Origin of the sequence: Rhizobium sp. 2MFCol3.1 (assembly GCF_000377565.1) — a bacterium.
In the GTDB taxonomy this organism is placed as follows: domain Bacteria; phylum Pseudomonadota; class Alphaproteobacteria; order Rhizobiales; family Rhizobiaceae; genus Rhizobium.
This window is the reverse complement of sequence record NZ_KB898357.1, coordinates 1-56442: the sequence shown is the minus strand read 5'-3', so window position 1 is coordinate 56442 and position 56442 is coordinate 1. Positions and strand designations below refer to the sequence as shown.

55 protein-coding genes and 4 tRNA genes (1 of these 59 only partly in view) are annotated in these 56442 nt (G+C 60.9%); 30 read left to right on the top strand and 29 right to left on the bottom strand.

Annotated features, from left to right (window positions below):
- The 3 genes from D460_RS0111560 to D460_RS0111550 all read right to left on the bottom strand — a co-directional run.
- A protein-coding gene (locus D460_RS0111560; protein WP_026283040.1) for an adenylate/guanylate cyclase domain-containing protein crosses the window boundary here: on the bottom strand, positions 1-566 show its 5' portion. 499 nt of this gene lie to the left of the window's left edge; 566 of the gene's 1065 nt are visible here — the first part of the coding sequence; it begins with the start codon at positions 564-566; its stop codon lies off the left edge, out of view.
- Between the two features lie 162 nt (positions 567-728).
- A complete protein-coding gene (gene rnd / locus D460_RS0111555; protein ID WP_018898704.1) occupies positions 729-1874 on the bottom strand; it encodes a ribonuclease D in 1146 nt (381 codons plus the stop codon).
- A gap of 83 nt (positions 1875-1957) precedes the next feature.
- The gene (locus D460_RS0111550; RefSeq protein WP_018898703.1) at positions 1958-3373 is read right to left on the bottom strand and encodes a multicopper oxidase family protein; all 1416 of its coding nucleotides are present in this window, start codon (positions 3371-3373) and stop codon (positions 1958-1960) included.
- Between the two features lie 268 nt (positions 3374-3641).
- Here D460_RS0111550 and aspS point away from each other — a divergent pair, with 268 nt between their 5' ends.
- Entirely contained in the window at positions 3642-5432 is a 1791-nt protein-coding gene (gene aspS / locus D460_RS0111545; RefSeq protein ID WP_026283039.1) for an aspartate--tRNA ligase, read from the top strand.
- 131 nt (positions 5433-5563) lie between these two features.
- On the opposite strand, the gene D460_RS0111540 is transcribed toward aspS, so the two are convergent.
- Positions 5564-6751, bottom strand: coding sequence for a hypothetical protein (locus D460_RS0111540; protein WP_018898701.1), 1188 nt, complete (start codon positions 6749-6751; stop codon positions 5564-5566).
- A 224-nt stretch (positions 6752-6975) separates the two neighbouring features.
- Between D460_RS0111540 and parC the strand changes: the two genes are divergently transcribed.
- Both parC and D460_RS0111530 read left to right on the top strand, forming a co-directional pair.
- On the top strand, positions 6976-9234 hold the full coding sequence (gene parC, locus D460_RS0111535; protein WP_026283038.1) for a DNA topoisomerase IV subunit A: 2259 nt from the start codon (positions 6976-6978) through the stop codon (positions 9232-9234).
- A 167-nt stretch (positions 9235-9401) separates the two neighbouring features.
- Entirely contained in the window at positions 9402-9914 is a 513-nt protein-coding gene (locus D460_RS0111530; RefSeq protein ID WP_018898699.1) for an SRPBCC domain-containing protein, read from the top strand.
- On the opposite strand, the gene D460_RS0111525 is transcribed toward D460_RS0111530, so the two are convergent.
- The 4 genes from D460_RS0111525 to hemB form a co-directional block, all read right to left on the bottom strand.
- Positions 9850-10740 (bottom strand): DMT family transporter, encoded by an 891-nt coding sequence (locus D460_RS0111525; protein ID WP_018898698.1) that lies wholly within the window; start codon positions 10738-10740, stop codon positions 9850-9852. The two genes, D460_RS0111530 and D460_RS0111525, sit on opposite strands and share 65 nt — an antisense overlap.
- Positions 10741-11517 carry an arginyltransferase gene (locus D460_RS0111520; protein WP_018898697.1) on the bottom strand — a complete coding sequence of 259 codons (777 nt, stop codon included), beginning with the start codon at positions 11515-11517 and terminating at the stop codon, positions 10741-10743.
- A gap of 176 nt (positions 11518-11693) precedes the next feature.
- A complete protein-coding gene (locus D460_RS0111515; protein ID WP_018898696.1) occupies positions 11694-12152 on the bottom strand; it encodes an RDD family protein in 459 nt (152 codons plus the stop codon).
- A 77-nt stretch (positions 12153-12229) separates the two neighbouring features.
- Positions 12230-13243, bottom strand: a complete 1014-nt coding sequence (gene hemB, locus D460_RS0111510; RefSeq protein ID WP_018898695.1) for a porphobilinogen synthase — start codon at positions 13241-13243, stop codon at positions 12230-12232.
- Positions 13244-13391: 148 nt separating this feature from the next.
- On the opposite strand from hemB, the gene D460_RS0111505 reads away from it, so the two are divergent.
- The 7 genes from D460_RS0111505 to D460_RS0111475 all read left to right on the top strand — a co-directional run bounded on the left by D460_RS0111505 (position 13392) and on the right by D460_RS0111475 (position 20097).
- Positions 13392-13829, top strand: a complete 438-nt coding sequence (locus tag D460_RS0111505) for a DUF6163 family protein (protein ID WP_018898694.1) — start codon at positions 13392-13394, stop codon at positions 13827-13829.
- A gap of 130 nt (positions 13830-13959) precedes the next feature.
- The gene (locus D460_RS0111500; RefSeq protein WP_018898693.1) at positions 13960-14475 is read left to right on the top strand and encodes a MarR family winged helix-turn-helix transcriptional regulator; all 516 of its coding nucleotides are present in this window, start codon (positions 13960-13962) and stop codon (positions 14473-14475) included.
- Between the two features lie 459 nt (positions 14476-14934).
- Positions 14935-16239 (top strand): L,D-transpeptidase family protein, encoded by a 1305-nt coding sequence (locus D460_RS0111495; protein ID WP_026283037.1) that lies wholly within the window; start codon positions 14935-14937, stop codon positions 16237-16239.
- A gap of 154 nt (positions 16240-16393) precedes the next feature.
- A complete protein-coding gene (gene glyA / locus D460_RS0111490) occupies positions 16394-17692 on the top strand; it encodes a serine hydroxymethyltransferase (RefSeq protein WP_018898691.1) in 1299 nt (432 codons plus the stop codon).
- A 9-nt stretch (positions 17693-17701) separates the two neighbouring features.
- Complete coding sequence (gene nrdR / locus D460_RS0111485; protein WP_018898690.1) at positions 17702-18178, top strand: transcriptional regulator NrdR; 477 nt, start codon at positions 17702-17704, stop codon at positions 18176-18178.
- A gap of 3 nt (positions 18179-18181) precedes the next feature.
- Positions 18182-19477, top strand: coding sequence for a bifunctional diaminohydroxyphosphoribosylaminopyrimidine deaminase/5-amino-6-(5-phosphoribosylamino)uracil reductase RibD (gene ribD, locus D460_RS0111480; RefSeq protein ID WP_018898689.1), 1296 nt, complete (start codon positions 18182-18184; stop codon positions 19475-19477).
- Positions 19477-20097 carry a riboflavin synthase gene (locus D460_RS0111475; protein WP_018898688.1) on the top strand — a complete coding sequence of 207 codons (621 nt, stop codon included), beginning with the start codon at positions 19477-19479 and terminating at the stop codon, positions 20095-20097. Before ribD ends, D460_RS0111475 begins: the two co-directional genes overlap by 1 nt.
- Here the strand turns inward: D460_RS0111475 and D460_RS0111470 are convergent.
- A complete protein-coding gene (locus tag D460_RS0111470) occupies positions 20060-20596 on the bottom strand; it encodes a GNAT family N-acetyltransferase (RefSeq protein WP_018898687.1) in 537 nt (178 codons plus the stop codon). The genes D460_RS0111475 and D460_RS0111470 overlap by 38 nt on opposite strands.
- 17 nt (positions 20597-20613) lie before the next feature.
- On the bottom strand, positions 20614-21117 hold the full coding sequence (locus tag D460_RS0111465) for a cupin domain-containing protein (RefSeq protein ID WP_018898686.1): 504 nt from the start codon (positions 21115-21117) through the stop codon (positions 20614-20616).
- A gap of 230 nt (positions 21118-21347) precedes the next feature.
- On the opposite strand from D460_RS0111465, the gene ribH reads away from it, so the two are divergent.
- The 3 genes from ribH (at position 21348) to D460_RS0111450 (ending at position 24643) form a co-directional block, all read left to right on the top strand.
- Positions 21348-21803 carry a 6,7-dimethyl-8-ribityllumazine synthase gene (ribH, locus tag D460_RS0111460; RefSeq protein WP_018898685.1) on the top strand — a complete coding sequence of 152 codons (456 nt, stop codon included), beginning with the start codon at positions 21348-21350 and terminating at the stop codon, positions 21801-21803.
- 3 nt (positions 21804-21806) lie between these two features.
- Entirely contained in the window at positions 21807-22289 is a 483-nt protein-coding gene (gene nusB, locus D460_RS0111455; protein ID WP_018898684.1) for a transcription antitermination factor NusB, read from the top strand.
- 215 nt (positions 22290-22504) lie between these two features.
- Positions 22505-24643: a sodium-translocating pyrophosphatase gene (locus D460_RS0111450; RefSeq protein WP_026283036.1), complete on the top strand. Its 2139-nt coding sequence runs from the start codon at positions 22505-22507 to the stop codon at positions 24641-24643.
- A 77-nt stretch (positions 24644-24720) separates the two neighbouring features.
- Here D460_RS0111450 and D460_RS0111445 read toward each other — a convergent pair whose 3' ends face one another.
- The gene (locus tag D460_RS0111445) at positions 24721-25251 is read right to left on the bottom strand and encodes an outer membrane protein assembly factor BamE (RefSeq protein ID WP_018898682.1); all 531 of its coding nucleotides are present in this window, start codon (positions 25249-25251) and stop codon (positions 24721-24723) included.
- Positions 25252-25438: 187 nt separating this feature from the next.
- On the opposite strand from D460_RS0111445, the gene D460_RS0111440 reads away from it, so the two are divergent.
- The 7 genes from D460_RS0111440 (at position 25439) to D460_RS0111410 (ending at position 30657) form a co-directional block, all read left to right on the top strand.
- A complete protein-coding gene (locus D460_RS0111440) occupies positions 25439-26029 on the top strand; it encodes a ubiquinol-cytochrome C chaperone family protein (RefSeq protein ID WP_018898681.1) in 591 nt (196 codons plus the stop codon).
- A 10-nt stretch (positions 26030-26039) separates the two neighbouring features.
- A complete protein-coding gene (locus tag D460_RS0111435; protein ID WP_018898680.1) occupies positions 26040-26594 on the top strand; it encodes a DUF177 domain-containing protein in 555 nt (184 codons plus the stop codon).
- 103 nt (positions 26595-26697) lie between these two features.
- The gene (plsX, locus tag D460_RS0111430; RefSeq protein ID WP_026283034.1) at positions 26698-27744 is read left to right on the top strand and encodes a phosphate acyltransferase PlsX; all 1047 of its coding nucleotides are present in this window, start codon (positions 26698-26700) and stop codon (positions 27742-27744) included.
- A gap of 19 nt (positions 27745-27763) precedes the next feature.
- Positions 27764-28735 (top strand): beta-ketoacyl-ACP synthase III, encoded by a 972-nt coding sequence (locus D460_RS0111425; protein WP_018898678.1) that lies wholly within the window; start codon positions 27764-27766, stop codon positions 28733-28735.
- Between the two features lie 109 nt (positions 28736-28844).
- Positions 28845-29183 (top strand): integration host factor subunit alpha, encoded by a 339-nt coding sequence (locus tag D460_RS0111420; RefSeq protein WP_018898677.1) that lies wholly within the window; start codon positions 28845-28847, stop codon positions 29181-29183.
- A gap of 230 nt (positions 29184-29413) precedes the next feature.
- Positions 29414-29947: a MerR family transcriptional regulator gene (locus D460_RS0111415; RefSeq protein WP_018898676.1), complete on the top strand. Its 534-nt coding sequence runs from the start codon at positions 29414-29416 to the stop codon at positions 29945-29947.
- Between the two features lie 71 nt (positions 29948-30018).
- Positions 30019-30657: an HAD family hydrolase gene (locus tag D460_RS0111410; RefSeq protein ID WP_018898675.1), complete on the top strand. Its 639-nt coding sequence runs from the start codon at positions 30019-30021 to the stop codon at positions 30655-30657.
- A 3-nt stretch (positions 30658-30660) separates the two neighbouring features.
- On the opposite strand, the gene D460_RS36395 is transcribed toward D460_RS0111410, so the two are convergent.
- Positions 30661-30810, bottom strand: a complete 150-nt coding sequence (locus D460_RS36395) for a hypothetical protein (protein WP_018898674.1) — start codon at positions 30808-30810, stop codon at positions 30661-30663.
- A 232-nt stretch (positions 30811-31042) separates the two neighbouring features.
- Here D460_RS36395 and D460_RS0111400 point away from each other — a divergent pair.
- Both D460_RS0111400 and D460_RS35910 read left to right on the top strand, forming a co-directional pair.
- A tRNA-Pro gene (locus tag D460_RS0111400) sits at positions 31043-31119 on the top strand.
- Between the two features lie 254 nt (positions 31120-31373).
- The gene (locus D460_RS35910; protein ID WP_026283033.1) at positions 31374-31586 is read left to right on the top strand and encodes a hypothetical protein; all 213 of its coding nucleotides are present in this window, start codon (positions 31374-31376) and stop codon (positions 31584-31586) included.
- 32 nt (positions 31587-31618) lie between these two features.
- Here D460_RS35910 and D460_RS36390 read toward each other — a convergent pair whose 3' ends face one another.
- The 6 genes from D460_RS36390 to D460_RS0111365 form a co-directional block, all read right to left on the bottom strand.
- Positions 31619-31768: a hypothetical protein gene (locus tag D460_RS36390; RefSeq protein WP_018898672.1), complete on the bottom strand. Its 150-nt coding sequence runs from the start codon at positions 31766-31768 to the stop codon at positions 31619-31621.
- Positions 31769-31834: 66 nt separating this feature from the next.
- On the bottom strand, positions 31835-32128 hold the full coding sequence (locus D460_RS0111385) for a helix-turn-helix transcriptional regulator (protein WP_018898671.1): 294 nt from the start codon (positions 32126-32128) through the stop codon (positions 31835-31837).
- A gap of 38 nt (positions 32129-32166) precedes the next feature.
- Positions 32167-33411: an O-antigen ligase family protein gene (locus D460_RS0111380; RefSeq protein WP_018898670.1), complete on the bottom strand. Its 1245-nt coding sequence runs from the start codon at positions 33409-33411 to the stop codon at positions 32167-32169.
- Complete coding sequence (locus D460_RS0111375) at positions 33408-34964, bottom strand: undecaprenyl-phosphate glucose phosphotransferase (protein ID WP_018898669.1); 1557 nt, start codon at positions 34962-34964, stop codon at positions 33408-33410. Before D460_RS0111375 ends, D460_RS0111380 begins: the two co-directional genes overlap by 4 nt.
- 57 nt (positions 34965-35021) lie before the next feature.
- Positions 35022-36191: a glycosyltransferase family 4 protein gene (locus tag D460_RS0111370; protein ID WP_018898668.1), complete on the bottom strand. Its 1170-nt coding sequence runs from the start codon at positions 36189-36191 to the stop codon at positions 35022-35024.
- Between the two features lie 6 nt (positions 36192-36197).
- Complete coding sequence (locus D460_RS0111365) at positions 36198-36773, bottom strand: polysaccharide biosynthesis/export family protein (RefSeq protein WP_018898667.1); 576 nt, start codon at positions 36771-36773, stop codon at positions 36198-36200.
- A gap of 188 nt (positions 36774-36961) precedes the next feature.
- Between D460_RS0111365 and D460_RS0111360 the strand changes: the two genes are divergently transcribed.
- Positions 36962-39127, top strand: a complete 2166-nt coding sequence (locus D460_RS0111360) for a Wzz/FepE/Etk N-terminal domain-containing protein (protein WP_018898666.1) — start codon at positions 36962-36964, stop codon at positions 39125-39127.
- Here the strand turns inward: D460_RS0111360 and D460_RS0111355 are convergent, their stop codons facing one another.
- Both D460_RS0111355 and D460_RS0111350 read right to left on the bottom strand, forming a co-directional pair.
- The gene (locus D460_RS0111355) at positions 39128-40372 is read right to left on the bottom strand and encodes a GNAT family N-acetyltransferase (RefSeq protein ID WP_018898665.1); all 1245 of its coding nucleotides are present in this window, start codon (positions 40370-40372) and stop codon (positions 39128-39130) included.
- A gap of 117 nt (positions 40373-40489) precedes the next feature.
- A complete protein-coding gene (locus tag D460_RS0111350) occupies positions 40490-40699 on the bottom strand; it encodes a DUF2842 domain-containing protein (RefSeq protein WP_018898664.1) in 210 nt (69 codons plus the stop codon).
- 120 nt (positions 40700-40819) lie between these two features.
- Between D460_RS0111350 and D460_RS0111345 the strand changes: the two genes are divergently transcribed.
- Entirely contained in the window at positions 40820-41923 is a 1104-nt protein-coding gene (locus tag D460_RS0111345) for a COX15/CtaA family protein (protein ID WP_018898663.1), read from the top strand.
- Between the two features lie 454 nt (positions 41924-42377).
- On the opposite strand, the gene D460_RS0111340 is transcribed toward D460_RS0111345, so the two are convergent.
- A complete protein-coding gene (locus tag D460_RS0111340) occupies positions 42378-45275 on the bottom strand; it encodes a ribonuclease E/G (protein ID WP_018898662.1) in 2898 nt (965 codons plus the stop codon).
- A gap of 711 nt (positions 45276-45986) precedes the next feature.
- Here D460_RS0111340 and D460_RS0111335 point away from each other — a divergent pair.
- The 3 genes from D460_RS0111335 (at position 45987) to prfB (ending at position 51091) form a co-directional block, all read left to right on the top strand.
- Positions 45987-47168 carry an N-acetylmuramoyl-L-alanine amidase gene (locus D460_RS0111335; protein ID WP_018898661.1) on the top strand — a complete coding sequence of 394 codons (1182 nt, stop codon included), beginning with the start codon at positions 45987-45989 and terminating at the stop codon, positions 47166-47168.
- A gap of 243 nt (positions 47169-47411) precedes the next feature.
- Positions 47412-49859 carry a penicillin-binding protein 1A gene (locus D460_RS0111330; RefSeq protein ID WP_018898660.1) on the top strand — a complete coding sequence of 816 codons (2448 nt, stop codon included), beginning with the start codon at positions 47412-47414 and terminating at the stop codon, positions 49857-49859.
- A gap of 100 nt (positions 49860-49959) precedes the next feature.
- Positions 49960-51091 (top strand): peptide chain release factor 2 gene (prfB, locus tag D460_RS0111325; RefSeq protein ID WP_111561177.1). Its coding sequence is split into 2 segments (ribosomal slippage): positions 49960-50028 and positions 50030-51091, totalling 1131 coding nucleotides; the frame shifts between segments, so codons are not numbered across the junction.
- 85 nt (positions 51092-51176) lie between these two features.
- Here the strand turns inward: prfB and D460_RS0111320 are convergent.
- The 7 genes from D460_RS0111320 to rlmB all read right to left on the bottom strand — a co-directional run bounded on the left by D460_RS0111320 (position 51177) and on the right by rlmB (position 54730).
- Positions 51177-51710, bottom strand: coding sequence for a hypothetical protein (locus tag D460_RS0111320; protein WP_018898658.1), 534 nt, complete (start codon positions 51708-51710; stop codon positions 51177-51179).
- A gap of 4 nt (positions 51711-51714) precedes the next feature.
- The gene (locus D460_RS0111315; RefSeq protein WP_018898657.1) at positions 51715-52488 is read right to left on the bottom strand and encodes an NAD kinase; all 774 of its coding nucleotides are present in this window, start codon (positions 52486-52488) and stop codon (positions 51715-51717) included.
- A gap of 212 nt (positions 52489-52700) precedes the next feature.
- The gene (locus tag D460_RS0111310) at positions 52701-52988 is read right to left on the bottom strand and encodes a hypothetical protein (RefSeq protein WP_018898656.1); all 288 of its coding nucleotides are present in this window, start codon (positions 52986-52988) and stop codon (positions 52701-52703) included.
- A gap of 151 nt (positions 52989-53139) precedes the next feature.
- Positions 53140-53215, bottom strand: a tRNA-Thr gene (locus D460_RS0111305).
- 122 nt (positions 53216-53337) lie between these two features.
- Entirely contained in the window at positions 53338-53475 is a 138-nt protein-coding gene (locus D460_RS36385) for a hypothetical protein (RefSeq protein ID WP_181459189.1), read from the bottom strand.
- Between the two features lie 68 nt (positions 53476-53543).
- Positions 53544-53714, bottom strand: a complete 171-nt coding sequence (locus tag D460_RS36380; protein WP_018898654.1) for a hypothetical protein — start codon at positions 53712-53714, stop codon at positions 53544-53546.
- A gap of 125 nt (positions 53715-53839) precedes the next feature.
- A complete protein-coding gene (gene rlmB, locus D460_RS0111290; RefSeq protein WP_018898653.1) occupies positions 53840-54730 on the bottom strand; it encodes a 23S rRNA (guanosine(2251)-2'-O)-methyltransferase RlmB in 891 nt (296 codons plus the stop codon).
- 205 nt (positions 54731-54935) lie between these two features.
- On the opposite strand from rlmB, the gene D460_RS0111285 reads away from it, so the two are divergent.
- Together D460_RS0111285 and D460_RS0111280 are read left to right on the top strand one after the other, a co-directional pair.
- Positions 54936-55020, top strand: a tRNA-Tyr gene (locus D460_RS0111285).
- A gap of 26 nt (positions 55021-55046) precedes the next feature.
- Positions 55047-55120, top strand: a tRNA-Gly gene (locus D460_RS0111280).
- A gap of 84 nt (positions 55121-55204) precedes the next feature.
- On the opposite strand, the gene D460_RS0111275 is transcribed toward D460_RS0111280, so the two are convergent.
- Positions 55205-55714 carry a hypothetical protein gene (locus D460_RS0111275; protein WP_018898652.1) on the bottom strand — a complete coding sequence of 170 codons (510 nt, stop codon included), beginning with the start codon at positions 55712-55714 and terminating at the stop codon, positions 55205-55207.
- A 264-nt stretch (positions 55715-55978) separates the two neighbouring features.
- Between D460_RS0111275 and D460_RS0111270 the strand changes: the two genes are divergently transcribed.
- Positions 55979-56442 (top strand): GTP-binding protein (locus tag D460_RS0111270; protein ID WP_018898651.1); only part of this gene is annotated, 464 nt, incomplete at its 3' end.

The following is a 56442-nucleotide window of genomic DNA, read 5'->3' as shown; positions in this document are numbered from 1 at the left end:
GCGAACAGCGAGCTCAGCATCTGCTGCGCGCGCAGGTCACCGTGCTTCTCCGCGAAGGTCGTCGAATCGACAAGGTCGATGAAGAGAAACACCCGCTCTTCGCTGACCGGCTTGCGGTAGCGGCTGATGAGCATGCTGGTGAACACCTCACGGCCCAGCAACTCGCGAACTCTGAGAACAAAGATCATCAGCGAGCAGACGGCAAGCGCGTAAAGAAATGCATTGAACGGCAGCACCACCATGTCGACCCAGGAATGGGGAATGACGATGCCGGTCCCCCATAGCGAAAGGCCAGCGGCCGCGAAGCCGATGCTCATCAGCACTTCGTAGATGAAAAGCTCCGCGAGGAAGAAGGTCAGCGTCGGCAGCGCCTCGACCCGGTTGCGCAGTTCGCGAAAGATCACCTTTCGCTCAAACGCGATGATCGGCATGCCCATGCACAGCGCGAAGACCGCGCCGATGAGCGGGCGGCTGTCCTGGAAGAACATCACGCTATAGAGCACGCCGCTTCCCGCCATGACGAGCATGATCAGAAGCCAGTTCTGGACTGGAGATACTTCTCTCATAAGGGTCTTTTCGTTCAGCCTTGGCCAGCGTGCGTCTCAAGCAATGTAGGCGCGCGTAAGCCCTTTCGGAAGGGGATTGGATATCCCTCCCGAAAAGATTTAGCTGAATGATTGGGCGCAGTTATGGCCTGAATCGAGGCGACGCAAAATTTGCGTCGCGACTTACAGAGCGACCGTCTCGACCTTCTTGCCGACGAAGCGCAACGCAACGTCGCCCTTGATCAGCTGCAAAGCGGGATCGCCGAACAGCTCGCGGCGCCAGCCGCGCAACGCGCCCACATCGGCGTTTTCGCCCTCGGCGGCGATCTTGTCCAGATCCTCGCTGTTGGCGATCACCTTTGGCGCAACGCCGTGCTTTTCCGAGATCAGCTTCAATAGCACCTTCAAGAGCTCGGCTGCGGCCGCGGCTCCCTCCGGCGCCTGGGTCTGTCTCGGCGCATGCGGCATCTCGGCCTTCGGCAGCGCGAGCGCCGTATTCACCGCCTCGACGACGGCAGCACCGGCCGATGACCGTTCCCAACCCTTCGGGATGGTGCGCAGGCGACCGAGCGCTTCGGCATCCTTCGGCTGCTGCTGGGCGATCTCGTAGATCGCGTCGTCCTTGATGACGCGCGAACGCGGCACGTTGCGGCTGCGCGCTTCACGCTCCCGCCACGCGGCCACGTATTTCAGCACGGCAAGCTCCTGCGGCTTGCGCAGGCGCATCTTCAGGCGTTGCCAGGCGTCATCGGGATGAATGTCGTAGGTCTCTTTCGCCTCGAGCACATCCATCTCTTCGGAGAGCCACAAGGAGCGGCCTTCGCGCTCGAGCTCTGCCTTGAGATAGAGATAGACGTCGCGCAGGTGCGTCACGTCGGCCAGCGCATAGTCGAGCTGCTTGTCGGAAAGCGGACGGCGGCTCCAGTCGGTGAAGCGCGAGGACTTGTCGATCTGCACGCCCTTTGTGCGGCTGACCAACTGGTCGTAGGAGACGGAATCGCCGAAGCCGCAGACCATCGCCGCAACCTGCGTGTCGAAGATCGGATGCGGAATGAGACCGCCCCGGTTGTAGATGATTTCGATATCCTGGCGCGCGGCGTGGAACACCTTCAGCACGCTGGAATTGGCCATCAGCTCGAAGAAGGGTTTCAGGTCGAGACCCTTGGCGAGCGGATCGACAAGCACTTCCGTCGTCGGGCTCGCCATCTGGATCAAGCAAAGCTCCGGCCAGAACGTCGTCTCTCGCAGAAACTCGGTGTCGATAGTAATGAATTCTGACTTGGCCAGCTCGGTGCAGGCCGCCTCCAAATCGGCGGTTGTTTCAATCATCTCAATTCATTCGCAGGATAGACATAGTTGAACCTTCCTTCTCCTTTCGGCCCAATATGTCAACCGCTACCGGCAAAGAGTGGTCAAACAACCCTGACATAACTCGTCATGCCGGTCTTCTGATGCTCGATGATGTGGCAATGCAACAGCCAATCACCGAGATTGTCGGCGACGAAGGCGAGCTGCACCTTCTCGTCCGGCTGCACCAGATAGGTGTCGGTGACGAGCGGCATGACCTCCCGCGTGGACGATGAGAGCACCGTGAAGCTCATCCCGTGCAGGTGGATCGGATGCGTATGCGGCGTCACGTTCTCCAGCTGCAGGATATAGCTCTTGCCGAGTTTCAGTTCCGAAAGCGGCGCCGTCGGGTCACTCGTGTCGCCCGGCCATGGCACCTTGTTGATAGCCCAGAAGCTGTAGCCCAGCGTGCCGCAGATGCTGTCGACGGGCGCATTCTCAGCCGTGGCGCTGAGAACGACCGAGATTTTTTCCGCAGAAGACAGGTCGGCCTTGGCGACTGGGTTCTCGGCGAGCGCCGCGAGATCGCCGACATTGCGCTTCAGCGAGGTTCCCACCGAACGAAGCTTGGCGATCGTTTTCGGCGTGGTCCCGCGAATGTCCTCCAACGTCGCAACCGCGCCTTCGGAATCTGGCATGCGAACGGCAAGATCGAGGCGCTGGCCCGGGCCGATCAACAGCAGGTCGAGCGGGAAGCGCTTCGGCACGGGATTGCCGTCGATCGCGATCACGGTCGCCTCGGCACCTTCCATCTTCAGCGAGAAGATGCGCGTGACATCGGTGACGGCGATGCGCAGGCGGATCAGGCCGCCGGCCGGCGCGTCATATTGCGGCTCCTGATGCCAGTTCGCGGTGCGCACCGTGCCGTAAGTGCCGGTCTTCGCCGCATCGCGCGGCCGGAACGCGGCAATGAACTGGCCGTCACCGCCAAGCCTCCAGTCGCGCAGGTTCAGCACCACTTCGGAATCGAATGTCGGGTCGGCCGCATCCTCGACCACGATCACGCCCGTCATGCCCTGGCCCATCTGCGCCAGCGTGTTGCAATGCGGATGATACCAGAAGGTGCCGGCATCAGGCGGCGTGAAGGCGTAGTCGAAGCTGTCGCCGGTATAGACGTAGGGCTGCGTCATGAACGGCACGCCGTCCATCTTGTTGGGAATGCGCAGGCCATGCCAATGAATGGTGGTGGGTTCGTCGAGCGTGTTGGTCAGCCGCGCCGCATAGGGCTTGCCCTTGGTCATCCGCAGCACTGGCGGCATTCCCGCACCGCCCTGCGCGTCACCCCCCACAGCACCCCACGTCATGATGTTCTTGGTCACGCCGGCGTCGGTCAGCGTCGCCTGAGTCTTCAGCGCTTTCAAGACCTGCGGCTCGGGTGCCGCTTCCGCCAGGCCGAACTTGCCCGCGATGCCGATACCCACCCCGTAAGCGCCGGCGACGGCGGAAGCCTTCAGAAGGTTGCGGCGGGTGAGGAGGGGCATGGCGGGACTCCGGAGAAGAATGATACATCCTCTTTAAAGTTGACCGCGACCTTCAGCAATATGCCTCGTGCAGCCAAACTGCCGCAGAGCTTGGCATATGATAAGATTGCAACCACGTCGAAAACCGGGCGCAAAGCGCGCGTGGGCCGTGCCAAGTCTTGACAAATCAGGCCGTCCATGCGCTTTTCCGCCCGATTTTCTTGTCGGCGCGAGAGAGCTTTTGAAGCCCCTGCTGCCGTCTTCAAGCCAAATACTGGAAATTGAGATGATGCATCGTTACCGCAGCCACACATGTGCAGCCCTCCGCAAGTCGGATGTCGGCGCCAATGTCCGGATTTCCGGCTGGGTCCACCGCGTTCGTGACCATGGCGGCGTTCTCTTCATCGACCTTCGCGACCACTATGGCATGACCCAGGTCGTCGCCGACCCGGATAGCCCGGCCTTCAAGATCGCCGAGACCGTTCGCGGCGAGTGGGTCATCCGCATCGACGGCGTCGTCAAGGCGCGCTCGGAAGACACCGTCAACAAGAACATGGCGACCGGCGAGATCGAACTCTACGCCCAGGAGATCGAAGTGCTCTCCGAAGCCAAGGAACTGCCGCTGCCGGTCTTCGGCGAGCCGGATTATCCTGAGGACATCCGCCTCAAGTACCGCTTCCTCGACCTGCGCCGCGAGACGCTGCACAAGAACATCGTCAAGCGCAGCCAGATCATTTCCGACATCCGCAACCGCATGACGTCGGCCGGCTTCGGCGAATACACGACCCCGATCCTGACGGCGTCTTCGCCGGAAGGCGCGCGAGACTTCCTCGTGCCGTCGCGGATCCACCCCGGCCAGTTCTTTGCCCTGCCGCAGGCCCCGCAGCAGTACAAGCAGCTCCTGATGGTGGCCGGTTTCGACCGCTACTTCCAGATCGCGCCGTGCTTCCGCGATGAAGACCCGCGCGCCGACCGCCTGCCGGGCGAATTCTACCAGCTCGACCTGGAAATGAGCTTCGTCACCCAGGAAGATGTCTGGGACACGATGGCCCCGATCATGACCTCCGTCTTCGAGCAGTTCGCCGAAGGCAAGCCGGTCACCAAGGAATGGCCGCGTATTCCTTACGACGTCGCGATCCGCAAGTACGGCTCCGATAAGCCCGACCTGCGCAACCCGATCGAGATGCAGGCCGTCACCGAGCACTTCGCAGGCTCCGGTTTCAAGGTGTTCGCCGGCATGATTGCCTCCAACCCGAAGGTTGAAGTCTGGGCGATCCCGGCCAAGACCGGCGGTAGCCGCGCGTTCTGCGACCGCATGAACGCCTGGGCGCAGTCGCTCGGCCAGCCGGGCCTCGGCTACATCTTCTGGAAGGAAGAAGACGGCAAGGTCGGCGGTTCCGGTCCGCTGGCCAAGAACATCGGCGAAGAGCGCACCGAAGCGCTGCGCGTCCAGCTCGGCCTTGAAGCAGGCGACGCCGCCTTCTTCGTCGCCGGCGAACCGGCAAAGTTCTACAAGTTTGCAGGCGAAGCGCGCACCAAGGCGGGCGAAGACCTGAACCTGGTCGATCGCGATCGTTTTGAACTGTGCTGGATCATCGACTTCCCGTTCTACGAATGGAGCGAGGAAGACAAGAAGATCGACTTCGCCCATAACCCCTTCTCGATGCCGCAGGGTGGTCTGGAAGCGCTGCAGAGCCAAGATCCGCTGTCGCTCAAGGCCTACCAATACGACGCCGTCTGCAACGGCTTCGAAATCGCCTCGGGCTCTATCCGTAACCAGTCGCCGGAAGCCATGGTCAAGGCCTTCGAACTGGTCGGCCTCAGCCAGACGGATGTCGAAGAGCGCTTTGGCGGCATGTACCGCGCATTCCAGTACGGCGCGCCTCCGCACGGCGGCTGCGCCTTCGGTATCGACCGTGTCGTGATGCTGTTGCTCGGCGCCAAGAACCTGCGCGAAATCACGCTGTTCCCGATGAACCAGCAGGCGCAGGATCTCCTGATGAACGCCCCGTCGCCGGCAACCCCGAAGCAGCTGATGGAACTGTCGCTGCGCGTCATGCCGCCGGTCAAGAAGGACTGAGCGAGTATCGCTTGAATGAGAAAAGCCCGGCGCAAGTCGGGCTTTTTTGATTCTGGCGCCACCATTTCAGGCAACAAAAAAGGCCCGGCGAGCAATGCGCGCCGGGCCTTCCTGATTTCATGTCGAGGCGATCAATCGTTCGCCGAAACCTTCACGCCGAGCACCTGCGGCAGCGTGTTCGGTGCGCCCATGGCGGCACCCATGATCATCGGGAACGGCACGGGCTTTTCCGGTGCGGCGTTGACCGTCAGGCTCTTCGGGTCGTCGAGGAAGGTGTTGACGGCGGCCGATACGGCGTTCTGGAGCTCGGGGATGTTCAGCTGCGCCAGCATGATCGGCGCCATCGCCTTCAGGGAGTCCGCCATCTGCTTGCCCGACATGCCCTGCTGGCTGCCGGCGTAATCAAGCGCGCGCTTGGTGATCGAGGCGTCGTCGAAGCGGATCTGGGCGCTTTCGAAGGACAGCTGCTGCAACAGGCCGAGCATGGCAAGGCCGAAGGCCTGCTGGGCCTGGTCCTTGTTCTGGTTGGCTTCCGCCTGCTGGGCGGCTTCCTGCAGCGACTTCACGAAGGCGAGCGTATAGCCGTTGACCTTGAAGGCGAGGTTGAGCTTGCCGACATTGCTGAAATCAAGCGCGAACTCCGATACGTCGATCGTGCCCGGTGCGAGATCCCAGGCGCCCTTCATGGTGATGTCGCCATTGACCTGCTGCAGCGCCAGCTTCTCGATCGCTTCCTTGCTCTGCGGATCGGCCGCCTTGCTGAGGTCAGCCTTGAGGCTCTTGAAGGCGCCGTCGAAATCGAAGCCTGACTCGTCTTCGCGCAATGTCAGGTTCACATCGCTGCCGCCGAGCGAGAACACTTCGGCGCCATCCTTGACGACCTTCAGCGGGCCGCTGTGGGCGCTCTCGTAGAGCAGCATGGAGGAGAGGCCTTCGCCCTTGGGGTCGGCCGGGACGGAGATGCCGCCGAGCGTCAGCTCGCTGACGGTCAGCGTCGCGCCGTCATTGGTGGTGTTGATATCGGGGAAAGCTGCTTCCTCGATGTAGTAGCCGCCGTCGTCATCTTCCTCGACGCCCGAAAGCGTGATTTCGCCGATCGGCAGAGCGCCGCCGTTGTTCGGCTTGAAGCTGGCGTTCTTCAGCGTGACGGTCTTGCCGTCGACATCGACGCCATCGGCTGCGAGCGTGCCGCCCTGCAGCGTGTAGGCGGCATTGATCTTCTTCAGCAGGTCCTGGCCATCGAGCGCGAAGGCGGAGCCTGCGAGAGAAAGGAATGCCACGCCCGAAAGCATGAGCCGTGTCGTCCGGTAAAATGTCATGGGTGTTCCTCAGATCCAGGTGGGCGGTTGGCCATAATCTACGGTGGATTTGTGCCGGTTTATATTTCGTGTTTTCTAAAATTATGTTGAAGGGATAAGCAAACAAAGTCCAAATTCGGGCAGAAAGGTTTTAGCGGTTGTTTTCTTTCTGTTCGGAGACTTCATCCACAGCCGCAATGCCCGGTTTCCTTGCTCACATCAACCATCTCGGTTAGTCAGAAGGTATGGGACAAGAGATTTTGCCGCCCTCTGGCGGAGACGATGACAGCATTCTTCCGATCGACCTGAAGGCGGCGCTCGAAGAGCGTTATCTCGCCTACGCGCTGTCGACCATCATGCATCGCGCGCTGCCCGACGTTCGCGACGGCCTCAAGCCTGTCCATCGCCGCATCATCCACGCGATGAGCGAGATGGGTATTCGCCCGAACTCGGCCTTCAAGAAATGCGCCCGTATCGTCGGTGACGTCATCGGTAAATTCCACCCGCACGGCGACCAGTCGGTCTACGATGCGCTGGTCCGTCTCGCCCAGGATTTCTCGCAGCGCTATCCCGTCGTCGACGGGCAGGGGAACTTCGGCAACATCGATGGCGACAGCGCTGCTGCCTATCGATACACCGAAGCCCGCATGACCGATGTCGCCGGGCTCTTGCTCGAAGGTGTCGACCAAGACGCCGTCGATTTCCGTCTGACCTACAACGAAGAAGACCAGGAACCGACGGTTCTTCCCGGCGCCTTCCCGAACCTTCTCGCCAACGGCTCGTCGGGCATCGCCGTCGGCATGGCGACCTCGATCCCGTCGCACAACGCACATGAACTGTGCGACGCGGCGCTGCATCTGATCAAGCATCCGGATGCGACGGTCGAGACGCTGGTGGAGCAGTTCATTCCGGGTCCGGATTTCCCGACCGGCGGCATCATCATCGACGACCGCCAGACGATCATCGACGCCTACAAGACCGGCCGCGGCGGTTTCCGCACGCGCGCCAAGTGGGAGACCGAGGATCTCGGCCGCGGCGGTTATCAGATCATCATCACCGAAATCCCGTTCCAGGTGCAGAAGTCGCGCCTGATCGAGAAGATCGCCGAGCTCTTGATCGCCCGCAAGCTGCCGCTTTTGGAAGACATCCGCGACGAGTCGGCCGAAGATGTCCGCGTCGTGCTGGTCCCGAAGAACCGCACGGTCGACCCGACGATCCTCATGGAATCCATGTTCAAGCTGACGGAACTCGAAAGCCGTTTCCCGCTGAACATGAACGTTCTCTCCATGGGCCGCATTCCGCGCGTCATGGCTTTGAACGAGGTTCTGAAGGAGTGGCTGGACCATCGTCGCGACGTGCTTCAGCGCCGCTCGCGCTTCCGCCTGGCCGCCATCGAGCGTCGCCTGGAAGTCCTGGGCGGTTTGTTGATCGCCTATCTCAACATCGATGAGGTGATCCGCATCATCCGCGAGGAAGATGAGCCCAAGCCCGTCATGGTCGCGCGCTGGTCGCTGACCGAGATCCAGGTCGAAGCCATCCTCAACATGCGCCTGCGCTCCTTGCGCAAGCTGGAAGAATTCGAAATCCGCACCGAGTTCGACGCTCTGAGCAAGGAAAAGGCCGAGATCGAAGCGCTGCTCGCCTCCGAGGACAAGCAGTGGCAGACCGTTGCCTGGGAAATCGGCGAGGTGAAGAAGAAGTTCGCCAAGGCGACCGAACTCGGCCGCCGTCGCACCCAGTTTGCGGAAGCGCCCGATGCCGATGAACAGGCGATCCAGCAGGCGATGATCGAGAAGGAGCCGATCACCGTCGTCGTTTCCGAAAAGGGCTGGATCCGCGCGCTGAAGGGCCACATCTCCGACACCGCGACGCTGACCTTCAAGGAAGGCGATGCGCTGAGGATCGCGTTCCCGGCGCAGACGACGGACAAGATCCTTGTCATCACCACCGGCGGTAAGGCCTTCACGCTCGGCGGCGACAAGCTGCCGGGTGGCCGCGGTCATGGCGAACCGTTGCGTATCATGATCGACATGGACAACGACCAGGACGTGCTGACGGCCTTCGTCCACGATCCGCAGCGCAAGCAGATGATCGTTTCGACGGCCGGCAATGGCTTCGTCGTCGCCGAGACCGACATGGTCGCCAACACCCGCAAGGGCAAGCAGATCATGAATGTCTCCATGCCCGACGAGACCAAGCTGCTCGTGCCCGTATCCGGCGACCACGTCGCCGTTGTCGGCGAAAACCGCAAGCTCCTGGTCTTCCCATTGGATCAGGTTCCTGAAATGTCGCGCGGCAAGGGCGTTCGCCTGCAGCGCTACAAGGATGGCGGCATTTCGGACGTTCGTTGCTTCGCGATCGCGGATGGCCTCCTATGGGAAGACAGCGCCGGCCGGACGTTCAGCAAGAACAAGGAAGAGCTCGCCGAGTGGCTCGCCGACCGCGCTTCCGCCGGCCGCACCGTTCCCAAGGGCTTCCCCCGCAGCGGCAAGTTCGCCGGCTGAAATATATCAGCGCCTCGCTCTTGGCGAGCGGGGCATTTCCTCTAATTTTGTCCTGTAATCACAACATGGACAAACATCATTCCGAAGGCGGACGGAATGATCGTATGTGGCGTCTTCGTGGAAGGCGGCATGTCCGATCATGGAGGTCCGATCACGGAGGAATGTTGATGAGTGCCTGCAAGACCATTACGCTTTCAGTCGGCCACACCTACAACGCCTCGCCCTGCGAGGTTTACGACGCCTGGCTCAACCCCGAAGTCGCCAAACGCTTCCTCTTTGCCACCGATGACGGCCGGGTCATCCGCGCCGATATCGAGCCGCGCGTCGGTGGCCATTTTCTCGTCATCGACAGGCGGCCGACCGGCGACGCCGTTCATTATGGCGTGTTTCTCGAAATGCGCCGGCCGCGCCTGATGGTGTTCTCGTTTTCGGTCGCCGAACACGATCACAATGCCGATCGCATCCGCGTCGAAATCGAACCGCTGGGGGAGGGCACGCGCCTGACGCTGTCGCATGAAATGTGCGCGGAATGGTCAGCCTTCGAAGAGCAGACCCATCGCGGTTGGACACACGTGCTGAACGGGCTGGAGCGCGAGCTCGATGCGGCTCACACGGTCAAGCTGCCGGAGCTTGTCGCGTCGCAGGCTGTTTCCGAACCATCCAAAGCGAGTGCGCCATAATCGCGATGACGAGGATGGAGCCGCCGATCAGTGTCATGACCGGCGGCGTTTCCGCGAAGATCAGCCAGATCCAGATCGGCGCCAGGATGGTCTCGAGCAGGTAGAACATCCCGACCTCGGGTGCCGAAAGATAACGCGGGCCGCTGGCAAGACACCAGAACGATAGGGGCATAAGCACCGCACCGTTGAAGATGATCCAGGCGGGATGCTCGATCACGAGACCTGCCGGCAAAGCGTTCGCAATGCCCAGAGCGGCGGGAAAGGCCGCGGCAAGCAACGGCACGAAGCCCATGGCGCGACGTGAGGCGCGCCCGACGGTAATCGCGCCCGCAAGCACCAGCGCCGTCAAAAGCGCCATCGCGTCGCCAAAGCTGTGGCCGCCGGCCAAGCCGTCGCCGACGATAAGGCCGACGCCGAGGATCATCACCGCCATGGTCACCAGCGTCGACAGGGACGGGCGCTCCTTCAGGAACAGCCATGACAGCAGCGCCCCGAACATCGGATTGAAGGCGACGATGAAGACGACGTTGGCGGTGGTCGTGTTAAACACCGCAAGCAGGAATGTGATGGTCGAGAGCCCATAGAGAAATCCCGCAAGAAGGCCCGCTCGACCGGGCACCATCGCCGGCCAACTTCCCTTCACCCACCGGATCGCGCAAAGGATCAGCAAAGTCACGGCAACCGTCGTGATGCTGCGCATGCCCACGATCGACCACATGTCGCCATGGCCAAGGCGTACGAGCGGAATGTCCATGGAGAGCGCAAGGCCGCCGATCGCCGTCAGCAGCAGGCCCTTCCGATGATCGGAAAGGTTGGGGAAACTCATTTAGGGTTGGCTACCTTCGGGAAGGGATGTGGGATCGAAACGTTCCCAGCCGCGTGCTGTCAGGTGTTCCTGCGGCTGGTAGCGGGTCTTGTAGTCCATTTTCCGCGAGCCTTGAACCCAGTAGCCGAGATAGACATGCGGCAGGCCGAGTGCTTTTGTCCGCCTGATATGATCGAGGATCATGAAGGTGCCGAGCGAGCGCTTGTCGAGATCGGGATTGAAGTAGGAGTAGACCATCGAGAGCCCGTCGCTCATCGTGTCGGTCAAAGCCGCTGCGATCAGTTCGCCGCTTGGCCGCGTCTCCAGTCCTGATCCCTCGACACGCCGGCGATACTCGATGATCTTGGTGTTGACGTGGGTATCCTCGACCATGATCGCATAGTCGAGCACCGTCATGTCGGACATGCCGCCCTGCTGGTGGCGATAATCGAGATAGCGGCGAAACAGCGAATATTGCTCGCTCGATGGCTGCGCCGGAAATTCGGTCGAGATGATATCGGAATTGGTCGCGATGACCCGCTTCATCGACTTGGTCGGCTCGAATTCGTCGGCGAGAATGCGGACCGATACACAGGCCCGGCAGGCCTCGCAGGCCGGGCGGTAGGCGATGTTCTGAGAGCGGCGAAATCCGCCCTGCGTCAGGATGTCATTCATCTCGGCGGCGCGTGGCCCGACGAGATGTGTAAAAACCTTCCGTTCCATCTCATGCGCAAGGTAAGGGCAGGCAGCCGGGGCCGTCAGATAAAACTGCGGAGATGGCGTGGTCTGCGTATTCATCTGCTGCTGAGATGTCCTTGGGTTGCATGCTGAAATGACAGCATGACTTAAGAAAAGAAAACGTCAACAGCGCGGCAGTCAGCCGCGCTTTCTGATCGATTATACTTTCGGATATTGGCCGAAAATTTCCCCTCAAAAGGAGGGGAAATCCGCTTAATTCAGTGGCTTGAACGATTTCAAGCGGTTCTGACCGTCACCGTGCCGACGAGAAAATCGTGCAGCAGGCGGCTGCGTTCGGTGAACAGACCAACCAGCAGAATCAGCGGCGTCAGAACCGAGTTCAGGATCCAGAACAGCGCCAGGTGAACGATCGCCGTCAGGAAATCCATCTCCCGCCCGTCGACGCGCACGATCGCAATCCCCATCGCCCGCATGCCAAGCGATGCCTGGCTCGAGCCGCCGACCGTAAAGCCGAAATAGAGGCCCGCGACGATCACGAACAGCGCCGGATAGAGAAAGAAACCGAGGCCGAGCGTGACGATCGACAAGAAGAACAAGATGACCGCCGCCGGAATGCAGAGCAGCAGAATGATCACATAGTCGAGGATGAACGCAAAAACGCGCCGGCTCAGCGTGCCGCTATAGGCGCGCCAATCGTCAGGTGCGGCATAGAGCGGGTTCGGGTTGAGCGACATCGTTACGGTCTCCTTTCGAGAGTGGCTACCGCTGATATGGTGACGCTCTCTGCGAATGCAATATTAGCGCGAAGCGATCAGCGTTTGGCGAGGATCTTGGCGACCTCGATGGAGAAATAGGTGAGGATGCCGTCGCAACCTGCGCGCTTGAAGGCGAGCAGCGTCTCGAGCATCGCCTTTTCGCCGTCGATCCAGCCGTTCATCGCCGCCGCCTTGATCTGCGAATATTCGCCCGACACCTGATAGGCGAAAGTCGGAAGACCGAATGCTTCCTTCATCCGCCAGCATATGTCGATATAGGGCAGGCCGGGCTTGACCATCAGCATGTCGGCGCCTTCCTCGACATCGAGTGCCGCGTCGCGGATCGCTTCGGTGCCGTTGGCCGGGTCGATATAGTAGCTCTTCTTGTCGCCCTTCAGCAGTCCGCCGGTAGAGATCGCCTCGCGGTAGGGGCCGTAGAAGGCGGAGGCGAACTTCGTCGCGTAGCTCATGATCCCGACATCCTGGTGCCCCGCGGCGTCGAGCGCCCGGCGGATGGCGCCGATGCGGCCGTCCATCATTTCGGACGGCGAGATGATGTCGGAGCCGGCGTCGGCCTGCATCACGGCTGCGCGTGCCACGTGCTCGACGGTCTCGTCATTGACGATTTCGTTGCCGCGCAGGATACCGTCATGGCCGTGGCTGGTGAAGGGGTCGAGCGCCACGTCGGTGATGACACCGATATTCGGCACGGCCTTCTTGATGGCGATTGTCGCCTGGTTGATCAGGTTGTTGGCTTCCAGGCTGTTTGAGCCGGTCTCGTCGCGCAGCGACATCTCGATGTTCGGGAAGGTCGCGATAGCCGGAATGCCGAGATCGGCCGCTTCCTTGGTGGCTTCCACCAGCTTGTCGACGCTCATTCGGTTGACGCCCGGCATGGCGGGGATCGGCTCGACGATGCTGGAACCCGGAACCACGAAGACCGGCCAGATCAGATCGTCGACCGTCAGCCGGTTCTCCTGCACCATCCGGCGCGTCCAGTCGGCCTTGCGGTTGCGCCGCATCCGGCGGTGGCCCGTGATTTCATCGACGAGGTGTGTCTTGTCTTGCATGATCGTTCCAGCTCTTGGCAGTTCCAATTGTTGCTGCGCTCATTATCATGCCGCCAGACAAATCCAAACCGGGCGAATGGCCGCAACCAATCAACAGCTTGCGATCAACCGCTGGCGAAGACGCCGCAGCACTCTTATTGTCTGACGCATGAACGCTGATTCTCCGACCATACCGAAAAGCACGCTCACCGGCGTTCTCTTTGTCCTGTTCCTGCGCCTGATCGCGATCTCGTGTTTCTGGTTCGGATTGCAGTATTGGGCGATGCTGGTCGGCTACTCGCTGATCGGCGCTGGACGCTTCGATCTTCTGAGCCTGCCGTGGAAGGTGGCGAGCACCAGCCTTGCAGTTCTGTTCCCGGTGGCGGCTCTCGGGCTATGGCTGGCTGTCTCCTGGGGACCCGTCATCTGGGTGCTCGCGGCCGGTGGCCAGATCATAATGTATGGCTTTCTTCCGGAGATTTTCGGAGCCAACAAACTCATCATTCTCCTGCATGCGGCAGTGGCCATTATCTATGCCGTTTTCCGCTTTTTGCTGTGGCAGGAGAAGCGCCGGCGCCGGCAGCAGGTAAGCGTTGATTTACCCTGATACAACAGCGCGTTTTGGTAAGGCACTGTTAAGCCTGCAGTTTAAGTAGAATTTTATCTGTATTCGATAGGGTCTGTCTCAAGGCGGGAAGACAACCAACACCGCCAAACAAAACAGTGAGGCAGTCATCATGAATACGAAAATCAAGCCGCAGGCGGTATCGAACTTCCGTGAACAGCAGGACCTGGGTATCCGCGATCTTTACATGGAATCCCTTCATCTTGTTGAACGTCTTCACCGCCGTCTTCTGGATGTCATCAAGGACGAATTCGACCGTCAGGGTCGCAGCGACGTCAACGCCATCCAGGCTCTTCTCCTCTTCAATATCGGCAACTCGGAACTGACCGCCGGCGAACTTCGCTCTCGCGGTTACTACCTGGGCTCCAACGTTTCCTACAACGTCAAGAAGCTCGTCGACCTCGGCTTCATCAACCACCAGCGCTCGCGCATCGACCGTCGCTCGGTTCGCATCAGCCTGACGGAAACCGGCCAGGAAATCGCCGAGACGGTTGCCAAGCTCTATGAGCGCCACACGGCATCGATCGACAAGGTCGGCGGCATCGGCACCGACGAGTTCGCGCAGATGAACAAGCTGCTGACCCGTCTCGACCGCTTCTGGAACGACTCGATCATGTATCGTCTCTAAGCAACCAGACCCCTCCAAGGTCAAAGAAAGCCGGATGCGTTTCCCTGCGCGTCCGGCTTTGCCGTTTGCGCCGACGTGGCATCTTTGCAACGCATGGCCGGCCAACCGCGCTTCGAGCCTTAAACCCCTGTATTCAAGCCGCCTTTTAGCCGCTATTAGCCGGCAGAATCCTTGCAATGGTTTGGTTCATTCTTCGCTTCGATCGCTATCGAAAGTTGCACTTTTCGGCGGAGACACGAATTGGCCATATTAGCATGGCAGCGGAAATACACGGCAATCGGCGCTTTTCGAATCCGGGGTTTTGAGAACCTCGCCTTTCCTGCTCGCGATCATGTGATCGCCGGCAGCGAGAATTTGAGGTGCGCCGTGGCAACGGATGGGTAGTGACTGCGTTATTCGCGGTGACGAAGGGCAAAGCCACCGGTCTCTCAAGCGGCGGCATTATTGTGGTTGGGATGCATGTCTAAAAAAACAGGTACTGAAGCTCTCTCTCGGCGGGCATTTCTTGCTTCTGCCGCAGCCGTTGGCGCAAGCTCGGTAGCGGCGCCGGCACTGGCGCAATCGGCGATCGATTCGCTCATCAATGCACCGGAGCGCGGTGACTGGGACGACCAGTTCGACGCGAAAGCCGCGTCCCGTACGGCAAACGCTGTGGTGTCGAACACCCCGATCCTCGGACCGCAGTCCGTCCCCAGCATTCAGCAGGCGATTGCCCAGTATCAGCAGATCGCATCCGCAGGCGGTTGGCCGCAGGTCAATCCGGGCCAGCAGCGTCTGCAGATCGGCGTTACCGATCAGTCCGTCCAGGCCCTGCGCCAGCGTCTTTTCGTTACCGGCGACCTGCCGCAGGAAGCCGGCATGTCCTCGTCCTTCGATTCCTACGTCGATGGCGCGGTCAAGCGCTTCCAGGCGCGCCACGGCCTCCCGGCCGACGGCGTGCTCGGTGAATTCACGCTGAAGGCGATGAACATCCCGGCCGACGTGCGCTTGCAGCAGCTGAACACCAACCTGATCCGCCTGCAGACCTTCCCGGAAGAGCTCGGCCGTCGCCACGTGATGGTCAACATCCCGGCCGCTTATGTTGAGGGCATCGAGGACGGCAGCGTCGTCACGCGTCACAACGCCGTTGTCGGCCGCCTCAGCCGCCCGACACACCTAGTCAACTCGAAGATCTACGAAGTCATCCTCAATCCTTACTGGACCGCGCCGCGCTCGATCGTCGAAAAGGACATCGTGCCGCTGATGCGCAAGGACCCGACTTATCTCACGAAGAACAACATTCGTCTGATCGACGGCAAGGGCACGGAAGTGGCGCCCGAGACGATCGACTGGAACGCCGAAAAAGCGCCGAACCTGATGTTCCGCCAGGACCCGGGCAAGATCAACGCCATGGCCTCGACGAAGATCAACTTCTACAACAAGAACGGCGAGTATATGCACGACACGCCGCAGCAGGGCCTGTTCAACAAGCTCATGCGCTTCGAATCCTCCGGCTGCGTCCGCGTTCAGAACGTTCGCGACCTGACCACCTGGCTGCTGCGCGACACGCCTCCGTGGTCCCGCCAGCAGATGGAGCAGGTGATCACCACCCGCGTCAACACGCCGATCAAGCTGGCCGAGGAAGTGCCTGTATACTTCGTCTACATCTCCGCCTGGGGGATGCCTGATGGCATCGTGCAGTTCCGCGACGACATCTACCAGATGGACGGCAATGCCGAACTCGCGCTCGACACCACCGCGGGCATGGAGCAGCCGGTTCAATAAGAGCCGAAAGCTGCCTCGGAGTTATAAAAAACCGCGTCTTTCATGGCGCGGTTTTTTGTTGCGCGTAGATTGCCCAGCAAATGTCGCTCTCCGTATTGCCCTCGAACGGGCAGGGCGCTAATAGCCTAGCGCATTCCAGTTGAGGAGCCCGCCGATGACCAATGCTTCTACCCAGACCTTCTTCAATCGCTCGCTTGCCGATACCGATCCGGAAATCTTCGGTTCGATCCAAAAGGAACTCGGTCGCCAGCGTCATGAGATCGAGTTGATCGCTTCGGAAAACATCGTTTCCCGCGCGGTTCTGGAAGCCCAGGGCTCCATCATGACCAACAAGTACGCCGAGGGTTATCCGGGCAAGCGCTACTATGGCGGCTGCCAGTTCGTCGATATCGCGGAAGAGCTTGCGATCGAACGCGCCAAGAAGCTGTTCGGCGTCAACTTCGCCAACGTTCAGCCGAACTCCGGTTCGCAGATGAACCAGGCCGTCTTCCTCGCGCTGCTGCAGCCGGGCGACACCTTCATGGGCCTCGACCTCAACTCGGGCGGTCACCTGACGCACGGTTCGCCGGTCAACATGTCCGGCAAGTGGTTCAACGTCGTGTCCTACGGTGTTCGCGAAGGCGACAACCTGCTCGACATGGACGACGTCGCCGAGAAGGCACGCACCCACAAGCCGAAGCTCATCATCGCCGGCGGCACCGCTTATTCCCGTATCTGGGACTGGAAGCGCTTCCGCGAGATCGCTGATGAAGTCGGCGCCTACCTGATGGTCGACATGGCTCACATCGCCGGTCTCGTTGCCGGTGGCCAGCATCCGTCGCCGTTCCCGCATTGCCACGTTGCCACCACCACGACCCACAAGTCTCTGCGCGGTCCGCGCGGTGGTGTCATCCTGACCAACGACGAAGATCTGGCGAAGAAGTTCAACTCGGCCGTCTTCCCAGGTCTGCAGGGCGGTCCGCTCATGCACATCATCGCCGCCAAGGCCGTTGCCTTCGGCGAAGCGCTGCAGCCGGAGTTCAAGGATTACGCCGCGCAGGTCGTCAAGAACGCCAAGGCGCTGTCGGATACGCTGATCGCAGGCGGCCTCGACGTCGTCTCCGGCGGCACCGACAACCACCTGATGCTGGTCGACCTTCGCAAGAAGAACGCCACGGGCAAGCGCGCGGAAGCAGCGCTCGGCCGCGCCTACATCACCTGCAACAAGAACGGCATCCCGTTCGACCCTGAAAAGCCCTTCGTCACCTCAGGCGTTCGCCTTGGCGCGCCTGCCGGCACGACGCGCGGCTTCAAGGAAGCGGAATTCAAGGAAATCGGCAATCTCATCGTCGAGGTTCTCGATGGCCTGAAGGCGGCCAACTCCGACGAAGGCAATGCTAGCGTCGAAGCAGCCGTACGCGATAAGGTGATGAACCTCACCGGCCGCTTCCCAATGTACGACTACATCGGCTAAGGATAGCGCATGCGCTGCCCATTCTGCGGATCGGAAGACACACAGGTCAAGGATTCACGCCCGGCGGAGGACAATACGTCCATCCGCCGCAGGCGTATCTGTCCTGATTGCGGCGGTCGCTTCACGACCTTCGAGCGCGTGCAGCTGCGCGAGCTCATGGTCTCGAAGAAGACCGGCCGCAGGGTGCCTTTCGATCGCGACAAGCTGGTGCGTTCCTTCGAGATCGCATTGCGCAAGCGCCCCGTCGACCGCGACCGCATAGAGCGCGCGGTCTCGGGCATCGTGCGGCGCCTGGAAAGCTCCGGCGAAGTCGAAATCAGCTCCGAGCAGATTGGCCTGCAGGTTCTCGAAGCGCTGAAGAGCCTCGATGACGTCGGCTTCGTGCGCTACGCTTCGGTCTACCGCGATTTCTCTCATGCCGAGGATTTCGAGAAGGTGATCTCGGAGATCAACGCCAAGATCGCTCGCGATCCATTGGATAGCTGAGCGATGAGCGCCTCGCCAGACGACGCGCAATTCATGCAGGAGGCGATCCGCCTGGGTCTCCTCCATCTCGGCCAGACATCCACCAATCCGTCCGTCGGTTGCGTCGTCGTGCGCGACGGCAAGATCGTCGGCCGCGGCACGACCGCCGTCGGCGGCCGTCCGCATGCCGAACCTCAGGCCTTGGCCGAGGCAGGAGAACTGGCACGCGGCGCCACTGCCTATGTCACGCTCGAGCCATGCTCCCACCACGGCAAGACGCCACCCTGCGCTGATGCGCTGATCGCATCCGGCGTGTCCCGCGTCGTCATCAGCGTTACCGATCCCGATGAACGCGTGTCGGGCAGGGGCATCGCCATGCTTCGCGATGCCGGCATCACGGTCGAGACCGGGTTGCTGGAAGAAGAGGGCCGCCATTCGCTCGCCGCCTATCTCACCCGCCAGACGAAGAACCGTCCCTATGTGATTCTGAAGCTTGCCGTTTCTCAAGACGGCATGATCGGCCGCACGGGCGAGGGCCAGATCGCGATCACCGGTCCCGCGGCGCGCGCCGAGGTGCAGCAACTGCGCGCCGAGACGGATGCGATTCTTGTCGGTATCGGCACCGCCGTTGCCGATGATCCGGAACTGACGGTGCGCGTTCCGGGGCTTGAGGGACGCTCGCCGGTGCGTGTTGTGCTGGATCCGCTGCTTGAGTTGCCGTTGACGTCGAAGCTGGTACGGACGGCGCGGCAGGTGCCCGTGATCGTGGTGGGGCGTGAGGAGGTTTCAGAGGCGTGGGAGCAAGATTTACCCCCCTCTGTCCTGCCGGACATCTCCCCCACAAGGGGGGAGATCGACTCGTTGCGGGCGCCTTCGCAAAACGTAGACGTTGGAACGAGCGGGCAAGCCCAGCCAATCTCCCCACCTGTGGGGGAGATGCCCGGCAGGGCAGAGGGGGGTATCCCGACCGCTGACATCAACGCTGAAACCACCGCCCAACTCGAATCCCGCCGCCAAGCCCTCGAATCCGCTGGCGTCGAAGTCGTCTACTGCCACCCCTACCACCCGGAACAGCTTCTCCCGGCACTCGCCTCCCGCGGCATTTCCTCGCTGCTGGTCGAAGGCGGCGCCAAGACGGCGCGGCTTTTTCTGGAGGCAGGCTATGTCGACCGCATCCTGCTCTACCAGGGGCCGGGCACGATTGGGCAAGGCGGTATTGAAACACCGATCCGCAAAACCGATATTCCATCCGATTTCAAGCATGTGGGCACGCGCAGAGTTGGCGACGACAGCCTGGACGAATACGAAAGAGAAGTTTGATGTTTACAGGCATTGTCACCGACGTCGGCACGATCGAATCCGTTTCCCCGTTGAAAGAGGGCATCAAGCTTCGCGTGGCGACTAGCTATGATCCCGCGACCATCGACATGGGCGCCTCGATCTCGCATTCCGGCATCTGCCTGACCGTCACGGGCCTGCCGGAAGTTGGCAGCAACGGCCGCTGGTTCGAGGTGGAAGCCTGGGAAGAAGCGCTGCGCCTGACGACGATCGGCACCTGGAAAGAGGGCAGCCCTGTCAATCTCGAGCGCTCGCTGAAGATCGGCGACGAACTGGGCGGCCACATCGTCTCCGGTCACGTCGATGGCAAGGCCGAGATCCTCTCTGTCACCGAAGAGGGCGATGCCACGCGTTTCCGCATCCGCGCGCCGGAGCATCTGGCGAAGTTCGTCGCCCCCAAGGGCTCGATCGCGCTTGATGGTACATCGCTGACCGTCAACGCCGTCGATGGCACCGATTTCGACGTCCTGCTTATTCGCCACACGCTCGAGGTCACGACCTGGGGCAAGCGCGAGGCCGGCGACTTCGTCAATTTCGAAGTCGACACCATGGCTCGCTATGCCGCTAGGCTGGCCGAGTTCCCGGTCGCGAAAGCAGAATAACCTCGCCATTGTAGTGCGTATGCCTCGCATCGCCAAAGCCGAGCTTTTCGGCGAGGCGTAGCGAGGCGGCATTGTCGGGATCGATGATGCAGCTCATCGGCCGTGCCGGAAAGCGATCCTCCGCCCAGCCGATCAAAGCCCGCAGCGCTTCCGCCGCGTAGCCCTTTCCCTGGGCTTCCGGCATCAATGCCCAGCCCGTTTCCAACGTCCCCTCGGTGCTGACCGGCTGCATGTCGCGCTTCATCTCCAGAAAGCCCGCTTCGCCCACGAACTTCCCGCTCTCTTTCTCTTCGATGGCGAGGAAGCCGAAGCCCATATGGTGCCACATCCCGGCGACGCGCAGCATGCGCCCCCAACTCTGCTCCCGCGTCGATGCCACCCCGCTGATGAAGCGCACGACCGCATCGTTGCTCCAGAGCGCATGATAAGCCTCGAAATCCTCAAGCGCGTGCGGCCGGAGTATCAGCCGCTCGGTCTCGATCGTCGGTATCTCTGTCATCGCGATCTCATTCCTCGTCAGGCCCCAGGCTCGCCATCCCAGTAATCAAGACCGTCGCCGGCGCGGCCCATCACGCGAAACGATCGGTCTGGCGATCCCTCGCGGCGCGTCTTCGCGAGAAACTTGCCCGAGTCCGGATATTCGACGATATCGGTCGCAGCCTTCGTCGAGATGCCGAGATAGATGAGCGGGGTCGCGCCCGTGTTGATGATCTGGTGCGCCGTCTCCGGCCCGCCGGCCGGCGCGCCGAGCACGTCGCCCTTGCGGATCGGATAGCGCTTCGTTCCGAAGCGATACTCGCCCGTCCCCTCGATCACGAAGAACATCTCGTCCTCGGCATGATGGTTATGAAAGGGACAGCCCGATTTGCCTGCGGGTACCTCGTTATAGCTGACGCCTAGCCCTTTCAGCCCGAGCATCGCACCGAAGGATGTATCCGCGCTCTGGTAAAACTCTCCCTGCTTCCAGCGCTCAAGGCTGAGTGCATCCACGTTGACGACGGGTGTTTGCTGATCGGTCATTCTCATCTCCCTTTGCCTCAGGGAACTATGAGTTTGCGCGGGAAATCAACCCGTTATCGATCACGGCCCTGCGTTTTCGGCCAAGCGGTCCGGCAGCACCTCGGCACCCGCCGGGACGATTCGCGATTTTGCACCGCAGCCATGAGCCGAATTTGCTTGCCATTCGGACAAAGGCATGTTTTGACCGCCGCCTGTCGAACGGCAAGTCCTCTAGGAAATGAAGGTGACCCATGGCGCGAGAAACCGCTCCTCATATCTTGATCGTTGAAGCACGTTTCTACGACGACATGGCTGATGCTCTCCTGGAAGGCGCAACCTTCGCATTGACCGAAGCCGGCGCGACCTATGACGTCGTCACCGTTCCCGGCGCGCTGGAAATTCCGGCTGCGATTGCAATGGCTCTCGATGGAGCGGATAATGACGGCACGAACTACGACGGCTACGTCGCGCTCGGCATGGTCATCCGCGGCGAGACCTATCACTTCGATATCGTATCGAACGAATCCTCGCGCGCTCTGATGGACCTGTCCGTCAGCGAATCCATTGCCATCGGCAATGGCATCCTGACGGTCGAAAACGACGAGCAGGCTTGGTCGCGCGTACGCCGTTCGGATAAGGACAAGGGCGGCTTTGCCGCTCGCGCAGCTCTCACCATGATCGAGCTGAAGAAAAAGCTGGGTGCATAAGGCATGAGCAACGAAAACGTAGAGCGTCCGGTCAAGGCAGCGAACCAGCGTGGCGCCGCGCGTCTCGCCGCCGTTCAGGCGCTCTATCAGATGGATATCGGCGGCACCGGCGTTCTCGAAATCGTCGCCGAATACGAAGCCCATCGTCTCGGCCAGGAACTGGATGGCGAAACCTACCTGAAGGCTGACCCTTCCTGGTTCCGTTCGATCGTCTCCGGCGTCGTGCGCGAGCAGAAGCGGCTCGATCCGCTGGTTGCCTCGGCGTTGCAGGACGATTGGGCGCTGTCACGTCTCGACAGCACCGTTCGCGCCATCCTTCGCGCCGGCGTTTTCGAACTTCTCGACCGCAAGGACGTGCCGGTCGCGGTCATCGTCACCGAATATGTCGAGATCGCCCAGGCGTTTTTCAGCGATGATGAGCCCAAGCTCGTCAACGCGGTTCTCGACCGCATCGCCAAGCAGGTTCGCGGCGATCAGAAAAAGTAGCGTTTCGCGCGCAAGAATCGGCTTCTTCCTCCAATCGGCCAATCTCTTCTTTCCCATTGCTCCGTAAGGGTTTTCAGCCCTTGCGGGCTTGACGTCCTGTTTTCCTCCCCGCAATCTCCACTCGGCGTTGCAGCATTTCTGTGGGAGGAAATGAGGACGGCGTGTTCGCAGCCGGAGAGGGAGTGAGCTCCGGCTCTTTTGGAGGAAAGAGCGAAATGACGATGCTTTTATGCGTAATAGCGTGCGGTTTGCTTTCGGTGGTCTATGCCATCTGGGCAATCCGGTCGGTGCTATCAGCCGATCAGGGGAATGCCCGCATGCAGGAAATTGCAGGATATATTCGCGAAGGCGCGCAGGCCTATCTGACGCGCCAGTATACGGCCATCGCCATTGTCGGCGTCGTCGTCTTCATCGCCGCCTGGCTGCTGCTCTCCGCCACGGCCGCGATCGGCTTTCTGGTTGGTGCCGTGCTTTCGGGCGCCGCGGGCTTCATCGGCATGCACGTCTCGGTTCGCGCCAATGTGCGCACCGCGCAGGCTGCCTCGCATAGCCTTGCCGCTGGTCTCGGCATCGCCTTCAAGTCGGGCGCCATCACCGGCATGCTGGTCGCTGGCCTGGCGCTGCTTGGCGTCTCCATCTACTATCTGATCCTCACCGGCGTGCTCGGCCACGATCCCGCCTCGCGTGAAGTCATTGATTCCCTGGTCGCGCTCGGCTTCGGCGCATCGCTGATATCGATCTTCGCCCGTCTCGGCGGCGGTATCTTCACCAAGGGCGCCGACGTCGGCGGCGATCTTGTCGGCAAGGTCGAGGCCGGTATTCCGGAAGATGACCCACGCAACCCTGCGACCATCGCCGATAACGTTGGCGACAACGTCGGCGATTGCGCCGGCATGGCGGCCGACCTTTTCGAAACCTATGCCGTCTCCGTCGTCGCGACGATGGTTCTGGCCGCCATCTTTTTCGGCGGCACGCCGGTTCTTGCGTCGGCGATGATCTACCCGCTCGCCATCTGCGGCGCCTGCATCATCACCTCGATCATCGGCACCTTCTTTGTGAAGCTCGGCAGCAACGGCTCGATCATGGGCGCCCTCTATAAGGGTCTCATCGTCACCGGCCTGCTGTCGATCCTGGGTCTTGGCGCGGCAACGTCGCTGACCGTTGGCTGGGGCCTGATCGGCACCGTCGCCGGTCATGATATCACCGGCATGAACCTCTTCATCTGCGGTATCGTCGGCCTCATCGTCACCGCGCTGATCGTCGTCATCACCGAATACTACACCGGCACCAACAAGCGCCCGGTCAATTCGATCGCCCAGGCATCGGTAACGGGACACGGCACCAACGTCATCCAGGGGCTCGCCGTATCGCTTGAATCGACTGCACTTCCGGCAATTGTCATCGTCGGCGGCATTCTGGCGACCTTCCAGCTCGGTGGCCTGTTCGGCACCGGTATCGCCGTTACCGCCATGCTCGGCCTTGCCGGCATGATCGTGGCGCTCGACGCCTTCGGTCCTGTGACGGACAATGCCGGTGGCATCGCCGAAATGGCGCATCTGCCGCCGGAAGTGCGCAAGTCCACGGACGCGCTCGATGCGGTGGGCAACACAACCAAGGCCGTCACCAAAGGCTATGCGATCGGCTCCGCCGGTCTTGGCGCCCTCGTGCTGTTCGCGGCCTATTCGAACGACCTGCAATATTTCGCCTCGCATGGTGATCAGTACCCGTACTTCGCCAATATCGGCGTGATCTCCTTTGATCTCTCCAATCCCTATGTCGTCGCCGGACTGCTCTTCGGCGGCCTCATCCCCTATCTCTTCGGCGGCATCGCCATGACGGCGGTGGGACGTGCGGCTGGGTCGATCGTTGAGGAAGTGCGCAAGCAGTTCCGCGAAAAGCCCGGCATCATGCAGGGAACCGAGAAGCCGGATTACGGCAAGGCGGTCGATCTTTTGACCAAGGCCGCCATTCGCGAAATGATCATTCCGTCGCTTCTGCCCGTCCTGGCGCCTATCGTCGTCTATTTCGGCGTGCTGTTGATCTCGGGCTCCAAGGCGTCGGCTTTCGCGGCGCTTGGCGCATCGCTTCTCGGTGTCATTATCAACGGCCTGTTCGTGGCGATCTCGATGACCTCGGGTGGTGGCGCATGGGACAACGCCAAGAAGTCCTTCGAGGACGGCTTCGTCGACAAGGACGGTACGCGCCACATGAAGGGTTCGGAAGCCCACAAGGCATCCGTAACCGGTGACACAGTCGGCGACCCCTACAAGGACACAGCCGGCCCGGCCGTCAATCCGGCGATCAAGATCACCAATATCGTGGCGCTGTTGCTGCTTGCCATCCTGGCGGGCTGATCGGTCTCAGATCTACAACCAATAAAAAACCCGCCGGAGCGATCCGGCGGGTTTTGTGTGGGCGGATGACTTGGCGCTTAGCGCAAGCTGGCCGGGTTCTGCGGCGAAGGACGATCGCCGGCGCCGAACAGGCCCTTGGCCATGTTCGCGGCGCTGCCGCCAGAAAGCAGCTGCTGCAGGAAGGTAAGATCCTTACCACCAGTCGGCGTAACGCGTGTGATCGTGTCGAACGGCTTGCCGTCCTTGAGCGTGTAGTTGGCGCGGCGGGTCACGACGCCGTCCTTGTCGAAATAGATGGCCAGAACACTCTGGTCCACGACCTTCAGCTTCTGGAATGCCATGGAGCGCTCGCGACGCTGCGAGATGTAATAGAAGACTTCGCCATCGAAGGTGGCGGTCGTCGAAGGCGTGCCCAGCGACAGCAGAACCTGCTCGCGGCTCGAACCCTCGGGAACCAGGTTGAGCGACTGCTCGTCGGCGACGTAACCGCCATTGAGAACCGTACCCGTTTGGCAGCCGGTCAAGCCGGCGGAGGCGATCATGATGGCAATGGCGGCATTGCTGAGGAATTTCTTGTCAGACTTGAAATACCGTTTCTTCAACGACATCTACTCCCTTAACGTATCGATACCAGCCATCGGCCATGCAATGTTACGCTGATGCAAAACCATTGTGGCCTTTCCGGGGTCGGACGTGAGCCATCTGCCGAGTGGCCATCGTCGAAGCGCTGTCCCGAAAGTGGCCACCTTCGCCATTGCAATTCGCGCATGCTTCGGTAAACCAGCTTTCGAAATCATGCAACAAGGCCGGACGCAGGTTGGCGCCAAGAACGAGGCCTTTCCGGAAAAAACAATGATATTCGGGCTCTTCGGCAAGAAAAACAACAATCAGGCGATCGTCGACCGGCAATATGAGGCGCTGACATCGGCCGCCCGCATGCCCGCGTTTTACGAGAGACTCGGCGTGCCGGATACGGTCATGGGCCGCTTCGAAATGCTGTCGGGTGTCATGATCCTGTTTTTTCGCCGCACGCGTGCATCCGAGACGAGTGGCCAGGAGATCGCGCAGGAAATCGTGGATGCATTCTTCCAGGATATCGATTATTCGATCCGCGAACTCGGCATCGGCGACAACACAGTTCCGAAGCGCATGAAGAAACTCGCCGGCATGTTCTACGGCCGGCTCGAAGCCTATTCAAAGGCGATGGACGCTGGTGACGCCGAGGCTCTCGCCGTGGCGCTTGGCCGCAACATTCATCCGAAGGAAGCAGATCCGGTCGATATGCGCGCGCTTGCCGATTGGATGTTTTCCGCTGAAAAACACTTGTCGGCACAGTCCGAAGATACGATCGCGACCGGCTCGGCAACGCTGCCCGCCGTCGCGTGAGGAGACAATGATGAAGAATTCAAACGAAGACACGCCTTTCTCCTATCTGGTCAAGGTCGGTAATGTCTCGGCCAACCCGGTCGACGTCCATCTGGAGGCCGACAAGGACGAGTTGCTGGCGCTTGCCGAAACCTGGGACGTGATCTCGGTTGACGATTTCCGCGCCGATCTGCAGATCGCGCGATGGAAGAAGGACGGTATTCGCGTGAAGGGCAGGGTGCGGGCGAGCATCGTCCAGAGCTGCGTCGTCACGCTGGAGCCGGTGCCGTCGAAGATCGACGAAACCTTCGAGCAGATCTTCGTGCCCGAAAACTCCAAGCTTGCGCGGCGCCCGGCCAACGATACCGGCGAAATGATGCTGGACCCCGATGGTCCCGATCTGCCGGAAAGCTTTGTCGGCGATACGATCGATGCCGGCGAAGTCGCTACCGAGTTCGCCGCCATGGCGATTGATCCGTACCCCCGCAAAGAGGGCGTTGCCTTCGATGGTCACATAGAAGACACCGGAGAGAACGATAAGAAGCCTTCCGCCTTTGCTGTTCTGAAAGACTGGAAAAAGGACTGAAAGCCGCTCGCGGTTTGACATAATTCAGTTGTCAGCGACGGTAAAACCGGTATTTTGGCCAAAATTTCGCCCTCCTGGGACGAAAAAAAAGGATCAGGGACGCGTGATCAGAATTTCTCTCGACCTCATGGGTGGCGACTTTGGTCCCCAGGTAGTCATCCCCGGTGCCGCAAAGGCGCTGGAACGGCATCCGGACATATCGTTCGTGATGTATGGCTTGAAGGAACAGTGCGAGCCTATTCTCGACCAGTTTCCGAAGCTGAAGGAGAAATCCGTTCTCCACGATTGCGAACTTGCCGTGCGCATGGACGAGAAGCCGAGCCAGGCATTGCGCCGCGGCCGCTACGTCTCTTCCATGTGGCGTTCGCTTGAGGCCGTGAAGACCAAGGACGCCGATGTCGCGGTTTCCGCCGGCAATACCGGCGCGCTGATGGCGATGGCCAAGTTCTGTCTGCGCACGATGGCCAATATCGAGCGCCCGGCGATCGCGGCGATCTGGCCGACCATGCGCGGCGAGAGCATCGTGCTCGATGTCGGCGCGACGATCGGCGCCGATAGCCAGCAGCTGATGGATTTCGCGCTGATGGGCGGCGCCATGGCGCGCGCGCTGTTCGAGATCGACCGTCCGACGATCGGCCTGCTCAATGTGGGCGTCGAAGAGATCAAGGGCCAGGAAGAGGTCAAGGAAGCCGGACGCCTGCTGCGCGAGGCCAATATCGACTCGCTCGATTATTTCGGCTTCGTCGAGGGCAATGACATCGGCAAGGGAACCGTCGATGTCGTGGTCACCGAAGGCTTCGCCGGCAACATTGCGCTCAAGGCCGCAGAAGGCACGGCGCGCCAGATCGGCGAATATCTGAAAGCCGCAATGTCGCGTACCCTTCTCGCCAAGATCGGCTATATCTTCGCCAAGAGCGCGTTCGACATGCTGCGCGAGAAGATGGACCCGAGCAAGGTCAATGGCGGCGTGTTTCTCGGCTTGAACGGCGTGGTCATCAAGAGCCACGGCGGCGCCAATGCCGAAGGGATCGCGTCTGCGATCGAGGTCGGCTACGACATGGCCAAGAATGGCCTCAATCAGAAAATAGAAAACGATTTGCAAAAGTATCATGCCAAGCGGCTGCCCCCGATCGGGCCGGAAGCGGCATGAGCGACGGGATTTGAAGAATATGATCCGTTCAGTGGTTCGCGGTTTCGGATCCGCGCTTCCGAAACGCGTTATGACCAATCGCGACATGGAAGATGTCGTGGACACCTCCGACGAATGGATTGTCCAGCGCACGGGCATTCGCCAGCGTTATCTCGCCGGAGAAGATGAGACGACGTCCTCGCTTGGCGCGGCGGCGGCTCTGGCCGCGCTCGAAAAGGCCGGCATGACGCCCGATGATATCGACATGATCATCTGCGCGACATCGACGCCAGACAACACCTTCCCGGCGACCGCCGTCAGCATCCAGAACCGTCTCGGCATGAGCCACGGCTTTGCCTTCGACGTGCAGGCGGTCTGCACCGGTTTCGTCTATGCGGTCACCACAGCGGACGCCTACATCCGTGGCGGCCTTGCCAAGCGCGTGCTCGTCATCGGCGCCGAAACCTTCTCGCGCATCCTCGACTGGAATGACCGAACGACCTGCGTGCTCTTCGGCGATGGCGCTGGCGCGATCGTGCTGGAAGCGGCTGAAGGCGAGGGGACCACTGACGACCGTGGCGTCCTCACCGCGCATCTGCGTTCCGACGGTTCGCACAAGGAAAAGCTCTTCGTCGATGGTGGACCATCCACCACGGGCACCGTCGGCAAGCTGCGCATGGAAGGCCGCGAAGTCTTCAAATATGCGGTCGGCATGATCACCGACGTCATCCAGGCAGCCTTCGACAGCACCGGCACCACGTCAGACGATCTCGACTGGCTGGTGCCGCATCAGGCAAATCGTCGCATCATCGATGGCTCGGCCAAGAAGCTCAACATCGCGTCTGAAAAGGTTGTCGTCACGGTGGACCTGCACGGCAATACGTCGGCGGCTTCGATCCCGCTCGCGCTCGCGGTTGCAGCCGGCGACGGACGTATCAAGAAGGGCGATCTCGTGATGCTTGAGGCGATGGGCGGCGGCTTCACCTGGGGTGCAGTCCTGCTGCGCTGGTAACAGCCCAAAAACCCAAAAAGCTGACAACGAACAAGGGCTTGACCGTAAGGCGCAAGACAAATACTCTTCGCTCGTCCTCACAAAACAAAACCGATGGGCAGGGAAAAAGATGACCGGCAAAACAGTCACGCGCGCAGACTTGGCGGAATCCGTTTTTCGCAAAGTCGGTCTGTCCCGCACGGAATCGGCGGAGCTCGTGGAGACTGTGATCGACGAGATCTGCAACGCCATCGTTCGCGGTGAGACGGTCAAGCTTTCCTCCTTCGCAACCTTCCAGGTGCGCGACAAGAACGAGCGCATCGGCCGCAACCCGAAGACCGGCGAAGAAGTACCGATCTCTCCGCGCCGCGTCATGACCTTCAAGGCATCGAACGTCTTGAAGACCCGCATCCTGAAGGCGCACACCCTGCGCAAGGTCAAGACCAAGCCGGCCAATCCGGCCGCCTGATCGCTTTCCGATCTCGTCGCCCGACGAGGTTGATCAGCGCTTCCCGTGAATTTTCCGCAACGTTTTCTGTGCGAATTCGAGACGTGACTTGAATTAACGCAAGCAAACCGTTGAAATGTGATGAGTCGCGGCTCGGACATATCAGGTGCGAGCCCCTTCGCCTTGCCGACGAACGGTAAGCGCGACGCGCTGAAGATCGCGTGCTGAAAATCGCGTAGGGAGTGAGAACCTTGGATAAGAGCCCGGATGCTTTTCGCACCATCAGCGAAGTAGCGGATGACCTGGATCTTCCGCAGCACGTGCTGCGCTTCTGGGAGACCCGCTTCCCGCAGATCAAGCCGATGAAGCGCGGTGGTGGCAGGCGCTACTACCGGCCGGAAGATGTGGACCTGCTGAAGGGCATCCGGCACCTGCTCTATGATCACGGCTACACCATCAAGGGTGTGCAGAAGCTCCTCAAGACCAACGGCAACAAGTTCGTCATCGCCATCGGCCATGGCGATCTTGCAAGCGTGCAGGCGCTGACCGGCCAGAGCGAGGGCGAAGCCGGCGAGCCCAGGGTAGGCATGTCCGAGGAAGATCAGCTGGTCGGACGCGCCAAGGCGCCCGCGTCCCGCCGCTTCTTCAATTTCGGCGGTGGCGACGACGAGGCGGCCGAGGTGTCGCTCGGCAAGTCGAGCGTCGGCAAAGAAGATCGGGCGCTGTTGCAGGAGGCGCTCTACGATCTCCTGGAATGCAAGCGTCTTCTCGACCAGGTCCGCTGAGGCTGGCGTCAAGCCGTCCAAGATCATCTCATATTGCCAGCCAGGAGCTTCGCGTGCCGGTTCCCACAAACATGTATGACGCCTTCCTCTTCGACATGGATGGAACGCTGCTCAATTCCATCGCCGTGGTCGAGCGCGTCTGGACCGGCTGGGCGGTGCGCCATGGGTTTGAGCCCGAGGTTTTCCTGAAGACGATCCATGGCGTTCGCGCCAGCGACGTGATCCGCGGCCTGGCTTTGCCCGGCGTTGATGCCGAGCACGAAGCGAGGCTGCTGCTGCAGGAAGAGTTGGAAGATGTGAACGGGATCATCGAGATCCCGGGCGCGGTGAAATTCCTGAACAGCCTGCCGCCCGAGCGCTGGGCTATCGTGACATCGGCGCCGACAGAGCTTTTCAAGCTCCGAATGGCCGCAGCCGGAATCCCGATGCCGAAAGTGATTGTGACGGGTGAAGAGGTTTCATCCGGAAAGCCGAGCCCGGAGGGCTATCGCCTTGGCGCCGAGCGTCTCGGCGTCGATCCGAACAAGTGCCTCGTGTTCGAGGACGCGGTCGCCGGCATTCTCGCGGGCGAGGCAGCGGGCGCGGATGTGGTCGTTGTGACCCAGACCCACGCCACGCCCTTTGAAACGCCGCACATGTCGATCGCCGATTATCTCGGCTGCAGCGTCACGATCGCCGAAGATGGGCGTGTCGGCTTTACGCGCGGCTAGCGCTTACTGCTTGCGCGGCAGGCCTTGCTTCTGCATCCGCTCGAATGCCGCCATCATCTTCGCCTTGACGGAGCCGAGCGTTCCGAGCTCGTGGCCGCAGGTGAAGCACGTCAGCATGTCGCTATCCAGCGGCTGCGGGCGTTCGAACTTCATTCTGGTGTTCCTGCACTTCGGGCAGGGGATCTCGATTTCCATGCTATGTCTCCCTGAGCAATCTGACGTCCCAATAGTCAGATGATCGCGACAGGGCAAGCGCTTTACGGTGGCGAAGAGGTTGGTCGTCCGGGATATGGCGAAAAGAACCGGTGAATTTCTGAGCGATGTCGATTTTTCGCTTGCGCCGAGAATCCCAAAAGACTAACAGGATCAGGCCGTAAAGGCAGGTCGGGGCGTAGCGCAGCCCGGTAGCGCACTTGACTGGGGGTCAAGGGGTCGCAGGTTCAAGTCCTGTCGCCCCGACCATTTAATAAGATTTTCGGCAGCCCCCAGGAGCCGAAATCACAATCAAAACTCTGATGAATAACTGGATTTGGCAGCCGCGTCGCGGCGCAGCGCGAATTGTTGATTCGAGATCTGTCAACAACATTTGACGTGAATATGCAGTATTAAATTGGACTAAGACGACACTGAGAATAAATCAGCTGGTAAACCTTTGGTCATCTCGAATATCGCGCCAATCTGTGGCATGGATATACGGAAGATGCATGAGGTTGTTCATGATTGATATCAATGACAGCGAATCTCTTCGAAATATAATGTCAGAATCACTTTCGAGGATGATCGATAATGCTGTTCGATCCGGTTGGCCGGACCATGACGTCGCGCTGTTGCTGATGGAGCTTGCCGAGGCGCACTTGATGAAGGTGGCTGCGGGGGTCATCAGCGATGGCGCGCTGCATTCCCAGCGCGCCGTCAGCCTCAAGAACTGAGCGCGATTGCTCGCGCCCGTCACTTGCAAGTGTCATTTCTGCTCGATGGACACGCCGTTCTGGCCGATGCTCATCTCGACGCCCTTAGGCTTCGTCTGTTCGTGATAGATATAGGCCCCAAGCCCGGCGACGACGACAATCAGAGCGCCGATAACAACATAAAGACCGTTCGAGTTTCTCAAGAAACATCCCCCAACATTTTGATAATGCGCGGGAATAACGCGAAACCTCGATTTTGGTTCCAGCGTTCAGTCGTCGTTTGCAGAGTTCAGGTTTTCCGGACGGATACCCTCGTCGCTGCCAGTGCGCGCCTTCAGCCGAACGCCCGGGCCACCCTCGTCATGATTGCCGCTGGCAATGAACAGCACGCCGCTCGTTTCGAGCGCTTGCTTGACCGCCAGCAGCGCCTGCGGCTCGCCTTGCGTCTCGTCGCGCTCAAGAGTTTCGAGGGTTGCGACGGGCAGGCCGGAGGCGGTTGCCAGTTGCTCTATGGAGATGCCCATCATGGCGCGGGCGGCGCGTATCTGCATGGCTGTGATCATAAGGAAAGACTAGCGCGCCGGTGGCCGTTCGCAAGGGCTCAGTGGCGGTCGCGAGCGTTTGGATCGCGCATATGCCGCGCCTCGAGCGCGGCGCAGCCCCAAACGACGCCGAAGAGCAGATAGACATGGCGCCAGTGGTCGATGTCGATGACGTTGCCGATCGCTGCATGGCCGAGAACGCCGATCCAGGCGATCATCAGGTAGGGCTGCCATGGCCGGTTCTTCAGCAGGTTCTTGAAGCCGAGGTAGAAGGTCCAGAAGAGCATGCCGACATAGCTGACGAAGCCAAGCCAGCCGTAGGTCGTCAGCGATTTCAGCCAGATGTTGTGCTCGTCCTCGGGAAAGATGGTGCCGAACACCATTGGCCCGATCCCGAGCGGTCGCTCCATCATCATCGTGAAGCCGATCCGGTGGCGATCGAAACGCCCAAGGTGCTCGCCGTCATATTGCTGCACGAGCTGCGCGCGGGTCGAGAACAGGTCGCTGACTTTGGGAAACTGCAACGCGATGACAAGCGACGCCACCATCATCAGGATCGCGGCCAGCGACAGAACGAGAATGCGCAGCCGGAACGCGCCGCTGCGTTCTTTCAGCAGCATCACGAAGATCAGGAGGATGATGGTCAGCAGGAACAAGCCCCACGCCGCGCGCGAGAACGACAGGAAGACACCGAGCGCGAGGATCAGCAGCGCTGCCGCCTTGATGGGTGCCGCGCGCAGGTTGCCGGTCAGGATGCCGTGCACGAGATAGAGGGAAGGGGGCACGAGGAACGGTCCGAACACGTTCGGGTCCTGAAAGGCGCCCTTGGCGCGGTCGTAAAGCGTGAAGACCTCGGAGCCCGGAAAGGCGTGGAAGTAGCCGAGGATGCCGAGCATCGAGGTGATGACGGCCGCAAACGTCCAGGCATTGAAGATGAGCGGCAGCCGGCGGTGACTGTCCTCGATGATCGCCGCGTAGAAGACTGCCGTCAGTGCGAGGAAGGTCGAGACCGCCACATACATCGGACCATCGGCGAGATCCTTCATCTGCGTCAGCGACAGCATCCCGCCGACGTTGAAGGTGATCAGCAGGGCCAGAAGGGGAACGGTATAGCGCGAAATCCTGAGCCCCAGGATGAACCACAGCCCGACCAGCGCGGCCATCCAGAGTTCATACGGGGCGGGTTCGCTGATGACGAAGCCCGACAGGAACACGCCGACGGTCACGGCCGCCGAGCCGATCAGTCGCAGCGTTGCCCGTTGTGGATGGGCGACGCGTGGGTATGTCGCCTCGATCGCGCTCAATAGGCGTTTTCCGTGTTGAACAGGCGGAACGGCGTGAGGAACAGGATTTTCAGGTCGAACCAGAGCGACCAGTTCTCGATGTAATAGAGATCGTAGGCCGTGCGGAACTTGATCTTGTCGTCATTGTCGACTTCGCCGCGCCAGCCGTTGATCTGCGCCCAGCCGGTGACGCCGGGCTTGACGCGGTGGCGCGCGAAATAGCCCTCGACGACATCGCCGAATGCGCGGTCGCGGGCCTGTGCAAGCACGGCATGTGGGCGGGGGCCGACGAGCGAGAGATTGCCGAGAAGCACGTTGAAGAGCTGCGGCAGTTCATCGATCGACGTCTTGCGGATGAAACGGCCGACGGGCGTGACGCGCGGATCCCCCTTGGTCACCGCCGCCTTTCCTGTCGGGTCGCTCATGTTTGTAAACATCGAGCGGAACTTGAAGACGTTGATGATTTCGTTGTTGAAGCCATGCCGCTTCTGCATGAAGAAGACGGGACCTTGAGACGTCGCCTTGATGGCAATCGCCGTTGCCAGCATGATCGGCCAGAGCACGAGAAGCGCAAGCACGGCGAAGAAGATGTCGAAGCAGCGCTTGGCCACCGAATCCCAGTCGCGAATGGGTTTGTTGAAGATGTCGAGCATCGGCACCGAGCCGACATGCGAATAGGCGCGCGGACGGAAGCGCAGGCGGTTGGAGTGCGCGGCGAGGCGGATATCGACGGGCAGCACCCATAGCTTCTTCAAAAGTTGCAGGATGCGCGCTTCGGCGCTGAGCGGCAGCGCGATGATCAGCATGTCGATGCGTGTCAGGCGCGCGAACTCGACAAGCTCGCCGATCGTCCCGAGCTTGGGATAACCCGCGACCATCGCCGGTGACCGCTTGTCGCCGCGGTCATCGAAGATCCCGCAGATGCGGATGTCGTTGTCGGGCTGCTGTTCGAGCAGGCGGATGAAATCCTTGGCCGGCTGGCCGCCGCCGACGAGAACCGCGCGACGCTCCATGATGCCGTTTCGCGCCCAGTTGCGGATGCCGTAGGCGAGCAGGAAGCGCGATGCGATGAGGAAGGCACCGCCGAGGATGAACCACGAGAAATAGGACCGCAGCTGCGCCGCATCGACAGGGCTGACGATCGCGATGACGGCCACCATGGCGCCGAAGACGAGCGTCCAGGTCAAAAACACCTTAGGCAGCGGGCGCGTGCGGGCACGCAGCGCCGGGATCGTGTAGCAATCGGCCGTCTGCAGGGCGAGCACCAGAAGGGCACCGACGCACAAGGATGCGACGGCGCGCATGGCGACCGTCTCGTCCGTATCCATCCACAGCAGGAAGGAGAGGAGGCCGATGCCGAATTGCGAGAGAAATTCGATCAGGCGAAACTGGCCGATCATGATCGCGGGCGTGCGTGTGCCATCGCTGAACTGCTCGGCGATCTGACGCGCGTAGTCGTTGAGCGGCTCCGAGGTGGTTTTCTCAGTGCCGCCGCCGCTGCGTCGATTGACGTCGGAAACTTGCTTGCGCAGGGTTTCCAGATCAAATTGATCGTTGTTCTCTGCCTTGTTCATGAGGCTACCGCCGCTGTTTCACCAGTCGGCAATAGCAGAAAGCCCCTAAGAAACGTTTTACGAAGTGGCTTTACTTGTCTTTGCGGCCCGGCGCTCAAGCAGTTCGCGATAGAGTTTCAACACATCCTTGGCCATGACCGTGGCGGAAAAGACCGACCGTACCTGATCGATCGGAGGCATGGTTTTCTCGTGCCAGTCGGGAACGCGGATGGCATCGGCCATCACCCGTGCGAGGTCGTCGGCATTGTCAGGGGCGACCAGCGCTTCGCTATCCTTGCCGAGCGCTTCCGGAATGCCGCCGACACGCGTCGCGATGATCGTCTTGCCGGCGCCCAGCCCCTCGAGCACGATATAGGGCATGGCTTCGGCTCGCGACGGGACGACGAGGTTCTGCGACATCGCGAATGCCTGCTGCACGCGCATTGCAGGCAGCATGCCGATGCGTTTGCCCAAGCCGCGCTCGACCATCATTTCGCGGTAGCGATCCCGATCCGGCCCGTCACCGATCATCAGTGCCGACAGCGGTCGGCCGATCAGGCGCTCGGTCTTTGCAAACGCGTCCACAAAAAGGTCGGGACCCTTAAGGTCCCGCAACATGCCAACATAGATGAAGTGGACGGCATCGGACCGGGTCGGGACGAGCTCGAAGTCTCGCTCGCTGATGCCGTTATAGATCAGCCGCGTCTGCGTCCGCGGGCGGCCGACCCGCTTGGTGTAGGTGTCGCGCTCATACTCGCAGATGAACACCAGGGCGTCCGTGAGATATTCCTGCAGCCGCTCCATGCGGAGCACGAATTGCCCCAGGAGCGACGAGCGGGAATAATGCAGGCTTCCGCCATGGGCAGTGTAGAGGCGGGCTACGCAATACCTGTTCACCCGCAGGGCTGAGCCGGCTAGCCGCGCGAGCACACCGCCTTTGGCGCCGTGTCCGTGCAGCACATCCGGCCGCAAACTTTTGATCTTCTTGTAGGCGTCCCAAAGCACGCCGACATCCGAAGGGCTGATCGAGCGCCGAATCGGTACACGCGTCAGTCCCAACGCCAGATAAGGCCTGATATCGTCGAACAGCGCGTCCTCGTGCTCCCCACCGGTCGAGCTGTCGCAAAGAATGCCCACTTCATGGCCGGCCTTGCTGTGCTCGATCACCAGATCGCGCACGTGGCGGAAGATGCCGCCGACCGGGGACCTGAAGCAGTGAATGATGCGAAGGGGCCGCTGTTCGCTCATCTATGATCAGAACAGCCGTTCGCGGACATAGAGCGTATCGCCGGCGATGATGGCGGACGAGATGTTGACGCGCCCGGTCATCACCTGGCCATTGATCTTTCTGGTCACATCGACGGCGCTCTGGTTGGCACGCGGCGTAAAGCCGCCGGCAACGGCAATCGCGTTCTGCGCGGTCATGCCGGGAACATAGGCGTACTGGCCGGGCTGGCCGACTTCACCCATGATGAAGATCGAGCGATAGCGGTCGACATCGATGGTAACGTCGGGGTCGCGAAGATAGCCCTGCTTGAGCTTCTGCGCGATCTGGCCGGAAAGCTGCTGCAACGTGCGGCCACGCGCCGGCACCTGACCGACAAGCGGGAAGGCGATGTAGCCAGCTTGGTCGATCGTGTAGGTGTTGGTCATGCTCGGCTGATCGAACACGGTAATGCGAAGCCTGTCGCCGCTATCCAGCGAGTAGGGCTGGATCGTTGCCTGGTTGAATGCGCGCGGCGCGGGTTGATAGCTGTTGCAGCCGCCCAAGACTGCTGTCATGGCGGCGAGGCTCAAAGCCATCAGAAACTTGGGCTGTGCGACGGGCATCTGCTTCTCACAGGAAACGAAACTCTTGCCCCGTTATCGATCCGTTAGGGTTAATGACCGGTAAAGACCGCCATCAAATTCGCTCTTTCTTGAACTGCGAAGGCTGTCAGCCCTGCGCCCGCAAGCATTAACCCTTGAGTTACTATAGTCATTTACCCTCGCGGCACCTTTGTTCTTGGAGTACGAGCATGTCCGGCGTGACGGGTAATCAGGATGTCGATATCGATCTTGCCCAGCTGGTCCGCGGCGTCTGGGCCCGTCGGCTCAAGGTCGTGGCGATCACCTTGCTCGGGGCAGGGGTGGCCTTTGCCGGCGCCAAGATGATCTCGCCGAAGTATCGCAGCGAGACCCGTATCCTGATCGAGCCGCGCGCGCCGGCCTTCGCCACTGCGCAGGCAACGGATGCGAACGCAGGCCAGCTCCTCGACGAACTGAATATCTCCAGCCAGGTGCAGCTCCTGCAGTCGGCCGATCTCATCAAGCAGGTCATCAGCAGCCAGAAGCTCTATGATCTTCCCGAGTTTGACGCAGCCGCCAACAGCTCCGCGCTCGGCGACATTCTGATCGCGCTGCATTTGAAGAAGAGCCCACTTGCGAACCCGCCGGAAGAGCGCGTCATCGACGCCTTCGTGGAACGCCTGCAGGTCTATCAGGTCCCCGGTTCCCGCGTCATCGGTATTACCTTCACCTCCAAGGATCCGGCGCTCGCCGCGACGATCCCCAACGCCATGGCGGCCGCCTATCTCGCGAAGCAAAGTGGCGCCAAGCTTGATTCCAACTCTGAAGCCACGCGTTGGCTGGAACCTGAAATCGAGAACCTCCGCACCAAGGTCAGCGACGCCGAGCAGAAGGTTGCCGAATACCGCGCCGCCCACGGCCTGCTGCCGACCAATGGCGGCGGCAATTTCCAGACGCAACAGCTGAACGATGTTTCCGCCGAATTGACGCGTGTCCGCGGCGAGAGGGCCAATGCCGAGGCGCGCGCGCAATCCGTGCGCAATGCGCTGTCGTCGGGCGAGGCATCCGATACGCTGCAGGACATCATGTCGTCGCAGTCCATCCAGCGGCTGAAGGGAACGGAATCCGGGCTGCAGTCGCAGATCTCGGACCTCCAGACGTCGCTCCTCAACAACCATCCGCGCCTGAAGAGCCTCCGCGCCCAGCTCGCCGACATCAAGACGCAGATCCGTCAGGAAACGCAGAAGATCCTGGCCAGCATCGAAAACGAAGCCAAGGTCGCGACGCTTCGCGAACAGGAGCTTGAGCAGCAGTCCAACAAGGTCAAGGCCAACAGCGCCCAGGCTGGTGAGGATGAGGTCGGCCTGAACGCGCTTGAGCGCGAGGCCGCCGCCCAGCGTCAACTGCTCGAAACCTACCTGTCGCGCTTCCGCGAGGCCGCCTCGCGCGCCGACAAGAATTCCAGCCCTGCTGATGCCCGCATCGTCTCGACCGCCGTTCAGCCGGTCGATCCCTATTTCCCCAAGGTCGTCCCGATCGTGGTCGTCGCAGCACTTGCGACCTTCATCATGACCTCGATCGCGATCATGCTGGCCGAACTCTTCAGCGGCCGCGCGCTGCGGCCGACGTCGAGCGCCGAGGTAGAAGAGCGGATCGAGCAGGAAACGGTCGAAGTTGTCGTCGTTGATGCGCCACCGGCGCGCACACCGGCGTCGAGCATGCTCGCCGTCCAGCACGAAGAGCAGGAAGAACAGCAAGACGAAGTCGCCGAAGAGCTCGTCCCGGAACAGCCTGAGGAGGAGAACGAGTTCTCCATCGCTTCCGTTGCTCATTATCTCATCGGCAGCCGCGCGCCGCTGGCGATCGCAATTTCACCGACCGGTGACAATGGATCGGCAGCGACCGTAGCCCTGGCGCGCACGCTTGCGTCCGCTGGCTCTCGTGTCGTGCTCGTCGACATGACGGGCTCCGGTCACCCAACGGAACTGATGGCGCAGGGCCGCTCGCTGCCTGGCGTGACAGACCTTCTGTGCGGCGAAGCAGCCTTTGGTGACACCATCCATGGTGACTACCTCTCCGACGCCCACTTCATCCCGCAGGGCACCAGCGACATGCGTCGCGCCATGCGCGGGGCCGATCGCCTCTCGCTGCTGCTCGACGCTCTGTCGTCCGCCTATGATCTGGTGCTGGTCGAATCCGGCGCTGCCGATGTGGCCGGCGTCTCCAAGCTCACGCAGAGCAAGACCGTCGAAATTATCCTGTCCATGCCCGAGATCGTCGAGGAAGAGTTCGTGGCTGCGATGACCAGCTTCGAGGAGGCGGGTTACGAGCGCGTCGTGCTGATGTCCGGCGGCAATACCGATGGCAATGCGACGGTCGCCCAGCAGGCGGCCTGATCAGACGCCGGCGAAGCGGCGCAGGCGCTGGGCGGCACGATAGAGCCGCTGCTGCGATTTGACGTACGCCTTGGCTCGGGTGACGAGCCGGTATGCCGTGCCGGCGGCCATGCCGCGAGCGGTGAGGGGCAGGACGACATCGTAATGGTCTGTCTCGACGGGTGCCCAGGAGCGCTTGTAGCCCTGGTCGCCCAGGCCGAAATCGAACATGCTGACGCCCTTGCCATGCAGGCCCGATATCATCTGCCAGAACAGAAACTCGCCGGGGCTGGCCTCGGCGCCGATGCTCTCGTCGATCGCGCTGAACTGGCAGATCACATGATCGCCCTTGCGCGAAATACCGGCGACAGCCGCCACGTGTCCGGCATGCTCGCCTTTCAGCTGGATCGCATGCATTTCGAGACCTGACAGTTCGTTCTTGGCATCGCGGATATCGATCGCGCCATGCAGAAACGCCTTCGTCTCGGCATCAGCGAAGACATCGGGCAGTCCCATCGCCTTGAAGCGTTCGCTTTTCAGCCGGAAGAATTGGTCGAGAAGCGCGTGCTGGCTCTTGGCATCCGTATCATGAACGTAATCGAAGCCGCCGAGTTCCTCCAGCCGCTTCGACTGCACACGGAACTTCTTCCGCCGGCTCTTGGCGTTCAGCTGCTTCAGCGTTGCTTCCATCGTGTCGAACAGCGGCAGCTGGTAGGCGTGGTTCTGATTCTGCACCATCGGCAGCAGCGCCAGCGGATTGCGACGGCCGCGCCATGTCAGGGGAATGTTCTGCAGGAGCAAGAGATCGGCCTTCCCATTGAGCGCGCCCGAGATGCGCGCGGCAAGGTCATGCGCATCGAGTGCCTCGAAGGCATCCGCGAAATCGATGGCGAACATCCCCGTATTGATGTTGCTGTGGTCGGCGCCGATGAACTTCGCCACCCGCACGCCGCGCGAGCGGACGATCTCGACGGGGAGGATGAAGACGGTTCTCGTCCCAGACCGGCCACGGACGACGGCGGCCGGATTGCCGTAGGCCTTCATCCAGGACGCGCACCAGTCATATCCCTGGTGCAGGGAATTCAGATTGTCACGCTCGAGCGCGCGCCATTCCGGTTCGATAGCCTCGATGGAATCGACGATGTCGATCTCGATCGCATCGAAGGAGAGCCGCGCATTGATCTCCCTGAGCTTCGCCAATCCGGCATCGGCGTCTGCGGTGATGTCACGCGGCGCGGATTCCAATGGAAGCTTCTGCGTTTGCACGGGCGTTCTCCGGGAATAGATACTGCCCGGGAAAATAGCGCGGCAGCGCATCCATTTCCTTTACGCGCGCGATGCCGCCGGCTTTTCCGTCAATCACGGTTAGTCCGTGATTAATGCCTATTGCTGCTTCGGGCCGGCCATCCACTTGATGATGACCATCGCCGGCAACACCCAGAGCAGTCCCGTCAGCGAGAAATAGAGCAGGTGGCCCCACCATGGCGCATTGCCGAGCGTCGCAACCGCGATCGTATTGGCAACCAGCGCATAGACCAGAACGAGGACGACGATGAGGATGGTGCCGATGAACTTGCGAAGGCGGACGGGCATCTGGTGAATTCCGGTATGGGATGTGCAGGCAGGCCACCGCGACGGCATGCCGCAAATGTTCGGACTTGTTTTGCATCAGTGGCTAAGGCAAATCAACTGTCGGAACGAAGGAGTCCGTCCATGGCCGTCGCTGATCTCACGACTGAACAGGAAATTCTGCGCCAGGTGCGCAAGCAGGATGATAATCGCAAGGCCATACGAATTTGGCTCGGCATCGTCCTTCTCGCGCTGTTCTGTCTGGTGATTGTGGGCGGCGCGACGCGCCTGACCAATTCTGGCCTGTCGATCACCGAATGGAAGCCGATCCACGGCGTCATTCCGCCGCTGAACGCCACGGAATGGGAAGAAGAATTCAAGCTCTACCAGCGCATTCCCGAATTCCAGCAGATCAACAGCGACATGACCGTCGATGAGTTCAAGGGTATCTTCTGGTGGGAATGGGCGCACCGCCTGATCGCCCGCGGCATCGGCGTGATCTTCGCGCTGCCGCTCCTCTACTTCTGGGCAACCGGCAGGATCGAACGCCGCCTGCGCTGGCCTCTTGTCGGCATTCTGGCGCTCGGCGGCTTCCAGGGCGCCATCGGCTGGTGGATGGTGTCTTCGGGACTGACCGCGCGCACCGATGTCAGCCAGTATCGCCTGGCGACGCATCTGATCACCGCCTGTCTGATCTTCGCATCCTGCATGTGGATCATGCGTGCGCTCTCGCCGCATTCCGAAGACACAGCGCCGACCAAAAGCGCACGTGTCTGGGCCTGCGTGATCGCCGCGCTGACCTTGTTCCAGATCTATCTCGGCGCGCTGGTCGCCGGTCTCGATGCGGGCTTCACCTATAACACATGGCCGCTGATGGACGGCGCTATCGTGCCCTCCGATCTGCTGATCCAGCAGCCCGCCTGGATCAACTTCTTCGAAAACCCGAAGACGGTGCAGTTCATCCACCGCGTCGGCGCCTACACGCTGTTTGCCGTGACACTGATCAACATGATCATGCTGCTGCGCGCAGCACCCGCTACGACCCACGCGCGCCGCGCCGTCGTCATGTTCGCCCTCGTCACCATCCAGGCCTCGATCGGCATCGCCACCTTGCTGCTCGAAGTCCCGCTCCACTGGGGCCTGCTGCACCAGGGCGGCGCACTCGTCGTCTTCGGCTTCGCGATCGCCAACTGGCGCGGCTTCTACGGTGAATACCCACACGCGACGGTTATCTCCGAACGCGATTGATTTGGGGTCACGACCTGCAGCGCTGATGCGCGGGTCGTGGCTAGCCTTGCGCGGCTGACGCGCCTTACAGCAATCATCAAGTTTGCATCAGCGAGATCCGGCCGGAAGCCGATCTCGCTGCTTGCTTTTCTGCCTATCGCCAAACCGTTGCAGCTTCTGGCTGGAACCAGTTTCCCGCTCATGACAGCCGGCGGCGTCGGTGTGCATAGCCGAGTTAGCGTGAGCGATGGTTGCTGGCAGGCCAGGGATGAGACTTCGCCGCGTGTGAAAGCGTTCAAGCATCTGGAGTCTTGATATGGCGCACTCTGTTTACGGTCGCGCGAGACCGACATCCCAGCCCCGCCACCGGGGCTGTCTGGTGCATCCCGTATTCAACAACACATAACCCCTGAACGAAAAAATCCGGCTGCGTCGCCACAGCCGGATTTCAATTATTTACGTCCGAAAATCAGTCTCAGAAAAAACCGCGGCGCTGCCACCAGCCGGCCTTCTTCGGCTTGCCATCGCCATCAGCCGCTTCCGTGGTGGAAGACTTGACGGTCGGTTCGGAGGAGGCGACGTTTGCGCCGCGATTGGCGCGAACGGGCTTTGCTTCTTCCTCGGCAGGAGCTGCCAGATCGGCGGAGGCTTCGGCCACTTCCGGCTCGGCGGCAGGGGCTGCTTCGGCAACCGGAGCTGCTTCAGCGGCAGGCGCCACTTCTGCTTCCACGACAGGCTCTTCGACCGGCGAGGCCTTGCGGCTACGACGAGCGCGCTTCGGCTTCACGTCTTCCGTTACCGTGGCGCCGGCTTCGACGGCGGCCATGGCCGAGGAGGCTTCGACAGCTTCTGCTGCTGCGGCTTCGACGACAACGTCTACCGGCGTGCTGTCTTCGGTTGCGACTGCGGCTTCGTCCGTGGTCTCAACTGCTTCTGCGCTTGCGGCAACGTCGCCCTCGGCTTCGGCAACATCGTCGCCCTCAGCGCCTTCGGCACCTTCCTCGCGGTTGCGGCGACCGCCGCGCTTGCCGCGACGGCGGCGCTTGCGGCGCTGTGCGTCATCGCCCTCGGCGCGTTCTTCGGAGCCGGCAGCGGACGTGGTTTCGGCGTCGTCGCCTTCCTCGTCACCACTGTCTTCGTCGCCAGCCTGTTCGGCGCCGTTCTCGTCGGATGCCTGCTGCTCGCCATTACCGTTACGGCCGCGACGACGACGGCGGCGCTTGCGCTTGCGTCCGTCACCTTCGCCCTCTGCACGGGCAGCGGCAGCCGGACGTTCCGACGCCTGCTTTTCTTCCAGCTCTTCGTCTTCTTCCTCGTCGATCTCGATAACGACGTCATCGTCGTCGTCTTCAGGGATGGCCGCAAAGTTGAAGAGCGTCTCGATCTTGACCGGGTTCTCTACGGCTTCGCCGCGATCGATCGCGAAATGCTGCGCGCCAACGGCGCCATCGGCATCGATGATGATGGCGACGCCGAAGCGGGCTTCATAGTCAACGATCGTCTGACGCTTGTGGTTGAGGATATAAAGAGCGATCTCCGGCGTCGTGCGAACAGTGATGTCGTGGGTCGTGTTCTTGAGCAGATATTCTTCGATACCGCGCAGCACGTGCAGGGCAACGGAAGACTGCGAACGAACGTGACCGGTGCCGCCGCAATGCGAGCAGACCTGCGTCGTCGATTCGAGAACCGATGCGCGAATGCGCTGGCGCGACATTTCGAGCAGGCCGAAGTGCGAGATGCGGCCGACCTGGATGCGGGCGCGATCGTTCTTCAGGCAATCCTTCAGCTTCTTCTCGACAGCGCGATTGTTGCGCTTTTCTTCCATGTCGATGAAGTCGATGACGACAAGGCCGGCCAAGTCGCGCAGGCGCAGCTGACGAGCGACTTCGTCGGCGGCCTCGAGGTTGGTCTGCAGTGCCGTGTCTTCGATCGAGTGCTCGCGGGTCGAACGACCGGAGTTGACGTCGATCGAAACCAGCGCTTCGGTCTGGTTGATGATCAGGTAGCCACCCGACTTCAGCGTCACCTGCGGCTGCAGCATACGGTCGAGCTGGGCTTCGATGCCGGAGCGCGAGTAGATCGGGTGAATGTCGCGGTAAGGCTGGACCACCTTGGCGTGGCTCGGCATCAGCATCTTCATGAAGTCTTTCGCTTCACGATAGCCTTCTTCGCCGGAGACGATGATCTCGCCGATGTCCTTGTTGTAAAGGTCGCGGATCGAGCGCTTGATCAGCGATCCCTCTTCGTAGACGAGGCAGGGAGCGGTCGAAGCCAGTGTCAGTGTGCGGACGTTTTCCCAAAGGCGCATCAGATATTCGAAGTCGCGCTTGACTTCGACCTTGGTGCGGTTGGCGCCGGCGGTGCGCAGGATGACGCCCATGCCCTGCGGCACTTCGAGCATCTTGGCAATTTCCTTCAGGCGCTTGCGGTCCTGAGGGCTGGTGATCTTGCGGGAGATGCCGCCGCCACGTGCGGTGTTCGGCATCAGAACCGAATAACGGCCGGCAAGCGATAGGTAGGTGGTGAGGGCGGCGCCCTTGTTGCCACGTTCTTCCTTGGCGACCTGAACGAGCAGGATCTGGCGACGCTTGATGACTTCCTGGATGCGGTACTGCTTGCGCGGCTTGCGCTGCACACGGTCAGGAACTTCTTCCATGGCGTCTTCGGCGCCGACGTTCTCGATCACTTCTTCTTCGTGATCATGATCGTCGTCGTCTTCGTCGTCACCGCGGCGGCGCGCATCGACGTCTTCGGAAATCGTGTCGGTCTCGACCATGGCGGCCATCTCGCCGCCGGTGGAACCGTCGTCGTCGGACGATGCCGCGGCGTCAGCTTCAACCGTCGCTTCGTCAGCGGCGGGAACGACCTTCTTGCGGCTCCGGCGGGGCTTGGCTGCCTTCTTTACAGGCGCCTCCTCGACGGCTTCGACAACCTCTGCAGCTTCGACGGTCTCTACGACCTCTGCAGCGGCTTCGACAGGCGCATCAGGCTCGTCCTTGGCAACGATGCCCACATCGGGTTGGTCCTGGGTCGCGGGGTCGATCCGTGCCGTATCAACATGCTCGACATCGTCGTCGCGGCGATGCTCTTCGGCTTCGGCGCGCAACAGGGCCTGACGGTCGGCAAGCGGGATCTGGTAATAATCGGGATGGATTTCGGCAAAGGCCAGGAAGCCGTGCCGGTTGCCGCCGTAATCGACGAAAGCAGCCTGCAGCGAAGGCTCGACCCTCGTTACCTTTGCGAGGTAGATGTTGCCGCGAATTTGCTTCTTGTGTTCCGACTCGAAGTCAAATTCTTCTATGCGGTTTCCGCGAACGACAACGACGCGCGTCTCTTCCTCGTGAGACGCGTCGATAAGCATTTTGTCTGCCATGTAAGCTGAGCTCCTCGGCGCGGTCGATCGTCGGCAGTCTCCGCAGTCGATAAGACAAGGGGAGTGCGGACCGTCATAGCAGCGCCGGATAGTGAAAGTCGCGATTGGTTCGGTGTGGAAGGCAGCAGCCAGACAGCAGCGGGGAAACTCTTCTCCCGGGGTCTGTAGACTTTAGATAAAACCTGCTGCGACACCATAAAAGACCAAGCGAGATCGACAAAACAAAGACCTTATTCAGGCCCGATGAGTTTGCTCTCTCTTTAAAGAGCGGTTGGTGGCAATCCACCGATGAAGTTTCCGCATACTCCGGAAAAATCAGGATCCATTGTCGAGTGGAAGCATGTAAGACGGCGGACGATTGCCGGTTGTGGCGCCAGGTCCTTTACGGTTGGCTGCCTTGTCGGCGACTCTATCCCGTCAGTGCTTCTACCCTAAAATTGCTTGTATGTTTTCTCCGTCACAATAGCAAGGGAAAAGCCAAATGTGCCATAATATTGATGGATTTGCAGCATCATAAAAAATAGCGGTGGACGAGGTGATTCCGGCGCGGCGACAGTGACAATTGTTCTCGGTCGCAATCGCGTGTATCGCGGGATCCGGCATTGATGACAATTGGGGCATGACAGTCGGTTGTATAGCGAGACGCGGCGCGCAACGGTAAAATCCGGCTTGCGGACGAAAAACTTCAGGGCTTGGCTGGTTGCCGCGGTGATGGCTGTGGCCGTTCCGTTGGTTGGTCATTCGGTGGCGACCGCGGCCGGCGAAGAGCGCTTGCTAGCCTATGGCGCGCGTATCGTCGGCGACGATGCCAGGACCCGCATCGTCATCGATTTCGATCGTCCCCCGAGCTTCTCCATCCACTACATCGCCAATCCGGAACGCGTCGTCGTCGATCTTCCGGCAACCGCTTTTGGTTTCCCAGCCAAGGATCTCGAGGCGAGGGGCCTTTTCAAGGATATCCGCTACGGCACGATGGATGGCGACAGCGCCCGCATCGTGCTGACGGCGACAAAGCCGGTTCGCATCGGCATGGCGAAGGTTCAGGCCGATGAAAACGGCAAGGGACAACGGCTCGTTCTCGAAGCCGAGATGACCGACAAGGCGACCTTCGCCGAGCTGGTGAAAGCCCAATCCTGGAACGAGCCGGAGGCCGCGCAAACGACCAGCGCCATACCGGTGCCCGAAAAGGCTGAGCCCGGCGACTTCATCGTCGCCGTCGACGCCGGCCATGGCGGCATCGATACCGGCGCGATCGGCGTCGACACGAAGACCCAGGAAAAGGACGTCACGCTGGCATTCGCCAAGACGCTCGCGGATCGGTTGAACCGCGAGCCCGGCATCAAGGCTTTCCTGACCCGCAAGGATGATTCGTTCCTGTCGCTGTCCGAGCGCGTCCAGATCGCCCGGCAGAACCACGCCGCACTCTTCGTGTCCATGCATGCCGACACGTTGCGCCAGAAGGATATTCGCGGCGCCACCGTCTACACCATCTCCGACAAGGCATCCGACAAGCTCGCCGCCGATCTCGCCGACCGTGAAAACCTGTCCGACCAGATCGCCGGCAAGGCGGCCGCGGCCGAGCCGCCCGAAGTGGCCGACATCCTGCTCGACCTAACGCGGCGCGAGACGCAGGCTTTCTCGATCTCGATGGCCGAAAGCGTGCTGGCCTCCTTCAAGGATCAGGTCGGGACCATCAACAACCCGCACCGCCATGCTGGTTTCCGCGTTCTGCAGGCGCCCGATGTTCCCTCCATCCTGCTGGAACTCGGCTTTCTTTCGAACAAGGAAGACGAGAAACTGCTGCTCGACGACACCTGGCGCGCCAAGATGGGCGACCTGTTGACTGAGGCGGTGAAGCATTATCACGCATCCATGGTCGCCAATGGCGGCTGACAGGCGGCCGTTGCTCAGATGTGACACTTGCGTGGGTAAACATGTATGCGTGTGGAATTGCAGGCAAAAGCCCTACTTTCCTCACATTCAGGCCATTACTCACGGCTATGTTTCCGTGTGCAAAAAGGAATTGGCTTGTGGCCGCATCCGGCATGGAGTAATTCGCGCAGCGTGCAAAGTGCCGCGGTTCATGCGATTGTTATGCGCGCGCCGATCGACAATTGAGATACCGGTAGCTTAGATATGATCAGACTTCTTGGATATTTCTTCGGAGCGGCTTGCGTCCTGTTCCTGGGCGTAGCGGCGGCCGTTGCCGTTTATTTGGCGACGGTGACGAAGGATCTTCCTGACTACGCGGTGCTGAGCAGCTACGAGCCGCCGGTAACGACGCGCGTGCATGCCGGCAACGGCGCGCTAATGGCCGAATATGCCAAGGAGCGCCGCCTGTTTCTTCCGATCCAGGCCGTCCCCGATCGCGTCAAGGCCGCGTTCCTCTCCGCTGAGGACAAGAATTTCTACCAGCATCCTGGTATCGACGTCACCGGCTTCGGCCGCGCCGTGGTCGCTTATCTGACCGGCGGCCCGACGCAGGGTGGTTCCACGATCACGCAGCAGGTCGCCAAGAACTTCCTGCTGTCGAGCGAACAGACCATGGAGCGTAAGGCCAAGGAAGCCATTCTCTCCTTCCGCATCGAGCAGGCCTACAGCAAGGACAAGATCCTTGAGCTCTATCTCAACGAGATCTTCTTCGGCCTGAACTCCTACGGTATCGCCAGCGCCGCACTCACCTATTTCAACAAGTCGGTCAACGAACTGACCATCGCCGATGCCGCCTATCTGGCCTCGCTGCCGAAGGGCCCCGCGAACTACCATCCGTTCCGCCATCCTGAGGCTGCGGTAACCCGCCGCAACTGGGTCATCGACCGCATGGTCGAGAATGGCTATGTCAGCCAGTCAGATGGCGCTGAAGCCAAGAAGCAGCCGCTCGGTGTCACCGGCCGCACCAGCGGTCCGTCGCTCTTCGCATCGGGCTACTTCGCCGAAGCCGTCCGCCGCCAGCTGATCGATCAGTACGGCGAGAAGATGCTCTATGAGGGTGGTCTCTCGGTCCGCACCTCGTTCGATCCGCAATTGCAGGTCTTCGCGCGCAAGGCGCTGCAGGATGGCCTGATCAACTACGATGAACGCCGTGGCTTCCACGGCCCGATCAAGCAGATCGACACGACGTCGGACTGGGGCAAGGCACTCGCCGATATCCCGGCTCTCTCCGACGTTCCGGAATGGGACCTGGCTGTCGTGCTTGCTGTCGCGAGCGACAGCGTCGACATCGGCCTGCAGCCGCAAAAGGATGGCGCCGGCAAGATCGGCGCCGACCGCCAGCGCGGCACCATTGAAGCCAAGAACATGCAGTGGGCCTTCCGTTCGGCCACCGGCGGCAAGACCTCCAAGTCGCCGCAGGGCGTGCTGCAACCGGGCGATGTCGTCTTCGTCGAGCGCCTCGGTGGCGACAGCTCCACATCCTACCGTCTGCGCCAGCCGCCGAAGGTCGGCGGTGGTCTCGTCGCCATGGACCCGAAGACCGGCCGCGTGCTGGCCATGGTCGGCGGCTTCTCCTATGCCCAGTCGGAATTCAACCGCGCCACGCAGGCGATGCGCCAGCCTGGTTCGTCCTTCAAGCCCTTCGTCTACGCAGCCGCCATGGACAACGGCTACACGCCGGCCTCGGTCGTCAGCGACGATCCACTCGAAATCCAGGTCGGCAACGGCCAGGTCTGGGCGCCTGACAACTATGAAGGTGAGGGCGGTGGCGCCAACACGCTGCGCTTCGCCATCGAGCACTCGCGCAACCGCATGACGGTGCGCCTCGCCAACGACCTCGGCATGAATGTCGTTGCCGAATATGCCAACCGCTTCGGCATCTACGACAAGATGATGCCTGTACTGGCCATGTCGCTCGGCTCTGGCGAAACCACCGTGCTGCGCATGGTTTCGGCCTATTCGGTCATCGCTAACGGCGGTAAGCAGATCAAGCCGACGCTGATCGACCGCATCCAGGACCGCTACGGCAAGACCATCTTCAAACATGAGGAGCGCGTCTGCGAGGCCTGCAACGCCAGCGACTGGCAGAACCAGGAAGAGCCGAACGTGGTCGATAACCGCGAAACCGTTCTCGACCCGATGACTTCCTACCAGATCACCTCGATGATGCAGGGCGTTATCCAGCGCGGTACGGCCGCCGGCAAGGTCCAGCTCGGCGAACGCGACGTCGCCGGCAAGACCGGCACGACCAACGACGAAAAGGACGCCTGGTTCGTCGGCTTCACGCCGGATCTGGTCGCCGGTCTTTATATCGGTTTCGATTCGCCATCGACGCTGGGCCGCGGCGGCACCGGCAGCTCGCTGTCCGCGCCCGTCTTCAACGAGTTTATGCAGGCGGCCGTCAAGGACACGCCGGTATCGAAGTTCGTGATCCCTGCCGGCATGAACCTGATCCCGATCGACCGCAAGACCGGCATGGCCGCGACGCAGGGCGATCCGAACACCATCATCGAGGCCTTCAAGCCCGGCACCGGCCCGGCCGACAGCTACTCCGTCATCGGCATGGACAACACCATGGCACCGGAGGAAATCCTGAAGACCTCGCCGCAGGCCAACCAGGCGGTTCAATCCGGCGCCGGCGGTCTCTACTGACATTTACGACTGATAGCGTGGCGGTCGCGGCTCTTTACATCCGCGGCCGCCACAACTATTTGACGGACGACTTTTGAAGACAACGCAAAGAAGCGGGACAATGCGAGCGGAAATCCAGAACGTAGTCGATGAAACCAAGCAGGCTATCACCCTGCTGAGGAGGCATCTTTGACTGGGACCAGGCGATCAGACGACTGGACTGGTTGAACAACAAGGCAGAGGACCCGAACCTCTGGAACGATGCCACCGAAGCACAGAAGCTGATGCGCGAGCGCCAGCAGCTCGATGATGGCATCAGCGGCGTCCGCCGCTTCGAACAGCAGATCAAAGACAATATCGAGCTGATCGAGATGGGCGAGGACGAGGGCGACGAGGCTATCGTCAAGGAAGCCGAAGACGCGCTGAAGGCACTCAAGGCCGAAGCCGCGCGCCAGCAGGTCGAAGCGATGTTGTCTGGCGAAGCCGACAGCAACGACACCTATCTCGAAGTACACTCCGGCGCCGGCGGCACGGAAAGCCAGGACTGGGCGAACATGCTTTTGCGCATGTATACCCGCTGGGCCGAACGCTCGAAGTTCAAGGTTGAACTGCTCGAAGTGCACGACGGCGAAGAAGCTGGCATCAAGTCCGCGACTTTGCTCGTCAAGGGCCACAACGCCTATGGCTGGCTGAAGACCGAATCGGGCGTTCACCGCCTGGTCCGCATCTCGCCCTATGACAGCAACGCGCGCCGTCACACCTCGTTCTCGTCCATCTGGGTCTACCCCGTCGTCGACGACTCGATCCAGATCGACATCAACGAAAGCGATTGCCGCATCGACACCTATCGCTCCTCTGGCGCGGGTGGTCAGCACGTCAACACGACCGACTCCGCCGTCCGCATCACCCACATGCCCTCGGGCATCGTGGTGCAGTGCCAGCAGGAACGCTCGCAGCACAAGAACCGCGCCAAGGCGTGGGACATGCTGCGCGCACGCCTCTACGAAGCGGAACTTAAGAAGCGCGAAGACGCGGCCAATGCCGAAGCGGCCTCCAAGTCCGATATCGGCTGGGGCCACCAGATCCGCTCCTACGTGCTGCAGCCCTACCAGATGGTCAAGGACCTGCGCACCGGCGTTACCAGCACCGCGCCCGACGACGTGCTGGATGGCGAGCTCGACGAGTTCATGGAAGCAGCGCTCGCCCACCGCATCAGCGGCAAGGCGGATGCCGTGGTCGACGACGTCGACTGATCGATCTTGGTGAAATGACATCGAAAAGGCCCCAGCAGGGGCCTTTTCTGATTCTGGTGGTGCGTCTTTCGAAGCGCGACCGACTTTAATGTCCCGACTTCTCGACGCTGATATCGCCGAACTCGTCGATAATGACGGTCCAGCTATCGGCATCTCCATCCGGATCCGTCTTCAGATAGACCATGGCGAACAGCCCCGGCTCGTTCAGCCGGCCGGTCGAGTTCTCGGGACGAATATCCGTCAAATAGGGATTGAGGTCGTTCAGCTCCTGAACCTCGACCGTTGAGACGATCTCAGGGCCTGCATCGGTCTGTGCGATCTGCTGCAGATAGACCTTGGCGGTGCGATCGGCCTGGCGAACCGCAAACAGCTTGTAATAGCCGTGGCGGGGTTGGCTTGGCGCGGCGGGCGTCGCCGTCGCTGCGGCTGGCGCATTCGGCGTGCTCGCCGTTGGCGGGCGCGTCACCGCCGGCGCATTGCCGTCGTCCGCCCAGTACCCCGTGCTCGTCGCGAATGTGATGCTCGCGGGCAATATGGGATCCGTGGCATCCGCCGCATGCGCGGCAAGCGGAGCTGCGGCGATCAGCAGCGCGCACGCTGTCAGTCCGAAACGCTTCATCGCCTCAATCCTCGAATTGCTCGGATAGAATACGGTCGGACCAGGAACGGTCGGGGTCGGATAGAATGCGGGCGGTCATGTGTTCGGATTGAGCAATGCGCACATGCAGCACCGATTTGACCTCGGAGTTATCGGCAACCGCATTCACCGGCCGCTTTTCCGATTCGAGAATATGAATGTCCACGGTCACCTTGTTCGGCAACAACGCCCCGCGCCAGCGGCGGGGACGAAACGCGCTCACCGGCGTCATCGCCAACAGCGGTGCGTCGAGCGGTAGGATCGGTCCGTGCGCAGAGAGATTGTAAGCCGTCGAACCGGCCGGCGTCGCCACCATCAGACCGTCGCAGATCAGTTCCTCAAGCCGCACGACACCATCGACTTCCACCCTGAGCTTGGCGGCCTGGTAGGATTGGCGAAACAGGGAGACCTCGTTGATCGCAAGCGCGGTATCGCTCGTCCCATCCGCATTCGTGGTCGTCATTCTTAACGGCCGAAAGGTGTTCTCGACGGCGGCATTGATCCGCTCGCGCAACGCGTCGGTGCGGTACTCGTTCATCAGAAAGCCGACGGAGCCCCGGTTCATCCCATAGACGAGCCTGCCGGAGTTCATCGTGCTGTGCAGCGTCTGCAGCATGAAGCCGTCGCCGCCGAGCGCCACGATCACATCGGCATCCTTGGCTGGCACATCGCCGTAAACGCGAATCAGTTCATCGCGCGCCGCCAGCGCCTCGGCGGTGGGGGAAGCCAGAAAACAGAGGGTCTGAAAGGATACGCTCATGCAATGCCCTTTGATAAAGTCCGCCTAGCTAAATGATAATGGGCTGGCACGACAAGGCATTTTAAGGTCGCAGCTGTTCGCCGGGACTACTCTCTACATAGGTGGGGAGAGGGCAGAAGGGCGCCAATTTCATGGCGCCCCCTGTTTGTGATCGGCTTCAAGCGGGCCTTGGTCGACTAGCGTCCGTGGCCCGTCGGCTCGGCGACGGCGCCTCACTTGTTCTGAAGCAGCCAGATCTTTCCGCCCATGGTGATGCCATAGGTATCGGTGGTGCCATCGTCGGTGAGGTTGCGGCGCTCCAGGAAGCCGTGCTCGCAAAGATCCACAAGCGTCTTCGCGGTGACCGTCTTGATCTTTTGCGGGCGCTCTTTCCAGCGGTCCGTTTTCGCATAAGTCACGGTTGCGTTCTCATGCGTCCACTTGCCGGCCGCCTGCGGATAGAGATCGCCGTCACGGGCGAGTTTAAGTCCCGCGATCTGCGCCGGGGTGAGTTCAGCCATTTCAATAACCTCTTGGCATGTTGCACGGATCAGCCGTGAATGCAGGGGAACCCTGGGAAACCAAGGGCAATAGGAACCAAATGTTGCAACGCGAGCATCTCGTCTACCGAGGCCCGTCGGTGTGGCAACAATCGATTCCTTCGAAGAATTGTGGTGCCCCCGGCAGGGTTCGAACCCGCGACCCCCTGATTACAAATCAGGTGCTCTACCAACTGAGCTACAAGGGCAACGCCCGCCAATTAGCAGATTTTGCTGCTCTGTAAAGGAAAATCGGCCACGATTTGATTTCGCTTCGTGATTTCAACAGGCCGTAGTCGGGCGCCAGTTTCGCATGGTTAGTTCGGCGTCGCTAGTTTGGTGTGGTCTGGCGAACGGTCGATTGCAGGTGGCCGCCATTCTCGCCCATGCCATCGCCGGAAGACGGCATGGCAGCGATGCTGAGAACCGAAACAACCATGAGAGCGATGACAGCGATCATTATTCGCACGCGATTTCTCCTTTTGAACGAGGAAGAAACGCAAATAAGGCAATTGGGTTCCGGAACGGGTGTCGCGGCTATTGCGCAGGCGGCGGTGCTGTCGTGGTGGGATTGGTGCCTGGGGCTGTGGGAGCGAGCGGGTCGGGTTGGTGCACGGGTTGGGTCTTGTCGATCCAGCCGATGCTGAGAATGATGGCGACGAGGATGCCGATGAAGAGAATGCCGATGATGAGGGGACGAACTGCCATGTCGGATGCTTCTCCTTGTTGGTCGGAGCATTGCTGGATGATAACCGCTGCTGACGTCAAAACCGAGGCGGTCGAGTATCAGCAGCGGCATCTTTCGGCATGGTGGTGGCCCGTTCGTGAGCCTGTCAGCCCTTCAGATGAATGCGTGCCGCGTAGAGCGCGATCGCCGCAGCGTTGGACACGTTGAGCGACTTGATCTCGCCGGGCATATCGAGCCGCGCCAGCGCATTCACGGTCTCGCGCGTCTTCTGGCGCAATCCCTTGCCTTCCGCGCCAAGCACGAGTGCCACCTTGTCGCCGGAGAAGGTGCCCTCGAGCGGAGCCGGGCCTTCCGAATCAAGGCCGATGGTGACGAAACCAAGCTTGTGCAGTTCGCCAAGCGCGTCGGCGAGATTGGTAATCTGTATATAAGGGATGAGCTCCAGTGCGCCGGAGGCGGATTTGGCAAGCACGCCCGATTCGGTCGGGCTGTGGCGCTGCGTCGTGATCAGCGCGCCGGCATTGAACGCGACGGCCGAACGCATGATGGCGCCGACATTGTGCGGATCGGTCACCTGATCGAGCACCAGGATCAGCGGGCTGTCCTTCAGCGCTTCAAGACGGCGCACGGGCAGGGGGCGCGTTTCCAGCATGACGCCCTGGTGGATGGCATCGGGGCCAAGCACCTTGTCGAGATCCTGCGGCGAAACCATCTCGTACGGTATGCCGAGTTTCTCGACATCGATCTCAAGGCGGGCCAGCGCGTTCGGGGTCACCGACAGCTTTATCTTCTTGCGCTCTTTATTCTCCAGCGCGGCGCGCACCGTGTGCAGGCCATAGAGATGGACTTGGTCGGGCGCCAGCGTCGGCGGCTTCCAGTCATCGCCGCCACGCTTGCGCTTCTGGAAGCCGGGAGTTGGAATTTCGCCGCGTTCGCGCTTGTTATCGCGATGCGCACGACGCAGATTCGCGTAGTGCGTATCCTTGGCGGATTTTTCGTCGGAGGGCGTGCCCCCGGATTTGTTGTCTTTGCTCATGCCGCTTTATAGCGGTGGCATTTCTTTCCGCATAGGATTTCTTTGTCCACAGGGGCTTTCCATCGCCGATGACATTTTTCGCATATTTTCCATCGTCATCGTGTTGACATAGGCAACTCGGCCCGTCATATACGCGGCGCAGACCGAGGGGCGGCAACGCTTCGAAAGTCTAGCAGACTTGGTCTAACGATCCGGACGAAAAACTGGAGAGATGCCCGAGTGGTTAAAGGGGACGGACTGTAAATCCGTTGGCTCAGCCTACGTTGGTTCAAATCCAACTCTCTCCACCATTCGTCCTCGGATCGGACCAAACCCCGCGGGTATAGCTCAATGGTAGAGCAGCAGCCTTCCAAGCTGAATACGCGGGTTCGATTCCCGCTACCCGCTCCACTTTCAAATCGAAGTCTGACATTATCCACAGCGCGCAAGCGCTTGTTTGCGTTTCCCTAGAGCGCTGACGCGTCGCGTCCGATCTCAGCCCCAGAGCAACACGAAAGGGGAGGCGAGCGCGATAATGCCGGCCGCCATCCAGCGTGTGCGCCCATCCATCGTGAATTCGTCCCGCGACAGCCATTTGCGCACGGCGACATAGCCGATGGCGATGACGGCACTATAGATCAGTGCGCGCAAAAGGATCGACCACCCGCCGCCGAAGAGCCCGATCGCGATGCCAAATCCTGTCAGCGCGCCGAGGATGCCGTAGCCGACATCGAACATCAGCGTCGTCGTGGTCGATAGCGGCCTGAGCACCCTTGGAAATGCGATGGCGACAGCCGCCGTCAGCAGCCATATGGCGACGATCGCCTGCAGCGTCGACGAGCTGACGATGGAGGCTGCCAGCGCCGGCAGCCGCTCGGGCGTCGAGAGCCGCACGACCTGCGCGATCCAGTCGATCGCGGCCGCCAATATCCACAATATGAATGCACAGCCGGCAAAGATCAGAAAGTTGCCGGCCGATCGTTTCGCGATGTCCTTTGGTTCCATGCCATGCTCCCCCCGGGCGATCGCCGGCGTGGCTCCGGCAAGGCAAGTAATATCACAGCATCAATCGCTTGTGGCGGTTTATGGTGAAAACGCGCGCGCTTCGTCGCACTTCTATATTGCCGATCGAATGCTTCGTTCCCATATGCGGCAGCAGTGCGGAATAGCGTCCGCAATTAAGTCTTGCGCAATTCCGCCGAAAGCCTTAAACGGCGGCACTAAACCGGTTCGCCGGGGTCATCCATTTCGTTCACAGGAAGCATTCAAATGGCAAAGAGTAAGTTTGAGCGCAACAAGCCGCACGTTAACATCGGCACGATCGGCCACGTTGACCACGGCAAGACGTCTCTGACGGCAGCGATCACGAAGTACTTCGGCGAGTTCAAGGCGTACGACCAGATCGACGCTGCACCGGAAGAAAAGGCACGCGGCATCACCATCTCGACGGCACACGTCGAGTACGAGACGGCCAACCGTCACTATGCCCACGTTGATTGCCCCGGCCACGCCGACTACGTCAAGAACATGATCACCGGTGCCGCACAGATGGACGGCGCGATCCTGGTTTGCTCGGCTGCTGACGGCCCGATGCCGCAGACTCGCGAGCACATCCTGCTCGCTCGTCAGGTTGGCGTTCCGGCTCTGGTCGTGTTCCTCAACAAGGTCGACCAGGTCGACGACGCTGAACTGCTCGAACTCGTCGAGATGGAAGTTCGCGAACTTCTGTCGTC

Excerpts from the sequence above, each read along its gene's own strand:
- rnd (WP_018898704.1), bottom strand. The coding sequence starts at position 1,874 with ATGATTGAAACAACCGCCGATTTGGAGGCGGCCTGCACCGAGCTGGCC.
- D460_RS0111550 (WP_018898703.1), bottom strand. The coding sequence starts at position 3,373 with ATGCCCCTCCTCACCCGCCGCAACCTTCTGAAGGCTTCCGCCGTCGCC.
- aspS (WP_026283039.1), top strand. The coding sequence starts at position 3,642 with ATGCATCGTTACCGCAGCCACACATGTGCAGCCCTCCGCAAGTCGGAT.
- D460_RS0111540 (WP_018898701.1), bottom strand. The coding sequence starts at position 6,751 with ATGACATTTTACCGGACGACACGGCTCATGCTTTCGGGCGTGGCATTC.
- parC (WP_026283038.1), top strand. The coding sequence starts at position 6,976 with ATGGGACAAGAGATTTTGCCGCCCTCTGGCGGAGACGATGACAGCATT.
- D460_RS0111530 (WP_018898699.1), top strand. The coding sequence starts at position 9,402 with ATGAGTGCCTGCAAGACCATTACGCTTTCAGTCGGCCACACCTACAAC.
- D460_RS0111525 (WP_018898698.1), bottom strand. The coding sequence starts at position 10,740 with ATGAGTTTCCCCAACCTTTCCGATCATCGGAAGGGCCTGCTGCTGACG.
- D460_RS0111520 (WP_018898697.1), bottom strand. The coding sequence starts at position 11,517 with ATGAATACGCAGACCACGCCATCTCCGCAGTTTTATCTGACGGCCCCG.
- D460_RS0111515 (WP_018898696.1), bottom strand. The coding sequence starts at position 12,152 with ATGTCGCTCAACCCGAACCCGCTCTATGCCGCACCTGACGATTGGCGC.
- hemB (WP_018898695.1), bottom strand. The coding sequence starts at position 13,243 with ATGCAAGACAAGACACACCTCGTCGATGAAATCACGGGCCACCGCCGG.
- D460_RS0111505 (WP_018898694.1), top strand. The coding sequence starts at position 13,392 with ATGAACGCTGATTCTCCGACCATACCGAAAAGCACGCTCACCGGCGTT.
- D460_RS0111500 (WP_018898693.1), top strand. The coding sequence starts at position 13,960 with ATGAATACGAAAATCAAGCCGCAGGCGGTATCGAACTTCCGTGAACAG.
- D460_RS0111495 (WP_026283037.1), top strand. The coding sequence starts at position 14,935 with ATGTCTAAAAAAACAGGTACTGAAGCTCTCTCTCGGCGGGCATTTCTT.
- glyA (WP_018898691.1), top strand. The coding sequence starts at position 16,394 with ATGACCAATGCTTCTACCCAGACCTTCTTCAATCGCTCGCTTGCCGAT.
- nrdR (WP_018898690.1), top strand. The coding sequence starts at position 17,702 with ATGCGCTGCCCATTCTGCGGATCGGAAGACACACAGGTCAAGGATTCA.
- ribD (WP_018898689.1), top strand. The coding sequence starts at position 18,182 with ATGAGCGCCTCGCCAGACGACGCGCAATTCATGCAGGAGGCGATCCGC.
- D460_RS0111475 (WP_018898688.1), top strand. The coding sequence starts at position 19,477 with ATGTTTACAGGCATTGTCACCGACGTCGGCACGATCGAATCCGTTTCC.
- D460_RS0111470 (WP_018898687.1), bottom strand. The coding sequence starts at position 20,596 with ATGACAGAGATACCGACGATCGAGACCGAGCGGCTGATACTCCGGCCG.
- D460_RS0111465 (WP_018898686.1), bottom strand. The coding sequence starts at position 21,117 with ATGACCGATCAGCAAACACCCGTCGTCAACGTGGATGCACTCAGCCTT.
- ribH (WP_018898685.1), top strand. The coding sequence starts at position 21,348 with ATGGCGCGAGAAACCGCTCCTCATATCTTGATCGTTGAAGCACGTTTC.
- nusB (WP_018898684.1), top strand. The coding sequence starts at position 21,807 with ATGAGCAACGAAAACGTAGAGCGTCCGGTCAAGGCAGCGAACCAGCGT.
- D460_RS0111450 (WP_026283036.1), top strand. The coding sequence starts at position 22,505 with ATGACGATGCTTTTATGCGTAATAGCGTGCGGTTTGCTTTCGGTGGTC.
- D460_RS0111445 (WP_018898682.1), bottom strand. The coding sequence starts at position 25,251 with ATGTCGTTGAAGAAACGGTATTTCAAGTCTGACAAGAAATTCCTCAGC.
- D460_RS0111440 (WP_018898681.1), top strand. The coding sequence starts at position 25,439 with ATGCAACAAGGCCGGACGCAGGTTGGCGCCAAGAACGAGGCCTTTCCG.
- D460_RS0111435 (WP_018898680.1), top strand. The coding sequence starts at position 26,040 with ATGAAGAATTCAAACGAAGACACGCCTTTCTCCTATCTGGTCAAGGTC.
- D460_RS0111425 (WP_018898678.1), top strand. The coding sequence starts at position 27,764 with ATGATCCGTTCAGTGGTTCGCGGTTTCGGATCCGCGCTTCCGAAACGC.
- D460_RS0111420 (WP_018898677.1), top strand. The coding sequence starts at position 28,845 with ATGACCGGCAAAACAGTCACGCGCGCAGACTTGGCGGAATCCGTTTTT.
- D460_RS0111410 (WP_018898675.1), top strand. The coding sequence starts at position 30,019 with ATGTATGACGCCTTCCTCTTCGACATGGATGGAACGCTGCTCAATTCC.
- D460_RS36395 (WP_018898674.1), bottom strand. The coding sequence starts at position 30,810 with ATGAAGTTCGAACGCCCGCAGCCGCTGGATAGCGACATGCTGACGTGC.
- D460_RS35910 (WP_026283033.1), top strand. The coding sequence starts at position 31,374 with ATGATTGATATCAATGACAGCGAATCTCTTCGAAATATAATGTCAGAA.
- D460_RS0111385 (WP_018898671.1), bottom strand. The coding sequence starts at position 32,128 with ATGATCACAGCCATGCAGATACGCGCCGCCCGCGCCATGATGGGCATC.
- D460_RS0111375 (WP_018898669.1), bottom strand. The coding sequence starts at position 34,964 with ATGAACAAGGCAGAGAACAACGATCAATTTGATCTGGAAACCCTGCGC.
- D460_RS0111370 (WP_018898668.1), bottom strand. The coding sequence starts at position 36,191 with ATGAGCGAACAGCGGCCCCTTCGCATCATTCACTGCTTCAGGTCCCCG.
- D460_RS0111365 (WP_018898667.1), bottom strand. The coding sequence starts at position 36,773 with ATGCCCGTCGCACAGCCCAAGTTTCTGATGGCTTTGAGCCTCGCCGCC.
- D460_RS0111360 (WP_018898666.1), top strand. The coding sequence starts at position 36,962 with ATGTCCGGCGTGACGGGTAATCAGGATGTCGATATCGATCTTGCCCAG.
- D460_RS0111350 (WP_018898664.1), bottom strand. The coding sequence starts at position 40,699 with ATGCCCGTCCGCCTTCGCAAGTTCATCGGCACCATCCTCATCGTCGTC.
- D460_RS0111345 (WP_018898663.1), top strand. The coding sequence starts at position 40,820 with ATGGCCGTCGCTGATCTCACGACTGAACAGGAAATTCTGCGCCAGGTG.
- D460_RS0111340 (WP_018898662.1), bottom strand. The coding sequence starts at position 45,275 with ATGGCAGACAAAATGCTTATCGACGCGTCTCACGAGGAAGAGACGCGC.
- D460_RS0111335 (WP_018898661.1), top strand. The coding sequence starts at position 45,987 with ATGGCTGTGGCCGTTCCGTTGGTTGGTCATTCGGTGGCGACCGCGGCC.
- D460_RS0111330 (WP_018898660.1), top strand. The coding sequence starts at position 47,412 with ATGATCAGACTTCTTGGATATTTCTTCGGAGCGGCTTGCGTCCTGTTC.
- D460_RS0111320 (WP_018898658.1), bottom strand. The coding sequence starts at position 51,710 with ATGAAGCGTTTCGGACTGACAGCGTGCGCGCTGCTGATCGCCGCAGCT.
- D460_RS0111315 (WP_018898657.1), bottom strand. The coding sequence starts at position 52,488 with ATGAGCGTATCCTTTCAGACCCTCTGTTTTCTGGCTTCCCCCACCGCC.
- D460_RS0111310 (WP_018898656.1), bottom strand. The coding sequence starts at position 52,988 with ATGGCTGAACTCACCCCGGCGCAGATCGCGGGACTTAAACTCGCCCGT.
- D460_RS36380 (WP_018898654.1), bottom strand. The coding sequence starts at position 53,714 with ATGGCAGTTCGTCCCCTCATCATCGGCATTCTCTTCATCGGCATCCTC.
- rlmB (WP_018898653.1), bottom strand. The coding sequence starts at position 54,730 with ATGAGCAAAGACAACAAATCCGGGGGCACGCCCTCCGACGAAAAATCC.
- D460_RS0111275 (WP_018898652.1), bottom strand. The coding sequence starts at position 55,714 with ATGGAACCAAAGGACATCGCGAAACGATCGGCCGGCAACTTTCTGATC.